We start from the raw sequence: 57,671 nt of genomic DNA on the forward strand, positions 1-57,671 counted from the left end.
TCATCACTTGACACGGCCTCGGCGTCTACTGTATCTCCTGTATCGGTGTAGTCAATCTCGTATTCTGACGTGGGTGCGAGAAGCGATCGGAGAGCGTCGAACCGCCGTTCGTACTGCTCACGTTGTTCGGCGACAACGTTTTCGATCTCCCGGGAGTCGATCAACCTAGGCGATACGCCGGCGAGCACTGCTACCACGGAATTCACCGAAGACTCCTCGTCCGAAGATCCTCCGGCAATTCGACTTGCAACGTCTTCTATACACCCCTCGTCGTCGATAGCCGTGATATGCCACAGTAGTTTCTCGTACGCCGTTGCAACGGCGTGCTCGATCGATTTCTCGCCTTGCGCTCCAAGTGCGCGTTCGATTCGCTGGTGGTGCAGTTCGACGCTGTCGGGGTACACGGTCACGAACCCGAGTGATCCCAAGAGCGGTCCAAGGACCACCTCATCTCGTTCGTCGGCGAGGAGACTGTCGAACTCCCTTCGTGGGAGGCTTCCGTCGATTTCGCCGCAGGACCGGAGCACGGTCTCGGCGTCTCGGAGACTCGTCGCCGCGACCGATCGCAGGAGAGACTCCGGGTCCTCGGACGTAAGTACGAGCGCACCGAGAAGAGTCGGTTCTCCATCATGTACTAACTCTAGTTCGGAGAGTACCCAGCGGTGCACGGTCACGACGCGATCACGATCACGTTTGTCGTTCGTCCGCAGCGTCTCGGCCCGGATGTGAGGGGCAATCTGATCTTGAAGTGAATTAGCTGCCGACACTGCAGCTAACGCCGTGTAGATACTCTCGGGGGAGAGACCCCAAAGCCGCCGCGGCGATCGCGTCCGGAGGTCTCGCGCGACCTCGATTGGGTCGTCAGTCATCGCCTCGCTGTTCCAGATGCAGGTCGTTCGACAGGAGTTCGAACAGTTCGTCCTTGTCGAACGACTCTGGGTCGTTCTGTTCGACGCATCCGTACTGGTAGACGCAGAACGGACAACCATTCTCGCAGTTGCACTCGGACTCCTCGGGCGAGAAGGCGTCGCGCATGATTCGGGTCGCGCGCTCGAACTTCTCGCCGTCGTCCTGAGTCAGGAGGACGGTGATACCGCTTCCCCCTTCGTCGGAGTCGTACACTAGCGTCCCCTCGTCCTCGATGGACTCCGGGACCTGCCGAACGCTGACGCCTCCGATGTACTGGAGTGCGACGCGGAGGCCGTGGGCGAAGCCGTGTTCCAGTTCCTCGCTGTCGAACCGGACCCGAGCAGCCTTGGTGTCGAACTTCGTCGCAGGGCGTACCGCGATGCTCTCCTCTACCGGGTGTTCGATGTTGTTGGTACAGTAAGCGGATTCACCGACGCTCGCAATAGTGCCGTTACAGCCGTCGACGCCGCAGACCTCGAAGACGTTGGGGAGCGGGTCGGCACCTCCGCCTTTGTAGGTCGCCCTGTAGCTGTCCGTGGAGGCGAGAATCGTCACGTCACCGTACTCGAACTGCCCGTGAACTGTACCCTCCCCGTCGACGATGTCGTACGACACTTCGGGGTCGAACGAGTCCCCGGCGTCTGTCTCGACCGGCGCGTACGTGCTCTGAATCTCGTCGTCGCTCTGGTAGACGCTGGCCGGCTGGAGGTGTTGGGCGTTCGGCGTCGAACCCAGAGGCAGGCCATGCCGGTACGCCGTCACGCGTTCGGGAACTTTCGTTACGAGCCGTTTCAACCGCGAGCCGCACGACTCGCAGTTCGCCGTGTCTGTATCGTACTCCGACGCGCAGGTCGGACAGATAGCGGCGGCTTCGAACCGTTCGCCGATGCGTGCCGACTTCAGCGGCTCCCAGGAAACCTGTGTGACCACGTACGTCTCGCCGTCGTGGAGGTATGACGCACACGGATGTAATTCGGAGAGGGCGATGCGACGGTCTCGTGACCCGTCGCTGACGCTCTCGAAGTCCTCACCGACCAATTGGTAGTCGACGGTGTCGCCGACCGAGCGGAGTCCGAAGGCGGACGGACTCTCGCGATTGAGGTAGCGGCCGAAGTCCATGTCTTCCAGTCGACGGAGGTACTCGTCTAGCTGGTCCGCTCGCCGGCGGACCTGCTGTTTGCGTTCGCGGAGTTGCTGCTTGCGCTCGCGGTCTCGCGTCCTGCGTTCCTCTCGCCGCAAGTCGGCGAGTTCTTCGTCGATCTCTTCGAGGTCGGCGTCGATGTCGTGCCATTGGTTGCTGTACAGGTCGATGATGGTCTCCTCGAAGCTCAACCGGTCCTCAGTGCCGGACAGTGTCGCCTCAACGATGTCTTCGTGTTCGTCGAGTATCGACTCAACCGTCCCCTCGCACTCGTTGCGGTGGCATGTCCCGTTGTACCCGGCCGCGTGTTTGCGGCCGCACGCCGAGCAGACGCCGAACGCTAAGACATCCTCGAGCCACTCCTCAACATCGTCTCGCTTATCGTCTACCAGAGTGCGAAGCGCTTCGAGTGGTGCGTCCTCGCCCTCGTGTTGCACTTGGAAATTCGACGACGACAGCAGCTCCGTGAAACGCATCACATCGTTCGGTCGGGGTTCGGTCCGCGGTGAGGGGTCGTCATTGCAGACGGCGAAGTCGTCGAGACCGCTCTGGTCGCGCCGCCACGGGACCCAGTGGGTAGTCGCAATCCAGTCGAGGATCGCCCACGTGAGCGACTGGTGGAGCACCTCGCGGTTCACTTCGTTGAGCGGGACCTGTTGAGAATCGGATGCGATGAGTTCCTCGGGGTGCTCGTGATAGTAATAGTCAATCGGGTTTCGCTGAGAGACAGAGTGAACGAGCGAATTGCCGGACGCGCGTCCCGCGCGACCCACGCGTTGGAGGTAGGAGTTCGCGTTCGGTGGCGTCCCGTACAGCAGGAGCGTGTTCAGGTCGCCGATGTCGACGCCGAGCTCCATGGCTGGCCCCGAGGAGAGGAAGTGCGGGTAACGACCCTGCCGGAACTGGTATTCGAGCTTGCGCCGCTCGTCTCGGTCGGTCTGCCCGTAGTAGGCCCGGGCGAGCAGCATCATCGGCTCGGAAGTGGACACTTGCTGTGCGGTCAGAGAGAAGTGGGGCTGCGAGAATTCGGACCTGTCTTCCGGTGTCGCGCTGAATTCGACGAGGTCGTCCGCGGAATCACCGAGCGTCGCGGCCAGCGACGTGACGAATTCCTCTCTGTCGGCGCTGTATCGGGTCGGCGTCTCTTCGTCGACTACTGCGCACTGGACCGCGTCCTCGTTGACCATCACGTACCGACTGCCGTCTTCTTCGACGCGGCGCAGGTAGCCACGGTCGATCAGCGAATCGAGGTGCTCGTGTCCGTCCTCAACCTCGTCCACCAAGTTCGGCTCGTATCGGTGGTTCTGAGAGACGCACTCTGCGAGCAGTTCGCGCTCGCCGGGGGAGAGTTCGTCGGCGGCGTCAAGTCGGACGTCTATGAGACCCTCATCGCCGAGTTGGTTGCTTCGGAAGCGTTCACTGTACATACCGGAGAAGACCCTCGACACCATCTCCTCCTTCAGATACTCGTCGACCGACTGGTCGTACCCGGTGAGGTATTCGTACATCCCCGGTGGCTTTCCGATGTTCCCCGTCAGGTCGTCTTCGTACGCCTTGGCTTCCCTCACTCCGCGGTCGACCACGGCGGACAGCGAGGCCCACCCCGTGTCGTCGGCCTCGACTCTGACGCTGTCCACGAACAGTTGGTCGAAGAAGAACGACTCCTCGGGCTCGCGGAAGTTCCGCTCCAATTCCTTCATGTCGGACTGGCTGTCCGCGAACGACAGCATCTTCGACTCCTCGAACGTCGAGGGATCGTCGCGGTCGGCGAGCGAGCGGAGCAGGTACCGGCCGGTCGTCACCGCAGCGTTGGCCGGGCCGCGGAGCATGGAGTCGTACCGACCGCTCTTCGAGTAGGTCTCGCGCTGGTCCTCGTGATAGCACGGCAGGCCGCCGGGGAAGTCGCTCGCCTCTCGAAGGCGGCCGTTGTCGTCAACCATTCGGAAGTTGCTGTAACCCCGAGCGCGGCGAGCGACATTGGCGTCGTCGCAGTCACATTCGTGTTCACCGTCCGGGAGGAACTCCCTCTCACACGACTGACATTCGTCGACCATTCGGACGTCGAACAGCGCCGACCGGACGAACCGCCGCTTCCCGCACTCGCAGGTCGACGGCGGGCGTCCGAAGTACACCTCGTCGCAGTCCGGGTCGCCGCACGTCCATCCCAGGAACCGCTTGGGCGTCAATTCGCCGTCGCAGTCGCCAGAAGTGCATTCCTGCCCTTCGGGGTCCTCGTACACGTCCCCGCATTCGGTACAATATCGGATATGTTCGTCCGCTAGTGGCTCCAAGTCGCTCGATTCGCAGGACTTGCACGTTGGCTCCTGGGACTCCTCTACCGGAACTTCCCCGTCACAGTCCGGATTGGAGCAGACTCGTGTCTCCATCGAGTCGTCGAGAACCAGCGGCGAGTCGCACGTCGGACAATCGCGCTGACGATTCCGTTTCTGGCGCTCCCCGCAGTCGGTGCACTCGTAGAACGGCCGCCAGTACACTCGCACCATCTCCGGCGTCTCCCCGTCCAGCGTCTCGCACTGGCACTCCTTGCGCCGGAAGTACTCGAACCGACCCTCCTCCGAGGTGACGGTGTGTGGGGCGAGGCGCTCGCAGTTCGGGCAGAACCACGACTCGAGCGACTCCTCGCCGCACTGGTTGCACAGCGACAGCTTCGTCACGAAGTGGTGGTCGCACTCGGTACAGGTCGCTTGGGGCGTGTCGTAGACCGTCCCGCAGTTGATGCACGTGTAATAGCCGTCGAGGGGCCAACTGAAGAGGTGCGCGCGCCGCTCTAAGATGCCCGAGACTTCCCCGATTGCCATGAAATTCCGAAACACCGTCTCCGCACGCTGTTCCGTGAGTCCCGCCTCGTCGACGAACCGGTCGAGGAGTTCTCCCGGACGGAGCGGTTTCTCCCGCAAGGTCGCGTAGACGCCGCGGACGAACTCTAACGGACCTCCTTCCTCCTCTACGAGGTGTTCGTAGAGCACGTCGCTCACCGCATCATCCTCACTACTGGCGTCAACCCCGGCGGCGTCTAGAGCCAAACGCGCGGCGTCCGTGTCACCGCTCAGCAGTTGCTCTTCGGTCAACTCCGTCGACGCGAACGCGGCAGGACTTCCTCGGGGAAGTCCGCGTCGAGTGTGCGCTCGTTCTCTTCGACGACTTCGACGTCGGCGTCCACGAACGGGTTAATCCGCTGGAAGACCGTGAGCTTGTTTTCCACGGTCGCGCTCGCTCCGACGACGGTGAGGTCGTCGTCGGACTCACTATCGTACCCGTTGAGCTCCCGCCGTTCTTGGACGTAGCGCCGCATCAGTGCCGACGTGAACGACCCGAAGAGCTCTGAGTACTCGTGGATCTCGTCGAAGACAAAGTACTTCGGCTCTGCGACGAACCGTTGCTGTTCCTCGTCTTCGTTCACGTTAAACAGCCTGTAGTTGATCGTGTCCGGGTTGGTCAGCAGGATGTCGGCCGGTTCTTCGATAACGGCGTCTCGCGTGACCTTGATGAAGTCGAAGGAGAGGTCCTCCTCGTGCTCCGCCATCGGTTCGACCACGAACGAGTCGTCCGAACGTCGACGCACAGTGAGCGACGAGTCGCATTCGCCGCAGGGACAGTCGAAGTACTGGAACGTCGTCTGGAGGTACGACAGCTCGTCGGGGTCGCGGCGCTTCGTGTCGCCGTCGTAGATGCCGACGGTTATCTGCTTCTCCGGGGACCGGCCTCGGTTGAGCGTGAACAGGTAATCGATGAGCCGCTTCAACTGGTCCTGTGCGAGCGCCTTCGTCGGATACGTCAGCACGCACTTGACGCTGTTCGGCGGATGGGCGTCGTGCTGTCCCTCCTTCGCCTCGGCGATGAACTGGAGGATGGGAATCAGCCAGCCCTCGGTCTTCCCGCGTCCGGTGCTCGCCGTCAGGAGCGTGTGGCTGTCATCCAGAATCGTCTCGACGGAGTCCTCCTGGAACTCGAAGAGCGACCGGAATCCGGCCTCGGTGAAGGTCTCGGTGACGTCGTCGTGGAGGCGGTGGTCGGCGGCGAACTCCTCCCAGGGAGTGTCGCTCATACGTGGGAGGTCGAGCACTTGGATGTAGGGACCCTTTGTTCGGATGAACTCCGGGAGGTCGTCTTCCAGCGATTCCCCATCCCCTTCGTCGTACCGCGAGACGAGGTTTTTGACGGCGCGCTGGGGTTGCGAGCCCGCGTAGTGTTCGGCGTACGATTCGCGCATCGCGTTCGCGAGTTTGAGCGGATCAAATTCCATCGGTGGCATTAGGTGTGGGATGTTGTCAGTCGGTCAGCTGTTCGCCTGCTCGCCGTTCTCCGGCCGGTCGGATCGTCAGGCCGGACTCCTCGAGGATGTCGTGAATTCCATCGCGGTCGAACGACCGGCGGTCGTTCCGGACGTCACACCCGTACTGGTACAGGCATGAGGGGCAACCACTCTCGCAGTCGCATCGGAACTGCTCGCGCATGAGGTTGACCGCACGGTCGAAGGCCCGGAAGTCACCATCGGTGCGCTCAAAGAGCAACCGAGCGACGTCAGACCCGCCTTCCTGCGATTCGAACACGTCGACTCGCTCCTCGCCGACGTACTCGGCGATCTCCCGGACGTTGACCCCGCCGAGGTACTGAAGTGCGACACGGAGCCCGTGCGCCAGCGTGTGCGACAGGTCCCGGTCGTCGAGGTCGACCCTGACTCCTTGGGTGTCGTATCGGTAGCCGAGTCTGACGAACTCCGAATCGGCGCCTCGGCCGTCGGGGAAGTGCTCGGGATCGGCGCTGCACCGCCGTTCCTCGTCGTCGTCACGGTAGACGACTCCCGGGCAATTCTCCTCGCCGCAAACCTCGAACAGCGTCTCTCGGGCGTCGACCTCTCCGGACTTGTACTTCGTCTGGTAGCTGTCCGTGTGCAGGAGGACGGAGTAGTCGCCGTACTCGAGCGTCCCGAGTCGCTCGCCGTCGTCGGTCCGGAACTCGAACGTCCTGTCCGGGTCGAACGAGAGAATCGATGTCTCGCGCTCCGCGTAGGTGTTCTGCACCTCCTGGTTCGGTTCGTCGTGCAGGTATCGCGCCTCGTTGCCGTCCGACGTCAGTCGGAGGTTGTCGTGGTACGCGTCGACGGAGTCCAGCACCGCGAGGCGGCGCCGCTTTAGCGGAACGTCGTTCCCGCAGTCGCAACTGTCGGCGTCGAGGCTGTGAGTCGCGTGGCACGCGGGACACACCAATTCGTCCGCCAGACGCTCTCCGTCCGCCGTCTCGCGAACCGCTTCGCGGAGGTCGGAGCCCGACTTCTCGTCTAACCGAACGCGGGCGACGGTGTACGTCTCGCCCCCATCGAGGTACGCCGCGCCGGGATGCAACTCGGAGAGAGCCATCCGCATCGCCCGGCCGCTGTCCGCATCGCCCACATTGCGGCGGTTGTACCCCTCGTCGACGAGGGTCAGACCCGCGGTGCTGGCGACGCTTCTCATGGAGAAGTCGTACTTGCTCTCGCGGGACTCACGGAGGATATCGAAGTAGCTCGAACGACCGAGTTCGGAGAGGTAATCGTCGAGGACGTCCATCCGTTCCTGCACTCCGCGGCGCTCGCGCATGATGCGAGCGCGCTCCTCGGTGTCTGCCCGCTGTTGGTCGCGCCGGAGTTGTCGGTTCCGCCGACGAAGTTTGGCCAGTTCGTCCTCTAGCGACCGCTCGTACTCGCGGTAGTGAGTGACGTAGCGCTCGTCGAAGCGGCGACCGCGTCGCCGACGAGGTGGCCGAACTCCTCCTGCGCGTACCGGATCTGACCGTCGCAGTCGTCCCGTTCGCACGTGGTTCGGTCATCGTCGGCAGCGTACCGGCGCTCGCACGACTCGCAGAACCGGTAGTCGAGCAGCGACTCGAGGTAGTCGGTGATTTCCGATTCGTAGTCGGAGACCACCTCCTCCAGCACGGCGAGGCTGGACTTCTCGCTACCGAGCGACAGCGTATCGGCCGACAGCGACATCACGTGAGTGAGTTTGCTCGCGTCCTCACGAGCGCTCTCAGAGCGGCCGTCGCGGCGGTGGTACGTGTCTCCTCCTTCGATGGAGCGACTGCGCCCGTGGTGGCTGACGTCCCACGGGACGGAGAAGTTGGCCGCCACGTAGTCGAAGACGGCCCACGACAGCGAGACGCGGAGGACTTCCTCGTTGTGCTCGTTTAGCGGCACCGGCGTCGGCTCCGCGTCGATGAGCTCCTCGGGGTGGTCGTAATAGTAGTAGTCGATGGGGTTGCGCTGGCTCACGGAGTGAACCATCGACGAGTGGGAACTACGCCCGGCGCGCCCTACCCGCTGGAGGTAGGCGTTCATGTTCGGCGGCGTCCCGTACAGCAGCAGGGCGTCGAGCGACCCGATGTCGACGCCGAGCTCCATGGTCGGCCCCGACGAGAGGTGGTGGGGGTAGTTCTCCTCGCGGAAGAGGAACTCCAATTCGCGCCGCTTTCGCTTGTCGGTGGTTCCGAGGTACTCCTCGGAGACGAGTATGCGCGTCTGGGAGTACTCGACACGGTGGGCGCGCTGGGTGAACCGCGGATGAGACGGCGACGCCCGTTCCGAAAGCGACGCGTCGGACGGCACCGCCGACTGACTGTCGAGGCTGAACTGGTGGTGGAGCGTCGTGTAATACCGCTCGGTCTCGGGGTCGAAGCGGACGCCATCGCCTTCCCCTGCGACCGTCACTTCCAGCGCGGACGGGTCGAAGGAGACGTAGTCCTCCGAGTGGCCGTACGAGAGGACGCTCCGTTCGACCAGTTCGCGGACCACCTCCGAAGCGCTCCGGTCGGGGCTCGAATCGGAGAGGTCCTCCACCCGACAGTCGTTCCCTTCGTCGACGAGTTCGCGAACGACAGCGCGTTCGTCTCCCGACAGCGCTCCAATGCCCGGTTCGAACCGAACGTCGAGGAGACCGACCTCGGTCAGCGGGTCGTCTCGCTCGCCCAGACGCTGGCTGTACGTGTGGGGCAGCGCTCGCCGTGTGAGTCGGTCTCGGAGCGCGTCGTCGTCGTCCCATCGCTTCCGCGGCTGGTCCTTCAGCCGGGACTTCAGGTCGAAATCGACGCTCCGCGCGACCTGTGGGGGCTCGAGCGCGTCGTTGAGTCCGTCGATGGTCTCGTCAGCGTCGATGAGGACCTCGTCGAATGAGGCCCACGACTCCTGTCCTCCAGCGGCTGAGGAGCATCTGATGAGCAGTTGGTCGAGCAGCGTCTCGACCTCGGGCTCGGAGAAGTCCCGGCTGAGCTCTTTCATGTCCCGATGGGAGTCCGCGAACGACAGGAGTTTGGCCGCCCGCTGTCCCTCGTCGTCGGCGACCACTCGCAGCAGGTACTGCGACGTCGTCGCGGCGAGGTTGTTCGGACTGCGCATCAGTTCGTCGAACCGGCGGCCCACTTCGTACCGGGCGTACGGGTGTGGACATGGGACCGCCGACGGCTGAGAGCTCATCTCGTGAATCCAGCCGCGGGTATCGATGGTCTTGTAGGCTCGGTGGGAACCGGTCCGCGGGAGAATCTCCGGGTCGTCGCAATCGCACCCGTCGTTGCCGACGAAAGCGGTGTCGCACGACTGGCAGTGGCGGTCGTGACGGATCTCGAGCAGCGCCCGCTTCACGAACTCTTCCTCGCCGCAGTCGCATCGGCGAGGTTCGTCATCGAAGTGTAATCGGTCGCAGCCGTCGTTCGTACAGACCCACGGAACGTATCGACCTCCATCGGAGACCACCTCGAACTCCGAAGCGTCACAGCGTTCGCAGACGCGTTCGTCGGTGTGAGTCCGCCCACACTGCGGGTTGATGCAAGTGAATTCGTTCGGTCCCGTCCGGACGGTCCGAGAGTCGCACTCCCCGCAGTCACGAGTCGTCGTGCGTTCGCTCAAGCGCCCGCAGTCGCGACATCGGAGGGTCGGCTGGAACGTCGTTCTAATCATCTGCACCGCGTCGCCGCGGTCGGCCTCGCATCGCTGACAGATCCGTTCCTCGTCCTGACCGACCGACCCGTGTTCTGTGGGCGTATAGGGGTCCGTTCGGTTGCAGGACGGGCAGTACCACCCGATCAGGTGTTCGTCGCTACAGTAGCGGCAGTACGTCGTGCGCGTGACGAAGTCGAACCCGCACTCGCGACAGGCGTCTTGCGGCGACCGATAGGTCGAGTCGCACGACGGGCACGCATAGAAGCCGTCGATCGGCCACGAGAACACGTGACTGCGGTTCTCCAGAATGCCCGAGAACTCGCCTAGAACGCGGACGTTTGATACTAGCGTCTCGGTCGCCGTCTCACCGAGTTTCAGTTCATCCGCTAACTGGTTGTGGAGCTCGGCGCGGGTGAGGGGTTCGTCGTAGAGCAACTGGTGGACGTATTGGACTGCCCGTGCGCCGGAGCCGCCGTCGTCTCTGGTCAGGTGGTCGAACAACGCGTCGCTCACCAACGTCTCTCGTCGCTCGCGGTCGTAGCTCGACGCGTCTTCCAGCGTGTAGTCGAACTCCTCCAGTCCCGGGACCGTATCGTCGGGGTCGGCCGCCGCTCGGAGGACGCGTTCAACAGACAGTTCGTGGGACGTCAGCTCCTCGGGAACCCGTGACGGCACTGCGTCGTCGAGTTCTCGGGGGGGACTCGCTCACACGCGTGACGTCTACTGCTCCACTCACCTTCTGGAACAGTTCGACGTCGTTCTCGACGGTCGCGCTGCTCGCGATGAGCTGTAAGTCGTCGATGTCCCGGCGCTCGCGCAGTGACTGCACGCGCTTCATCAGCGTCGACGTGTAGCTTCCGAACAGGCCGTCGTACGTGTGAACCTCGTCGAAGACGAGGAACTCGGGCTCGTAGATGAACCGCTCGTGCTCGTCCTCGGCGTTGACGTTTGTGAGCCGGTAGTTGATTGTGTCCGGGTTCGTGAGCAGGATGTCGACGCCGTTCTCGAGGATGTCGTACTTCGTCAGCTTGAGGAAGTCGAGCGGCACGTCGTGCGGTTCGTCGTCTTCGCAGGCCGCCTTCTCAGGGATGAGTTTGAACCGGGCACCGGTGTTCCGGACGCGGACGCCGCCGCCGCAGTCCTGACACTTCTCGAGGTCGGGGTTGTACCCCGGGCACTCGAAGTGCCGGAACGTGGCGTTGAGGTAGCCCTCCGACCCGGACTCGCTGACGTTCCGCGGCGTATCGCCGTCGTAGATGCCGACGGTGATGCGCTGCTTGGACTTCAGCTGACTGTTGATCTGGTACAGGTACTGGATGAGCCGCTTCAGTTGGTCCTGCGCGAGCGCCTTGGTCGGGTAGATGAGCGTGGCCTTGACGGTGGTGTCCTCGCCGGTCCCCTCGTACCGCTTCGCCTCCAGGATGCGGTTGAGAATGGGGATGAGCCACGCCTCGGTCTTCCCTCTGCCCGTCGCGGCGGTGATAACGGTGTCGTCGCCGTCGAGGATCGCCTCGATACTACGCTCCTGGAAGTCGTACAGGCGCTCGAACCCAATTTCCGAGAACGCGCGACGGATGTGCGGTTCGAGGCGAGCCGACCGAGCGAAGTCGTCCCACGAGCGGTCGCTCCAGTTCGGGATGTCGAGCGCCTGAAGATACGGCCCGCGCATCCCCGTGACGTCGTTCTCACTGTCGGCGAGGCGATTGGCGACGCTGCGGGCTGCTCGCCCGCCGCGACCGATGAAGTAATCGCGGTAGGCGTTTTGCATCTGCTCCGCGCGGGCGACGGGGTCCTTCATGGTCAGAGACTGAGTTCGACCGCTGACTCAAATTCGTCGACTCGCTTCATCTCCTCCAGCGTCTCCATCGAGACGTCTGCGAGGGTGAGCTTCTGGGACTTGCTGAGGGTCTTCACGTCCTCGATGGTGTCGTCAGACAGGTCGTGCTTCTCCTGGAAGTCGTCGAAGCTCTGGAGCGACTGGTGCTTCTCCCAGTCGCTCGTTGCGTTCTCCCACTCCGAGACAAAGTTCGACGCGCTCCCGCTGGTGTCCATCAACTCTCGGGTGAGCAGCGAGTGCATGTGGTTGAGCGTGCGGGAGAAGTCGGCGTTCTGCCCGCCGAGGATCTTCTGTAACTCCTCTGCTGCCTCCACCTTCGTTGTCCACGCTGACCGCTCACTCTCAAGTTGGTTTTCGATCGTTTGGATGACGCTCTTTACCTGCTTCTTCGCCGACCGAATCTGTTTTAAGTGCGTCTCGACTTCGTTCTCGCCCACGTCGTCGCTCTGAACGTTTTCCAGGAGATCGTCTTGGGTCACGCCGGTGGCGTTCTCGATCGCCTGAACGGCACCGGCGGTCATCGTCGGTGCCGAACCGCCGAAGGCTTCCTCCAAGACCGTTTTGTAGTATTTCAGATCGCGGAGGCGAGTGGCGAGCTCGTCGAACTCGCTGTTAATCTCGCTGATGTTCGAGCGAGCGACCGAGACGTGGTACTTCGTGTTCTGTGCCTGCTTGTGCTCCTTGGCCTTGTCGTCGAGGGCCTCGACGGCCGTGGGTAGAGATTTGGAACCGGACATCTTACAGGTCCTCCGTCAGGGAGATTATCTCCTGGCGCTTCTGCTCGTAGTCGCTGTACTCGTCGAGTTGCTTGATTCGGTGTTCGAGGTCTGCTCCGGTGGCGTGGTCCTGCTCTTGGAGGTCGTCGATGAGCGCGTCGAACGCTTCGTAGATCTCCCAGGCGGCCTGCTCGTTGCGACTTCTGGCGAAGTCGTGGAGTCGAGCGACGAGGGTCGTGCCTGTCGCCCCGTCCATGTTCCGGAACCGCTCTACGTCCTCGCGGAAGTCCGCGAGATTCAGGTCCTCTGGCGACTCCGTCAGCGTCTCGTAAGCGTCCTCGTAACTCGACTTAATCGGCACGTCCATTGCACCCGCGCACTCGTAGAGGGTCTCGAACCATTCGGCGAGGTCGTCGACCGTGTGACCGCCGTCGTACCACCGTTTGACTGGTTCTAGCGCTTCCTGAATGTGGGACGCGTCTTGGTCGACGGTCAGACGCTGGAGTTCGGCCGCGTAGTCAGAGATCCGGTCGAACAGGCTCGACACCTTGGTGTTGGCTCCGTTCCGCGTCGTCCCGACCTTGTACGCGTCGGCCAGGTCGTCGGTGTCTATCATCATCGCGGCGTCGACGTGGGACTCGAAGTCCTCCGCTACCTCCCTGCACGCCGCGGACAGTCGCTCGTAGTCCACGACGTTCGACTTGAGAAGGAAGAACCCCTCGACGAGTTTCGCGATGTCGGTAGACGACATCGCGAGGTCGCCGAACGCCTGTCCGAACGCGCTGTCCCGGTCGAAGTTCTCCACGATGGGCTTCCCGTACGACCGGTTGCTGTCGTACTCCTCGAAGACGATTTCGGCGGGAACCCGGTCCTCGTCGGCCTCTACGCCACGCGCTCCGTTGATCAGGAAGAACTGAGCGAGCACGAGCGTCTTCTCGATGGTGAGTTCCTTGGGGAGGCACGCCTCGATTTCCTCGCGCATCTCGTGTTTGAACCGGGCGACCTCGGTGTCGGCCCACGCTCGCAACTGGTCGAAGTTGGTCGTCTGCGAGTCGAACACGTCGAACAGTCCGTACTCAAGCATCGGGGTGTAGAGGTCGGCGTGCTCCGCTCCCCACTCGAGTTCGACGTCGATGCTGGACTGTCGTTGCTGGTCGCCCTGTATGGACACCGGGATGCTGTCGCCGCGGGCGTAGTAGATTCCACCGGCGGACCTCGTCGAAGCGTTCGGGTTCCCCAAGCGAGTGGGTTCGTGCCAGCGCTCAAGGACGGCGACGGCGCCGTCGTGTAGCGTGTCCGAACTAGGATACTCCTCGCCGGCGGTCACCCAGTCTTGGAACTCCTGGAACTTGCGCTGGCGCTCGCGCTCCTCTTCGGTGAGTTCGGGTTCCTCGATGACGGTGACTCCCTCGTCACCGTTGCCTCCGGTATCCTCCTCTTCGTCCTCGCCGTCGCTACCCGATTCGTCACTCTCCTCGTCCTCTCGGTCCTCTCCGTCTTCCTCGTCGGCCTCTACGGCGTGCTCCGGGACCGGCGGATTCTTGATCTTGTCGAGTACGGCGCTCCCCTTGCCTTTGTCGAACACCACGTGGTCGCCTTTGACAGGGGCGACGTCGTCGTCCGGGAGTTCGATTCCAAACGCCTCGAAGATACCGACCTTCACCCCGATTCCCTCCTCGACCGGGACGCCGTACCAGCGGCTGACGTCCTGGTAGATCTGGTCGTAGTTCATGTCGATCTCGAACGTCGGGGTGTCGACGAACGAGTTCGATTTCATCGCCTCGTACGGCAGGAGCGACGACTTGAGGCAGTGTTTCACGACCCGGAGCAGTAGCAGGCGCGGCGTCTTCCGTTTACTGCCCTCGTCGTTCAACTGCCGGTAGGCGACATGTACGAAGCGCTCGTTGAATGGGTACATGTCGTCGAAGGCCGCTTCGATGTCGTCGGGCGCCCCGTCGACGTTGGAGTTGCGCTTGATGGCGTTCAGGTACGACCGGGCCAGCGCGACGGAGGCGTCATCGTCGAGGAAGTACGCTTCCCCGTTCTCGTCCGTCATCGTGAGAAAGCCCTCCGCGCGTCCCTTCATATACGTCGCCGCGTCTTCTCGGGCGAGTGCGTCGTCGATGTTGTCCTGCTCCCACCCGACGGTCCAACCGAGGACGATATCGTAGTTGCTGCTGCTGAGCTCGAAGATATGGTCCAGAAGTTGTTCCTTGAGGACGCTGAACGTCGTCAGGTCCTCGCAGATGAGCACCGGGCGGATGCCCTGTTCCTGGTACATTTCCGAGTACTCCTGCAACTGCTCTTTGAACTCTCCGACGAGGTTCCGGGAGAGGTACTCGTGGGCTTCGTTCTTCAGCACCGAGTACAGCACGTCCTTGTTCTCGGTGAGCTTGTCGCCGAAGCTCAGTTGTAACCGCAGGTCCCGGTAGTCGGTGCGCGTCAGGAGGTTGAAGTCAGGATTCTCGTCGCGGGTCTCCAGGGCGTCTTGGTAGTCTTGGATGTTCTTCGCGAAGATTGCCCGCAGGTCGCTCTCGCCGCCCCGGTTCTCCGTCAACTCGCCCAGTTCCGCCTCGGTGAGGTGCTCGGTGGACCAGATGCCGCGCATGTACTCCACGATGGCACTCGCGGCGTCTTCCGGGTCGAGGTCGTCGATGTTCCTGACGTCGGTGTCCACGTCCAGGGGCTCGGTGAGGACATCGATTATCTGGTCCATTCGAGTCTGGCTGCGGGATACGTGAAGGGCTACGTAGTCCTCGATGCCCTGTTCGTCCTCCCCGTAGCCGTTGACTTGGTACTTCGTCCACTCGCAGAGTTGGCTCTTCCCCGACCCCGGCTCGCCGCGTAGGATGAAGATGCGGTTGGGATCGTCTAGGTTAGACGCCGTGACGGCGTCCAGGAAGTTTTCTTGAGTGACGAAGTCACCTGACACGCCGAGCGGAGTTAGGGTGTCGGCGTAGATGCGGTCGATGTCGACGTGGGTCTCCCTGAACTGTTCGGGGGTCTTCTTCTTCGTGTGTGCCTCCGACGTGATGAAGTGGTCGACCTCGTCGTCGTCCCAGTAGTGGGTCATTTGTTCGTCGGCCGGGGGCTCTTGGACTTGCTGACTCATTGTCGGGTGAGGAGCTGGTTAAGGGGGTATTCGTAGGCCGTTTCGTCCGGGCGTGGGCGGATTGAGACGTGGGTCACGCTTCGCCGGTTTCCGCGAACGTCGTCGTTCAGGTTCTGCGGCGGCAGTTCGACGCTGTTCTGCGCGTCTCCCGGAGCGGAGAGCGACAGCACGTCATTATCGTCCATGTTCCGCAACACGTCGGCGACTGCTGGGTGGACTCGCCGGTTTCCCGAGCGCTCGCTGAACACTGTGAACAGGTTGTCGTTGATCCAGTCGAGGGCCCGACGGAACTCCCCGTCTTCGACGGTGACGTCACCATACTCGGCGCCCTCTCCCGATTCCATAGGGGCTAGGGCTAACGCGTCGTGCACGAGCGCCCGACAGGGGCTAAGCACGAGTCCGTCTTCGGTCTCGGAGACGAGACCGAGTTGTTCGCACAGCGTCACCCACATGTCCAGTTTCTCGTCGGTCCAGCTGAAGTCGTAGTCCGTCTCGCGCTTCAGGATAGTGCGGAGGTTGTCACGGCCGGCATCTACCGTTCTGCTCTCCTCGCTCATCAGCGCGCGGTGAATGTCGGCGAAGTGGGACTGGCGGCCTTCCTGCTGATTACAGTGGTATAGCAACCGCGCCTCGAAGGCGAGGCCCTCGAAGTGTCGGTCGTTGATGCGCTCGACCGTATCCCTGATATCGCCGCTGGGACTCTCTACGAGGTCGACGGTGTTCAGGAATCGAAGACTCTCCTCAACGTGGTCCGTCTTCTGTCCGCCGCCCTCTGCGGGGCGTCCGAACTTGCTTGTGACTTCAGAGACGCTCGACGGCCCCTGAAGAGAGCCGTAGATGTGTTTGAGTTCCGGTGCTCGCACGAGATGAACCCGGTGAGTAGTTTGTCCGGTTTGTCTACCGCCGGCGTGTACGTCGTGCTCATGTGTCCTCCTGGTGTCGGTGGCGATAATCGTCTAACCGATTTTCTTCGAAATCAACACGTTCCAGCATGTCCAGCATGCTGTTGGCGACCTCCTGGGTAGGTCCGCGCTCCGTCCACGAGCGGAGCGCTCCCGGATGCGCTCGGAGTAGTCCTCCAGCACCCGGTCGGCGTCCTCGCGGATGAAGTAGTATAGCGGTTCCCACGCGGGACTGTCCGCTGGCACCCGCGTGTAGTCGAATAGCGCGGGGATTGACCCGGCGTCGAGACCCGCCCGCTTGTGATGCGCGGAAACCTGATGATAGAACAGGTTCTGGGTCGTCGAAAGCGGAAGGTCGGAGTCGAGGTTATACCGCAAGTACCGCTTCAGCATCCCCTTGTAGTCGGTGACCGTGCACTCGAACTCGTCGATGAACGACTTGCCCGGTTTCTTCGTATACCGGGGCATCTCCGGTGTGCTCGTGTCGGTCATTAGGACGTAGGGGACGCCCTCCGGTCGCTCTCGGAGCAACCGGCGCACGATGTCCTGATCGTCGAAGGTGCTGTCTTCGTCTCGCAGTTCGCCGGTCAGCATTTCCTGGGTGATGTAGTGAACGATCGGGAATTCGATTCCGTCTACTCCGTTCTCGCGCAGGTCCTCGCTTGCGAGGTGTTCGTATTGGGTGAGTCGTAACCCGTTGTCGTAGATGCCGGGATGGACGACTCTGTTGAGACCGAACTCCGCGATGAACGGGAGCGACCTGAGTTGTGCCCGGGCCTGCTTACCCGTCTTCTGGAGTTGCGGGTCTCGGACTACGAGTACCGAGTCCCGCGTCCGACGAAGTCGGATAGCGCGGACGGGCCCGAATCGGGCGGGTATGTCATCTTCCTAGGTGTTTGGGAGTCGATTCGGCGCCGATTGTGGGATGGACGCCGTTCGTAAGCATTCGATATCTGTAGCTATCGCTACCTGCGATTTAGCCCTTTCAGGCCTCGCCGTGCCGAATGCTTCCATCCTTCACTTATCCGGCCAAATACTTAAAATTGTTGGATATATTATAGGAATAATGATACCACTCCTCGTCCGTGGGATGGTGATCCCGGACGGAACGTGCGAACAGTTGACGGGTTAACCCCTTACCACCATATAATTACCGACTACGCAACAATTGAAGTTGAGTTGCACTACTTTCGAACAGTCGGCGAGGTGGTTCCGAAGATTTTTCGGGGCGATACGGTACTGCGGCAGTTTGCGTTCGAATATGGTGGTGACTGTTGCACTATTCCGGAACAGTAACAGTACCCCTCGCCGAACACTTCACGTATGCGTACGTACCTCGCACCGCTTGGTTTCGACAGTAGACGCGTAGTCCGACCAGTTCTGAGTGAAGGACTGGACGAGGGTGATCGGGTCGTGTTGCTACAACCGGTCGGTGGTTCAGAACGCGGCGAGGACGCGTTCGAGGAAGTCGAGAACGTACTAACTCAGGTCGTCCCCGCTCTCGATTTACAGATCGAACATCTCCCTCATAACGACTTCGTGGAGACGACTCTGTACTGCGCCGACCTGATACAGAATGCAGAGGGAGAGATTATCGTTATTCTCGGCGGCGGCGCCCGAGAAATTCTACTTCCGTTGACCGTTGCGACATTTGGAAGCGACGTTTTCATCGACACGATTCTCCAAGTAGGTGACATAGATAGTAGCGTCCGACGAGTTCCCCAACTTAACCTACGCGGTAACGTCACGGATGCCGAGTGGAAACTCCTCGCGGACATCGCCGACCTAGATACTCTATTGTCTATCAGCGAGATAGCTAACCGATTAGATAAGTCGAAGAGCACTATCGCGCGGCATGTTCCCACATTAGAATCGAAGGGATTCGTCCTCACCGAGAAAGAAGGCCGGAAGAAAACCGTCGATGTTACTGATAGTGGTAGGGTCTTCCTGAGAACGAGTACAAATCAGAGATTGTGATTTCGATTCGGAATCTCTTCCAAAAAGGATACTCCTCGGCCGAAAATCTGGATTCAGATGGAAATGACGGTCCGGTCGTTTTCTTCTGGCGTCGATTCGATACTTAAATGGAATGTTGAAAACGGTTACCACTACCTTCCGTGGCGCGATCCACGTAGGTCGGCCCTCCTTTGGTAGTGTTAGCAAATCTGGCCTATCTGGGCAATAACTATGGCCTTCTAGTCTGTTCCTCCAACTGGATGATCTGCATCGCGTATTGGGACACATAGCATACTCCGAGGGATATCATCCGCGTCTTTGTACCGAAGATACGCCCCGGTAGTAACCGGGATTAATTGTGGACGCGTTCGGATACACCATTATGACCAGAATCACACAGTCAACCCGTCTCGAACAAGTCGAACACATTCTCGGAAGCAGAACGAATATACTGGATTTTGCAGTTAAAGGCGAGAATGATTACTATACATGGGATGAAAGCGAAGACGCAGACTGGACTATTGAAGATGTAGACTACGTCGAAAACGTCGAGGAAGATCGCTTTATTCTGTACCTCCAGGGGGAGTACTTCACTTGCGACATAGAGGCCTCACGTGAAGAAGGAAACAAGGGTCCCGTGCGGTGTTGGTGTGAAGAATCGAAAGATAAATAGCTCCGTTTCGTGGCGAATCAGCGTGAGGGGTGAGTTTGTGGAGTCGGGGAAGATGTTCTCTCTAATTCTTGTGGATGGCATTTCTGGCGAGGTAGAGGAACTATTCGGACAATCTCTTTGAGTGCTTCTCGGCTTAGTTTGCGGAGGATTCGTCGTTGAGGCTGGGGATGTCACAAAGAATTTACCACCAGTATTCGAACCTAACCTATCCCAAATGGTCCCCCTCACACGCCGCCGCCTCCTCCACGTAGCGACAGCGATTGCCGGTGGACTGGCTGGTTGTAGTCAGTTCACGGCGGTGAAGCCTCATCGACGCGCTCCGTCTCCAGCGACGGAGCAACCATTCCCGAATCGGACACCGCGACCGATCCACCGATGGTTCACCGCCGGGCTGCCGTACCCCCGATTCGACTCACCGACCCGGATAATGACCATACCGAAACACCACAACGGGAATCTTCCCCCCGACTCAATCAGTACGAAGTCATCGACTCTCAGTCACGTGCTCAACGGCTCACTGTCGCCGATGGTGTAGACGGCGACGAACTCTCGTCGTTCATCTCCGCGACGAACTTCGACAGCGAGACCCTGTACTTAGAGACCCAGCAGGTCAAGGAGTGCTTCCGATTACAGCTCTGTTACGTCTCGTGGCAATCGAAGAAAATCCAGACCGATTACACCCGGACGCTTCGACCGTACGATGAATCGTGTACCGTCGACGAACACGTCTTCGAATCACGCCTCGTCCGACTCCCGGTTGCACTCGACGCAGACTCGGTCAACTCCTACGGGTCGAGCATTGGCGGAAGCGGACGTTGCAACGGTGGTGGCTCCGTCCGCTCCGAGGGAGCAAGCGGAAGTAGCGATTCGACGACAACGCCTATCACTACTGCGGAGGGCGAGCAGTGATGCGCGGTAGCTCCTCGACGCGTCGTGGTTTTCTGGCGGTCGCGGGTGCGACACTAGCCGCAGGCTGTAGTGAGTTCAACCCACTCGATAGCAGTACTAGTGAATCTGTCTACAGCCACGAGTTGCCGGATGTCACCGACGACGGTGAATCTGGACCAGTTGTCACCGAGGCGATTCCGGTCGCTATCGAGCAGTCCAAACTGGACGAAGCGACACAGCGCGTGAACGAGCTCCTGGAGACCCTCCCGATGCCATTCGGGTCGGAGAGCATCCCGAATGGCTACATCAGACACCGACTTCTCGATGCCGCCAGCGAAGCGACGGCACACGTCGAGGATGCTCGGACGACTCATACTCGTTTTGCTGCGTTTCAGTCGCTCCGCGAAGCGCGTGCCAACGCTCGGTATGCCGCGGCCGGCTGGGGATTCGTCGAGCGTGGCGTGACACAGGCCGACTTGAAGACGGAACATCAGCAAGCGCTTGACGAAGCCCGTACACTCCGGACAAACCACGAGTACCGCGGGACGGATCCGGTCCGTGCAGCGCTCGTCCACGCTCATATTGAGCGAAATCTCGACCACGTCCTTGACGCCCGGAAACCATCTGGCCGAGCTGAACACGGTTCGTTGTTGGCCGTCGCCGAGTGGGGAGAACACGCAGAGCAGGCGACTGCCCTCGCCGCCGACAGCCGCTATCTGTATGATCAATTCACGGCCTCGCTTCCATCCGACGCCGGGACTATCCGCAAGACGCTCGGGACTGCGACCGAGCACCTCGCACAGGACCTCCGGAGTCGTGACAAAGACCTGCCCTCGGAACCGACTGAGGACGACCATGACATCGCGTGGTGGCTTCAGTATCGACTCCGCGACGATGCAGCGAGGAGTGTGGATGCGGTCGCTGACGCGATTGGTCCGGCTAGTGCGGTGTTAGCCGCGACTGGGGGACTTACCGACTTTCTCGCGTATGAGCGCATTCGGGATCGAATCGAGAGCGGCGAGCAGTTCGGCGTTCAGAATGCGGCGGACGTTCGGTCGGTGCGCTCGCAGGCTATCGAAGCGATTCGGACGGCACTTGAGGAGAGTCCACGACCGGAACTTGTCCGTCCGATTCTCGCAGATGCGGCGGCTCGCGTCGCCTACGCCGACGAGCGGCTCGCCCGTCATCAGGGCGAAGTTCGGCTTGCACAACTTGAGGACCCTGTTCGTGGATATATTACCGCGACTGTCCGCGCTCGGAGTACGCCGTCCGCGTGTCGTCGTGTCCTCAATGCGCTCGAATGATGAGGGCGACGGTCTTGACGTAGGAACTGGCTACTTTCTGGAACTTGCGGGTCAGAATCTCGGTTGTTGCTGTTTCGAGAGAAGGTCTCAGTATGTCGCCCAATACTAGTGTATTGTCGAAAACTATTAAACAGATATCTTGTCATTGGTGATGTATCCTCTATGGTCGGATGCGTTTCTCTACAGCATTATCTGCGCCACTTCTAGAAATATACTGACTATTATTGGCCGAACAGAAGTTATATAGTACCCTGACCAGCACCACGAACTACCGCCGAATCGCGGTCACTCGACCGCGGAACAATACGCCATACGCTAATCTAGTAGTCACAACTCTGCCGATCTAGGTATTGGTCCGCAGTTGGACGACCAACACGACCGCGTTCAGGTGAGAAGCCAACCCTATGAACGAACAACCGACAGACCCGACAATTGAGGTATCGGCCGAATTTCTAAGTGACGACTCCCACTCTACGTCCCAACGGAGACACCGCTTCAAAGCGATTATCACCCGCACCTCTCCGCGAGTGACGACCCTTGCAATGGGGCTTGCATTCTTTATCACTGCTGTCGGCCCCGCCGCTGCACAGAGCCAAGTCGGTGACGTGTACTGTAATACTGGCGTCGCAACCGGTATCGATCTCGTGTTCAGCGCGGTCGCCGGACTCGGACTTCCGGCAACAGGCTACTACACCGGGAAGGCTGGCCTCTCGTACATGCGTGCAGGAGGCAATCCTGAGCAACAGAACGAGGCGAAAGAGAAACTCGTCATGTCTGGCATCGGTTTCGGCATCGTCGTGCTTGCTCTCGTCTCACCTGAACTCATCGACAAGATTGGTAGTCAGATGGGCTTTGGCTTCTCGGACTGCGTCAAGCCATTCTAACCCACCTGAATCGATACAGAACTCCCCTGCAGTCCTCGAACGCATGTCTGTCCGTCACGCGATACCCGCCGTGCTTGCCCTGCTTCTCGTGAGCAGTAGCACCATCGGTATCGCAGGAAGCGTGCAGACCGCGACACCAGCTAACTATGACTCGGCAATCCCTGACGACGGACCCGATTACGGCGTGAACAACAGTACGTTCCAGCGTCTCTGGTCGGAAGACACCGACAACGGGAATCTCTCCGCCGACGATTTCGGGGATGCGAACGTCGGTTCTCGGAGCGAGTTCACTCGACGGCTTGCCCAGTCGACAGACATCCCGTTCCCTCGTCCACCACAAGCGGCCGGTGACTGGAACCGCGGTGACTTCGACGATTACACACCCGGCAATCAGCGTTCGTCAGTCCACCCAATAGGAGCATCCCTCACGGATGGCGTGTACATCAAAGATGCCTACGTCAGCGTTTTCGCTATCCAGCCGTCGACAATCCTTCACCGAGGGAATGAGACGACACGGTATGTTTCGCCGGACGGCACGGTTCGCACAGTTAGCGATTACCGGGTTGCCGTGCCGCAAAGTGATCGAACCGGGTCGGAGCGTGACCGCTGGTCAGTTGACCAAACCAAGATCGAGTCCATCAAGCTCACAGCAGACGGACAACCGCTCGATACTGGTCGCGGCCACCAAGCGACGCTCCAATACACCGACCTCTCAGGGTCGCCGGGACTGACTGTCACGGCCACTATCTCGGTGCAACTCCGCCACGTTACACTCGACTGCCCGAGTTGGAACCAAACAGGTGACGGTTGTGGTGGCGGGTGGACGCACGACGTTGAAACCCTCGAAGCGTCGAAAACAGTGTCGACCTCTCAGAACGTCTCTGTCGCCCAACTCACTCAAGCTACGGGCAATCGTGTTCAGTTTGAAACCGACGAGAACCGAACCGGCGCGGTCGTCCATCCGAATACTGAGTGGGCGACGATTACGGTCAGCGACGATGTTCGCGCCCGGAGCAACTGGCGGTTCTACACGGCCGGACGCGCCGGATGGCAGACGATGGCCACGCGGACTGCAACCAACACGTCGCGTGCTGAATCCTCGGTGCGCCCCGTCCAGGTTCACGCATTCCCGAGCCAGCAGACACCGTCCGTTCCGACTGACCCAACCGACGATGGGAAACGCCCACTCGTCATCGAAGAAGCGTGGGGTACAGAACGGACAGGACCATCGCTCTCGCCGAATATCGACCTCGAATCGGCCGACTCATACGTGAACGCAGACTCGGTCGCGCTGAGTTCCACGACCTTGGACGAGCGCGACTTCCGCGAGGTCACAGTCCACGGTATCATTCGAGGCCAATCACGAACAGTCTCACTCGCCGAGCAACAGACCGTCCGCGAGACGAATCTCACCGTAACCGTCACCAAAGCCACTGCGACCCATGCAGTCGTTCAGGCGCGAGTGACGGAGAACTCGACCGGAGATGCCGTCACGACTGGCCGTGTCCAAATCAGGAATCAGACGACAGCCCTGAATAGTAGTGGAATCGGGGTTGTGACCCTCTCGAACCCGGATTCCGTCGTTCGCGGGGAGTATACCCCAACAGCGTGGTGGCAGGCCGAGAAACCGTATACGAAATCGACGGACATTACGACGCTTCCTGCCGACTTTCCGGACGCTCAGTCGCTCATCCAACTCGTCGTCGTGACGATACTCTGGTTCCTCCCTGTTGCAGTCCTGCTCTTCGGCTTCGACTACATGTCCGGCGGCGAATTGCTCGGACTCTCAAACAGAACATGAACGAGAACACAACTTCATCTAATCACGGTAGGTGTATCGACCGTCGAACAGCTCTTACTGGACTTAGCGGAGCAATCATTACGCTTGCTGGCTGTTCATCATCGCCATCAGAGACTAACAGCACAAGTTCTAGTACATCTCCTGCCTCTGGAAGTGACACCAACGTCTTTGAGCGCGTCGGAATGGTCGAGACGGATCTCGTTGTCAAACTCGCCAGCGATACAGAGGTAGATTCGGTGAACCTCCTCAACCCTGCCGGTGACATGAACGCGCTCCAGCAAGTTCAGGAAGGAGTGACACAGGTATCGTTTCAGCTACTCGGTGAGACCGAAGATGGGTACACGCCAGGTGACTACCGCGTGGTCGCTGTCGCTAGTGATGAGACTATTGGTGAGACGACGATTTCCCTCCAACCCGAACTCATGATTACAGACCTCAAGTGGGCGCGGAATCACCCGGATATGGCCTGGGAGAGGGATAGATCGACATGGGAACAACACGCTGCGTTCACTATCGAGAATACAGGGAATGCACCATCATTCCTTACGAAGACCCGGTGGTCGAACGCCCCGCTCTGTCGAGTCAAGTCTCAGGAGACGATGGAGTTCGGTCACGGTGTTCTTCTTCCCGCTGGTGAGGCAACGGTCGTCTACTCGTCAGCGCCAATCTACCAAACAGAAGGGCGTCTCGGCATGGGAGCGCACGTGAACTGTGACGACCTTGGGACGTCCCCTCTCACCGTCACTGGAGTCGTCCAAGCTGGGGCGAACCCGTCGTACTCACAGATGATCGAATATGGCGGCACAAACAGCTCATGCGAGTTGGCCATTGTTGACGGCGGCCCGACTGACCCGACCCAAACGACCTCGAACAGGAGTGATACTTGATGGGGTGGTTTGAAGAGCAGGTTGAGGACGCTATTAAGAACGTCCTCGCGGGCGTAAAAGATGCGCTTCTTGGGTTTGCGAACAACATCTTTGAGGCACTCCTCAATCCCATTGTTGGCGTTCCAGCACCGAAATCTAACTCTAGGTACATCGTCGTCGGTACACCCGATAATGCACCATGGCAGAGCCTATATGCCGAGTTCTATATCCAATACATCCTACCGTTAACGATTACATTGCTGGTTATCGGACTCGCGTACATCGGTCTTCGGTCAGGATCCGTCAGTAACTATCGTCGCAAGCGTCTCGTCCGACGTATTGGTCTCGTGTTTCTCGGGTCGTTCGTCTGGTTCCCACTTGTCTCGCTCCCGCTCCAGTTTATCAATGCGATGGGACTCACCCTTGCCCCGGTCGACAGTATGTCGGTCGGATTGGGAAGCCTCGTTGAGTCAGCAGTCGGTGGACTCTTCGTCGTACTCACGATGGCAATCGTCACGAACTTCCTGCTTATTGTCGCAGCTCTCGTCTACGGCCTCCGGTGGCTTGGAATTCTTGTACTGACACTACTAATTCCATTACTTGGTGTCTTCTGGGCACTTGATATCTGGCCACTCAGTCCCGCCTCAGAAATTGCTCGTCGTGCTGCGGGCATTTATCCCGGTCTCATTCTTTCGGGACTTCCTGCTGCGGTTCTCTTTCGGATTGGCTGGCAGATGGATCTCACAGCAGGTGCAAGTGGTATCTTCTCGCTGTTCCTCGGACTCATTCTCATCCCCGCAGCTTGTCTTGCCTCGATCATGACTGTCTACTGGTCCTCCCCTGCAATCAGAACAATTGCTCGTAAGAGCGCGACAAAGACGAATCCGGCGACCGCTGCCTCAGCGGCGAAGAAGGGAACTGGGAAATCGGTTCGTGGTGCCCGCAACGTCCATCGCGGGTACGCTCAGAACGCACACGGTCCGGTCACGAAGAGTGGGCAGACGCAGCTTGGCAGCGGCGACTCGAACGCTTACAAACTGGGGTCGTCTGCTCAGTCCGCGAAGGAACACGCAGGCCGCTACAACGACCGCCGGAAGTCGGAGTCCGGCCGGATGCGTGACCAAGCAAAAGCAGACGTAACAGACGCGACGCAGGCGGCGAAGGCGCGATCCAAGCAGGCATTCAGAAACACGAAAGAGAAGGTTTCACGGTGGTAATTTCCTATGAGTACCAACACTGACGATCACGAGTATAGTGCACGACGAATCCATCAGTCGCTCGGCGGGACGACCGCGTTCTTCCAGGGATACACTATCGGCGAACTCATGCTGTTTGTGGGCGTGGCGTTCGTCACGCTCATCGGTGCAGCACTCGTCCCGGCGACGTTCACGATTCCACTCCTCGGGCTCGGCATCATGGTCAGTCTCCTCCTCGGCTTGCTCCACAAAGTGAAGCCGTCCTACCTCTGGCTGACCGAGTGGCTGGCCGCACGCCTTGGCTGGGCAGTCAAGAACAAAGAGTACACTCACGGCGAAGACAATAGTGAAGTCCGCTACCTAACCCGCGTTGGCCGAGTCTTCCCGCACGCCATTGAGCGGTCGGACGGCGCGCTCGTCGGTGCAATGCGAGTCGAGCCAGCGAACATGGCACTCGAAGACGACGAGGCGTGGGCAAAAGCCGTCGAGTCGCTCTCCGAGTTCGTCAATTCGACCGTCGACTTCCCCGTCAAGTTCTACATCACTAGTCGGGAGGTCGACCAAGACGATGCCGTCCGTGAACACCAGCAACGCCTTGGGGATGTTGACGTTCGTTCCCGGCCCGTGCTCAAACGACTGCTCGAAGAGTACATCACCACTAACACTAACCAGAACGGCGATATCGACTCCGAAAGCACGACCATCCGCGAATACTACATCATCACCGCAGTTCGTGATGCTGACGTTGAGCATCTCAACGAAACCGGGGATAGTGTCCTCGCCTATCTCGCTGATGTCCCTGTCCTGGGACGTGTGTTCGGCCGGTTCCAGTCCGACGGCCTCTCGGAGGCCGAACGCGACCGCCTCAAAGAAGACAAACTGGAATCTCGTCTTGGCCAGATTCGTCGGGGTGGGTCGTCGCTCTACCGCTGTTCGGTGAGTCCGGTCGACGCCTACGACCTCGCTCGCGTGACGAAGGAATTCTGGACGGGACGCACGGAGGAGTACGGCGACATTTCCGACGCAATCGGGACGTTCCCGGTCGTCGCACACGGTCTTAGCGACGACGTGCCATCGACTCCTAACCCGGACACCGTCGTTGACGCGATGGACACCGACGCCGCAGAATCGAATACTGAGACAAACGTCGCCTACGAGGACCGCCTCGATGATACGTCGACAATTCACCAGTCGATTATCGCCCCATCGTCGGTCGACTGGGAGACGACCTACGCTGTCCTCAACGACGAGACGTACGTCCGAACGTTCTGGATCGAGCAGTTCCCGGAGGAACCTGCCAACGGGATGCTGGAGCGTCTCTTGCTAGAAACGGACCTGCAGACGGACATCAGCATCCACCTTGACCCATTCGATACCCAATCGGCCGAGGACATGATGGCCGATTGGATCTCGGATCTGAAGGTCAACCAGCACGACGCGAATAGCCTCAAAGCCGAGGATCTCCAGAAGGACATCGACCGTGGGAAGTTCATGCGGTCGCTGGTCCGCGCGAACAAGGCCTCGTTCTACCGTGGCGGTGTCTTCATCCGACTCTCCGCCGAGAGCAAGCAGGAACTCGACAATCAGACGACGCGCCTCCGCTCGATTGTCAAGGACGCCCCTGCGAACTGTACGCTCAAGGTGGCGAATCGCTGGCAGGAGAAGGGGCTTGCGACGGTGTCGCCGCTCGGCGCGAACGAACTCGGCCGTGACCGAATGTCGACGCTGACCAATCAGCAGTCGGCGCGATGTTCCCATTCTCCTCGAACTACATGATGATGGACGACGGCGTCGAATACGGCTACCACGGCCATAACGGTTCACCGGTCCGCATCAATCCGTGGGACCTCGAAACCGGCCATAGCGAACTCGTCGTCGGAATGCCCGGCGCTGGGAAGACGTTCGGCGACATTATGCGTCACTTGCGGATGATGAAACGCCAGCAGGATACGATGCTGGTCATGATTGACCCGGTCGGCGGGTTCAAAGGAATCGCCGACGCGCTCAACGCGAAGACCATCTCTGTCGGGGGAGACACACAGCTGAATCCACTGGAGATTCGTGAGACATCCCGAGAAGTCCTCGAATCCGACGACAGCATCTCACCGTTGTCTGCGAAGAAAGACGAAGTGTACGCCGTACTTGAAAACTTCCTGACCGCACGCGATATCAACCTCGGAACCGAGACAGGTGTCCTCTCGTACGTCATCGACGAAGCCTACCGGCAGGCTGGTGTCGTCGAGGATGACGTCAGCACTCACACGCCTGAGAACTCGCCGACAATGACGGATGTGCATCGAATTCTTGCGGACATCGCTGAGAACCCGGACGAACACAATATCGCTACGTCCGAGTCTGCCCGCGAGCGCGCCGCCCAGTACGCCGACGAACTCGCTATCGCGTTCCAACCATTCCGTGAAGGAGGTGCGTACGCGAATCTCTCGGAGCGATCAGAGATCGATATCCTCGAAGGTGACAACAAGGTCGTCTACATTGACCTCGGCCAAATCGAAGGAAGCGCGTCGGGAATAGACCGCCAAACGTTCCTGATGCAGTTGCTCCTCTCGACAGTCTACCAGCAAGCGAAGAAGACCGACCGAAACGTCGAACTCGCTATTGATGAGGCGCACTACCTCTTTGAGGATCAGGCGAATCTCGATTTCCTCGAAACCGCGTTCCGTCACCAGCGCCACGCTGGTCTTCGGATGGTGCTGCTCTCACAGACCGCCCAAGAGTTCTACGAGACCGACCAAGCTGAGAAAATCATCGGCATGTGTCCGATCAAGGTCTTCCACAAATTGCCGGACTTAGACGAGGAGACGGCAGACAAGATTGGGCTGACCCGTGAGCAACGGAAGTACGTGCGGAGTGCCGACGCTGGTAAGGAAGACCTCGGATATAGTCAGGCACTCGTCCGCGTCGAGGAACACGGGACGTACCCGTTACACGTCGTGGCCGACGAGTTCGAGAAGCGCGTCATCGACTACGAACCCGACGACCGAGAGTTCATCCAGCAGGCGATTAACGCCGAGCCTGAGGAGTTCGTTACCTTCGAGGGGTTCGTCGAGAACAAGGCCCGCCACAACGCACTCACGAACCGATTCGACCTCCGTGAGGAAGAAGCGACACGCCTCCTCGAAGACGATTTCTCACAGCAAGAAGTCGTGGACGCAGTCGTAACACAGACACTCGGAACAACATCCGAAGCAACTGCTCGGACGGATGGTGGGAGCGCACCGGCAGAGAGCGACCAAACTGAAACAATGACTGAGGAGGATGACCGTGTCTAAGCTCAGCCAGATTCTCTTCGGGTCGCCACAATACGATGCGACACAGCTGCAGATTGACGACCCGTTCGTCCAGCGACCGGAAAGTGCGCCTGGTACTCTACTCCGGATTCGGCCGTTCAAAGAGAATCAAGGTGTCGTCGACGGTGCTGGCCTCCTTCAGTCGGTCCACGACGTGACGACCAACCTTCGGGGAAAGAACACGAGTGACCACCACTCGTTCGAGGTCTGGTTCGACGAGGGCAAAATCAAGTTCTACATGCACGCCGCGACCGAGGCGGCCGCCGACAAGTTCCGCCGCCGCGTCGGCAACAACTACGCCAATAGCGATGTCTTCCCCGTCGAGGACAGTCCCGCGTTCCCCGTAATCAACCCCGAGGAGTATGTCGCTGGGGCGTGGCTGAAGATGGAGAAGATACCCTACTACCCGATTCGCCATTACAACAGCCAAGAGTTCGAGGCCGACCCGTACGGCGAGATTACCAGTGAAATGCTCTCGCTCGACGACAGCAAGGTCGTCACACAAATCATCTTCCGACCAGCGAAGCAGTCGTGGACGAGTGGTGACCGCTTCAAGCACAATAGCGTTGACGACCTCGCCCATGCACTCCGCCAGGGAACCTCGGTCGGATGGCTCAATCCGCGCACCCGGCCAGCGAGTCAGAAGGACAAGCAGGCCGCGAAAACCATCGAACAACAGCGTGGCCAGCAGGCATTCCACGTCAACATCCGTATCCTTGCAGTCTCTTCGGACAAGGAGGAAGCCGAGGCCCGTGCCCACGGAGTCGCTGGGATGTTCAGAAAGTTCTACAATGGCATCACCGAGCAGGGCCTCGATGATACGCCGGTTTGGCATCGGACCGAGGACAAACGAGCGCGGAAACTCCAGGATCACGTCACCCGGATGGCCGATCGGGAGTGGATCGACTGCCGGATGATTATGACCGTCGACGAACTCGCTGGTGTCGCACACATCCCGAACGAGGACATCGAGACGCCGAACATCGACTGGCGACACACCCAGCGCGGCGACCGCATTCCGGCCGATACAGGCAACTACGACCGTCCCACCGACGACGGTCCGTCTACCGATTACAACCCAGAAGACAGAGGAAACAATGGTCTTTGACCGATTCTTCAATAGCAGCGACTCCACAGAACAGACGACCGACGACCAAGCACAGCCTGAGTCATCGACTCCCGATGACGATAATCCAGAGTCCGATTCCTCAGAAGCCCCGCAGTCTCGACTCGGCGAGACGTACAATATTACTGAGCAAAACACGACGTACGTCGGTGACAAACCCGCAATTACCGACACAGCTACCGAGGGCCTTGTTGCAGGCTCGTACATCCGTGAGATGCTCGAGTCGGGTGCCCACACATCGTCTGCCCCGCTCTGGATTGGCTACAACGAAGATCCCCAACGCGGCTTTCGAGAAGCACCGCTTCAGTTCGAGTCGCTCTTCCGGCACATCTGGATCACGGGCACGACGGGCTACGGGAAAACCACCGAGATGGAGAACATGATGGTCCAATGGGCGAACAGCGGCTACGGTTTCGTCTACTTCGACCCGAAAGGCCGTGATTCCCGAGAACTCCTCCGGAAACTTCCCGCAGACCGACTCGACGACGTCGTCTGGATCGAACCCGGTTCGTCCGAGTTCAACAAGACGGTCGGACTCAATTTCCTCGAAGTCCCGGACTGTGACACCGAGGAGGAGCGTGAAAACGAGATCGAGAATCGCATCGAGAATCTGAAGGCGATTTTCGATACCGACGAGTACTGGGGAATCAACATGGAGTCGATTACCGAGTCGATGGGTCGGGCGATGATGCAGTCCGAGAAACCGTTCTCGGTGATCGATATGTACTTCACGCTGTTGAACGCCTCGCGCCGCGAGGAGTTTGCGGCCAACGTCGAGGACCCCTACGTCCGCGAGTTCTGTATCGAAATCGCCCAGATGAACGACGAAACGGTGCGGCCAATCCTAAAACGCATCAAGTCGTGGGTGGAGAACTCGGTCATCCGTCGGATTATCTCCCACCGCGAGAGCACTATCGACTTCCGGGATATCATCGACAACGACCGTATCGTCATCGTCCGTACGCCCGTCGAGAACACGGACATTAAGAAGATGATCACGCTCGGCGTGATGCGGAGTCTCTGGAGCGCGATTCAACAGCGGTCGTACGAGCACGATAGTGACCCCGACCCGTATTTTGTCCTCTGCGACGAGTTTGACGATATTGCGAGCGACAACCTCGATATCGAATCGATGCTCGCTCGCGCCCGCTCGATGCGGTTGTCTGTAACCCTTGCCTCACAGTATCCGTCGCAGTTTGACGAGGAGACGCTCAAGGCGATGCAGAACAACTGCGACAACCTCATCGCCTTCTCGGTGAACGACGTGGACGACGCGCGTCTGTTAATGAAGCGGTTCCGTGACTATACGGCCGAGGACCTCATCTCGACCGACCAGTACAAAGCGTGGACGAAACTCCCACTCGATGGCGGTCGCTACTCCGAGCCAGTCCTGCTCAATTCGTTCCCACCGTATCCACCGCTTCGGTCAACCGAGGCGGTTGATGACATCATCGAGCAGAGTTTAGAGCGGTATGGGACGGAGCCGCTGACTGACGAGGAGATCATGCAGAATCTCATCTACAGCGACGCAAACGAAGCGGCGAGTCCGACACAGATACTGGACAAGACGATGGCGGAAGCGGTTCGTGCAGTCCAGATCCGAGCGGGTGTCCGTGCCGAAAACGGCTGGGTGGACGTCACTACTGTGGACGATGAACTCGCGGTTCGCCTCGAAAATCAGGACGCCGATATCGAGTACGCACCCGAGGACTTGCCCGACGTACGAGACGCCTCTGGACTAATGGAGGTTGAGTTGCAGGACGACGATATCGTGGTCCGTCTCACCGAGGACGGAGAAACGATGGTTGAACCGGAGACGGGGTCCGTTCGATCTGCAGGTGGTGAAACCCACGATGCAGTCCTCGTAGAGACCGAGGCAGCACTCACCGAGCGTGGGTTTAGCGTCGAGATCGTCGAACAAGACGGGAGTGATCAACCCGACGCCGTCGCAACCCACCCGGACCATGACGCCGTATTCAACATCGAGGCCGAGACAACGACACCGGACCGACCGGTGAAGGTTTTGCAGAATCTCAAGCGTGCCCACGAAGCAGACCGAATCCCCATTTTCGTTGTTCGGCCCGGCGATTCTGAGACGAAGTGGGCAAATCGAGTCGAGAATATCCTTTCACCGCCACTTCGTGAGCGCGCAGACGGGACCGAGCAGTTCTACAACTGCGACGAGGTCGTGACGTTCGGCGGTGGCGCGACAGCGCACGGTGGCGTAACTGCTGTTCGGCCACGTACCTCCGACACGAATCGGACTGTTTGGACCCGCAATGGAGATGAGCGTGTCCTCTCCGATGGCGAGACAGAGTTCGTCCGTGTGCCAGATGAAGGGGGACTCTCGAAAGACGCGGTTCCAGCCTACTACAGTCATGACCGAGAAACCGGCCAGTATACCGTCCATAGACCCGGCGAGACGCAAACATATGACTCGAAAGACGAGTTCGAAGCGGAGTGGACGCCAATCAAGCGACCGTTCATCCCGAATGACGAACTGCCGGAGTCAGAGGTACCCCGAGACAGCTACGTCGTCCTGATTCTGCCAGCAGACGACAGTCCGACGGTCTTCCATCAGGGCGAAACCTATGCGCTCCCAGAGAATCCAAGTGCCGAGGAGTTGTGGCCGGACACACCAACTGAAGATTCGAATCAGTCTACCGCTCCTACACAACGTGAGAAGACCTCCTCATCTCCCAAGGAGGTTGATTCTCGGACTTCAGCTGAGTCGATGGACGTTGATCCGAGTGGTGACGGTGTTGAGGCGTTCACGGCAATGTATGTCCGGCGGGTGGACGAGGCCAGAGTTCCACAGGATGAACTGTTTCAAGCGTATTCCGAGTGGACTGACCAGCACGATATCGACGGAACGACCAAAGGGTGGTTCACTCGGAAGCTGCAGAACGTCATTGAATTCGATACTGACCGGTCGAGAGTAGACGGTGAACGTGTCCAGTTCTACGTTGGAATCACTCTGACACAAGAGGGCCAGACACTACTCGAACAATGAAATCAAACAAATACGTGATACAATCAGAGGGTGGCTTAGACAGCACCTTCATTCGACAGAAGTTAGTCGGCGAATTACTGCAGTACAAGCCACAAGACAAGCAGAACCTGGCTTCTTTACCGCCTGTCCACGCAAACTGGACGGCCAAGGACGTTGCATGGACACGACTGTCCACGCAAAATCGCATGACGAGAGCACTGTCCATGCAACCTGCCGTCCAAATACCAACTAATATAGAACGGGTTGCACCCGTTGGGTGGAAGAGCGGACAGTCCACGAGTCAGGAGCCGTTTTATCACTATCATGAGAGAGGGTGTGCGATGTTCCAAGAAATATCTGCAAGGAGAAAGGAAGATGGATTCTGAGTCAGCAGTTGCAGTATCGGCGCTTCCGGATGAGTTGTGTGAGCGTGAGCAGTGGGTGTGCTGGCGGGAGGAAGAACGGGATGGGAAAGCGACGAAGATTCCGGTGACACCGGGGTCGGGCGAGTTCGCGTCCTCGACAGACTCGGAGACGTGGACGGAGTTCGAGACAGCACTCGACTACGTCGAAACGGGGAGCGCTGATGGTATTGGGTTCGTCTTTACCGACGATGATCCGATCGTCGGCGTGGATCTCGACGACTGCCGGGACCCTGAAACCGGAGATGCTGACGACGCGGCGCTGGACATCATCGAGCGCCTCGACTCGTACACGGAGGTGTCGCCGTCCGGCACCGGTTATCACGTGCTTATCAAAGGAGAACTTCCCGATGGTCGGAATCGGCGTGGGAGTTTCGAGCTGTACGATACGGCGCGGTTCTTCCCAGTCACCGGCGACCATGTCGAGGAGACACCGACGCGTGTTGCACGCCGCCAGGACGCGCTCGCAGCGATCCATCGTGAGTACGTCCAAGATACCGGCGACGACTCGGAGACCGAGCCTGACCGCCGTGGAAGCACTGACGAAGGGTCCGCGACGGACGGATCAGACAACGTCGACGTTGACCTTGAGGACGAGGAGTTACTCGAGAAGGCGATGAACGCGTCGAATGGCGCGAAGTTCGAGCGACTCTGGAAGGGGAACACGGGTGGATATGAGAGCCAGTCGGAGGCTGATATGGCGATCTGTAATCTGCTTGCGTTCTGGACTGGTGGCGACCAAACGCGGATGGACGATTTGTTCCGCCAGTCAGGGTTGTTTCGTGAAAAGTGGGACGAGGTCCACTATGCCGACGGCTCAACGTACGGCGAGAAGACGATTGAGCGAGCGGTTGGGAACACCTCCGAGTTCTACGACCCCGAACCGAGGGACGAATCGACTTCGGATTCTACCTCAGCCGGGAACCCATCCGCTGACGCCAGCCATGACGAATCAGAGCGTAGTCAGGCGTATCTCGCCGAGAAGAATCGGCTGTTGGCCGAGCGTGTCGAAGAGCTTGAGACGATCCTCGAATGGAAGAATGACCGCATTGACGAACTTGAAACAGAAATTGCGCGGTTAGAAGCAGCAGTTGAGGATTGTGAACAGGAAGTAGACGAGCTTCGTGAACGGCAGGGTGACGGTGTGGGTGGCGAAGACGCGGAATCGGAATCAGCAACCGTTTTGGAACGGACGAAGCAATGGTTCGGAAGTAATCCAGATTGAGGGAGTTTTTGCTCTTGCAATTCGGACTACATCAATATTCACGTAGAGATAGACTACTCCTTCGACTCAAGAGGGACTACGAGAAGGGTATGCCAGTTAGGGTCGTTTTCAATTAGTCTCTGGCAGTAGATTGGATAGAGATGAAGCAATTTTCTCTCTATTTATACCGTTAAAAATATTTAGAAAATTAAATGTTTGTCTGGCAAAAAGACGGAAATGGACATGATAGAGAAATCCGACATCGCCGACTGGCTCGCAGACAACCCGAAGATGATGGGCGTCCTCTGGACGCTAATGATTGTGGTGACCGAAACAGGAAGTCTCATCGACTCAACCTCGGTGGGAACGGCGGGCCCATAACCGTTTGATCAGGCACTTCACTCCTTCAGCGACCATTCATCGTGAACCAATTCACCGTCGATGACAACCGGATTAGGCGCACAAATCCCCTCTCGGAACTCCTCCACTGTCAGTTCCTTCTGCGAACAACTGCCGCCCGCAATCCGGGACTGGTCGAACCCATCGAATAGCGGCCGCACTGTCGAACCGATGCCGAAGGCCCGCGTCGGATACGCCACTGGCTCAACCAGGACCGTTTCGGAACTTCCTGTTGCGGTATTCACACGGTACAGGACCGGCGGCCCGCTCCCTGCTTCGACTACCGTCACACCTGGGTCGCCAAGTACGACGTACTGCCGTCCCAGCGACGTATACTGACGGATTAACTCAAGGACTGTCCCGACGGTGAATCCGCTATGCAACAGTTGGGCTAGAACCTCTCCGACCTCCACTGCCCCGTCGTTCCACAGATCACTCAGACTCACAACAGCGGCCGAGGCACCTGCTTCCACCAGCATCCGCCCTTGGTCGTGGGACCGACAGCCGTTTAGGAGAATAGTCGACGCATTCATGTGTTCAACGTCCGCCGCATCAACAACTCCATCAGGACAGGCGAACCCCTCGCCGTCGATGTGGCCTATGAAGTGGAGAACGTCCATATCCTTCGAGAGGAGTTCTCGCAGTTCCTCTGTCGTGGTGCCGAACCGGCAATCAACCTGGACCTGAAGATACTCCCGGCTCCCGTAGATGTCGGTTACAGTCTCCCACTCGTCTCGCATCCGGTCGTCATTACAGACGACGGCGACTTCTACCACGCCGTCGGAGGTGGCGGCATCCTCAGTTTCGAACGCCTCCGGGAGCAGTTTCGTTCCGCGGAGCGCGTCCGCTCTCCGACCCACGCCCGTTCCACCGTCTCGCCGTCCGGTAGCGGTACGTACCCGTCCCTTCCGGGAACGCCTTCCGTCGACAGTAGTTCGTCACCGCTCCGAGTCAGATTCTTCGACCGGGTGAAGTCATTCGGCCCGGCACTCGCCTCCATGTCCGGACTTCGGGCGAAGGCGTCAAGGGCTTCCATCCCGCTCTTCTCGATAGCCGAGGGCGTCCACTCGCCACCTCGGTCTGCAATCTTGACTAGCGATAGATCGTTGACGACGTACGGCAGCAGCTCGACCATGTCGGCGTCCGGCCGGGCGTGTGTCACCCGGTGCCACGTCGGCCGTATCTGTTCGACCATGCGGTCTGGCACCGCCAGATACGTTTCCAAGCGGTCCGCTCGGTCGGCATCGTACAACGTCTTCAAATTGAGGTCCGTCGCCTCCTTGACCACCGTCCGTTCGTACAGTTTGAACGGGTAGTCGCCTTCCGTCCGGACGACACAGTCTAGTGTGAGGATGCGCTGGAGTAACTCCGCCACTTCGTCCGCGAACGTATCGACACCAGTTCCAAATCGCATAAGCACCGTCTCACCGACCGACAACGTGGGACAGTCGTCAGTAGGCTGGAGATCTGCGGCAAGGTAGTACGCCAGCGGTGCGGCCGCGAAGATGTACGGGTACTCTGCTGGGATAGCAAGTTCAACATCGGTATCTGGTCGGTTGATTGCGTCGGGGATGTCCAACTCCGAACCGAGTTCGATGCGTGGTGGATGTCCGCGAAGTGTTGGCCACGACCGCTCCGGCGAGGTCGTCTTTAGTCCGGACGATAGGTGAGAAACCGTTTCCATCACCGCGCTAGGGTCGTCGGGAACCGTGATTGTTGCAGCGGGCTGGCTGTGGTACGACCGGGCTCCCACTGTCACCTGTATAGCGTCATCGAACTGTATATCGAGCCCCGAATCAGTCTTCTGAGTGATTTCAAATGCTGCAGTAACTCGCAGGTACAACTTGACTGGTGCTTGCAAGTCAAGAACGTACTCATCGTGTGGAAACTGTCGAGCGATGTCCGTGTTGACCGTGGCAACATGGCCTCCGTTAGCTGACCGAATATGGACAGCAACCGGATACGGGATATGTAGCCGGTCGGTCGTGATGCGGCAGGCCGAATCTATCGGGTACGCGAGGCGGTCGGCGTCGAGGTCAGTTGGGGACACCGGCGTGTCTGTCAAGAGTGAAACGCGGCGATTCTCGACGGGATCAATGACTGCCAGCCCGGCCGTCTGGGTCAATGGCTGAAAGTTGGGTTCCATGTTGAGGTAGGTGGACGACGGCAAGTCACAGCGGGAGCCAATCCATCGTCAAGCCGGTACTCGGGACGTGCCACCGCTGTTCGGCTTCGTAGCCGTTCGGTTCCGGATCGACTGACCGAAGCTCAATAACGGCATCGAACTCGCTGGAGAGTTCCTGTACGAGATTGTGGTCGTATGGCTTCATCAGGATATAGTGAGCCATCGCGTCGTGTTGGGTAACGGTAGTGCTGGTGGTTTGGAGAAACTGTTTGACGACCGAGATAGGGTAGTGGTCGATAAGCGGGGTGAGTGAGTCAAGGCCGACTCGGATTTCCGACGGGCGAATCGGGTTGTTTTCCCATGCAGTCGTTTCGATGGTTTCGATCAGGTTGGACTGGAGGCCCTGTAACTGCGGGTCGGCAATCTGGACTTCTGTGACGCCAGTCAGTGCAGGCTCGGTGTTCAGGTTGGTGGCGGCCGTTACCGACCGTGGTGGTCCAGCATGGTTAAGCACGGTCGTGGTGTCGCTGATCGGCCGTGGTGCAGCAGTCGGGTCCGGTAGGCGGTCAACGATGCTTTCGGGTGGGGCGTCCGTTACCGCGAAAATCCGTTGACGGAGGGCGTCGTCGTCTCCGAATAAGTATTCGCTACAACGGGTGAACACGCTCCGGGCAGGGTCGCCGACGACGAGGAGATTGCAGCCGCCGACCTTTAGCTGTTGGAGCAGGGTCAGGAATTGCTGGAAGTCCTCGTCCGCCGGGTAATCGGACTGCGTGTCATCCCCGCCCCGGAGGGCTTCTGGGAAGTTGTCTCCAATCATTACTCGGTTTTCAACCCAAAATGATATGCTCAAAGACATAAGTTTGTCTAACTCTATATTTGATTGTATTATACATCCAAGTACGAAAACCGGACCAAGCAGGCTATCAAACCCTCCCGACCAAACTTCGCCAGACACGTACTACTTACCTTACAAAGTGGGAAGGTGCTCAAGCTACGTATTTATACCAAGAAACTCTACAGACACCCTTCATCTTCGACAGCCTTGAGGCTGAAAGATTCGTGTTACGAACGTAGGAGGTCGAAGAGAAAACAGTTGGAGCGAACCCAGTAGCCGGTTATTCAATAGTGAGCGATACTGCCCACGCTAGCACTGCGATACTAAGCGACCCAGCCGTCACCAGCAGTAGGTCAACAAACATGGAAGGGGACTTCGGAACGCCGGGGATGATTCCGGCGAAGTGACGGCGTCTGCATGTGAGATACCCTCCTCATCTGCCGTGGTCTCGACATACATGCCGAAGTGGTCGAGCACAGACTGCTCGCTCGTACTCAGGGGCCTCCATGAACTCGATATTACCCGATATATTGAATGCCACTAAATAGACCATCGAGATCGGAGCGAACCTTCGGTTTGGACTTGCGGCCTCGACAGTCAGTAGAAAAATTGCGTCGCTGGCTGTCAACCAACGAATACTGTATGGTGAGTGTCTACGAGGTCAGGCTCAGGTGTGGGATACCCAATGGGGAATTTGGGGAGAAATAGGGTATCCCACGCCCCAATTGGTTCTGGTCGCACGATATAAACGTGCGGTATTGGGACTGCAATGTTCCCCGAGTTAGGCCCCGCAACGGCAGACGAGTCCGGCAAGCCCGATTCTTAACCAACACTCGGTATCACTCGGGAGCGTCTGTTGGTTAATATAGAGACTCCTCAAAGCAGTAGCGACACTATCCTCGAACGCCCCCGGATGCTCGCGGTCGGCTCTGCAAGATATCTGTGCCTCTCAGCACCACTCAGCCCAGATAGTCGCTCGCAGAGCGACCACGCCCTTCGGACGCGAGCACCCGGTCCCGTTCACTCCCACCCAGCCACCAATCCCGGCCGTTTCTGCTCTCTGTCCGATATGTGCGCAACGGCCGTCTACTCACCCGTCTTCGAACACCCATTCAAAACGAAGGATTTGCCGTATTTTTGTGCGCCCGACAGGGGTGCGGGCGCACACAATTGGCCCGCTGATTCCACATGGGATGTCGCGCACTCATCGCCTACGAACGTTCAGACGCATCGTACACCCTCCACTACTCGCACAACGGAGCCTTCAACTACCGGCTGAAACACCAACTCACATCGGAGACGCCCTTCGGTGGCGACCAACCATCGCAGTGGGCCCAGGACCACTTCGATGTCCTACGGTCTCAATCGGACATGACCGCAGACTCGTATCGTGTGGATAGACAGTCGCGGACGCCAGTCAACCCGGGCCCGATTACCGTGGGTGTCTCGCTGGAGGAGATTTGCTCGGAGTACCTCGACTTCCTCCATCACGAAGCGTTCTACGCGATCTCAGAGGCATTCGAGGTGACGGCGTACCGAACGCGCTGGCTTGGCCTCGAGTACGACTGCGAGACTGTCGAGTCCTCAGAGACGACGGGCAACGGCGTCATCCAATCCGTGACCTGGAGCGACGGTGAGCCCCTTCACGAGGAGTACAGTCACGGCCAATTTCAAGCCCTCAAAGACGTGGTTGGTGATCGAATCGACGACGGTGAACTCACGTCTAGGGAAGCACGGACATACATAATCAAGAAACTTCGAGACTGGAGTTGTGACGAAACGGAGGTCCTCGTTCTCTGCGAATGAGGTGGCCGTAACGGGGCGTGCGGTGGGTTTTCTTGCGCCTGCAGGGGTGCAGGCGCGGCCCACAAGGTCGCGTCACACCAATGACTGGGAATACTCGACGTTCGTTTGGCGGAAGTCGTATCGACGCAGCTGAACGTGACCTGGAACGCTGGTTACTCCTACAAGTACAAGCAGGCGTCCCCGAGCTGGTGTTGGTCGGCATCCTTCGAGACTACGCCGACGTGATCGAGCACCGCGGCGTCATCCCTCGTTCATGGGGTGAGGTATCGCTTGAGCGCTTACAACCGACGGGGAGGTCGCCATGCCGATAACCGTCTCTCGACTCCTACACCGCCTACTCCCGAAGCAGAACGAACAAACGACCATCTACGAATGTCGCTACTGTGGGACGACCGTGAACTCCATAACTGACTCATGTCCCTACTGTGGCCCAACTGACGTTGTCGAATACGAACTCCCCTGAACGAGACGGGCGTTTCGCTATAGCTGCTCTCTTTTTATTGGCGGCCACCACCCCGCCCACCTCCACGTTCCGGGACTGAATTGTGGCCTCACAACACAAGTAAGTTGCAGACGGACGTTCCCACGCTATAGACTAAACCGCTCGCCGTCCTCAGGAACGTGTACATCCTCTGTCTCTGCCCGCAATTCGTCGCGCGACAGCAAGCAATGGTTGATCGTCTCCATATGGACGACCACTATCTCAGCATCAGTGGCCTCGCGGACAGCGTTGATATCCTCGACGCCCATCGTGATGGGTTCGCCCTGATCGAACTGTGCTTCGCCGCCGTTGAGAACGACCAGATCGGGTTCGTACTGGTCGAGTGTCTCTTCGACCGGCTCGTACCAGATCGTGTCCCCGGCGACATACACTATCTCGTTTTCCTCGAAGACGAAGCCCGAAACCGGGCCCATTCCCTCGGCGAGTTCGCCGTGCCCGTGCTGGCCCGGCGTCCGGTGGATAGTGACACCCTCGAAGGAGGTTTCATCGTCGACGGGGTGAACGTCAGTGAAGCCCTCGTCAGTGAAGGCGTCGGACTCCTCGGGTTGACAGAACAGCGGCACGTCGGCAGTGAGTTCCTCCCTGGCCGCTTCGTCCCAGTGGTCGGGGTGACGATGCGTGACAACCACAGCGTCGTAGGTGAGGTCAACGTCAGGCAGCGGAATAAGCGGATTCCGGTCCTGATTCGCCGTGGTGAGGAACTCCGGAACTGCCGGGTTGTCTGTCACCGTCGGCATCTCGCCCTGCGGCGTGAACATCGGATCCACAAGAAACGTCGTGTCACCGATATCCAGGAGGATAGTCGCGTTGCGAATCAACTGAACACTAGCACCAGTCGTTGCCATATCCGGGCCTACGAGATCCTCCGGGGTGGGATTTACTTCGACATATTCCAACCGTCGAGGAGTTCGACGTACTGTCTACTGGATGAACTCGATGTCCTCGGGATCGAGATCCACGTCTAGGTCAACATCGAGCGAATCGGCAGCGAACTGTTGCGCCAGCCACGCTTCGGCCCGATTAAGACGGTACTGGAACGTCGACCGTGACACTCCGACGTCTTCAGCGATTTCCGTAACCGATTGCTGCCGTGGCTCTTCGTAGTATCCACGTTTGATTGCAACCTCAAGTGCTGACTTCTGTTCGGGCGTGAGAGTTTGCTGGACGCGACCGTCTTCGAGCAAGCACGGCGGCGTGCCGAGTCGTTCAACAGTAAGCGACAGTCCCTTTCGCAGGTTCGCTTGGACTTCCTCGTGAATCTCTGATACTGTCCCGTCGATAAGCATCCGCCACCGGTATTGGTCGCCACGCCGTTCCGTGCGCATTATCAATCCCTCTCCGATGTGCTTCGCCGCGACCAAGGGAATCGACCGTGGACCATCACCCTCTCGGCGAAGCCAGTGAATCTTCCGTGATTCCGCATTAGACGAGAGGATCGTGTATTCGTATTCAGTCACGGGTGCCCCGCACATTCCGGTTGTGCCCGGAGTATCAGCGACGCGTTCCAGCGCGTCGTCGAACTCGTCGAGGACAGCAGCGGGGCCGACGACCTTCTCAATACCCCACACTGCCTCGCTAGTCGTATTGATCTCCATTGACCGGGCATACAGATCCGGATTGTCGATGAAGAGATCCATCACCCCATCAGCCCCCTTCTCGTATTCGACTGTGAAGACGAACTCCCGCATGATACCGTCCGTTCGGGCTTGCTGGATAAAACCTGCTTGACGCAACCCGCGAATCATCTAGTGACGACAGCCGTCATCAGTTGCCGTTTTAGCTGACGATGTTGAGAGTTATCTACTCCACGGGACGGACTGTGTCGCCATCTCGATGGATCCGGTCGAACGTTAAGAGATACGCGAGTCGGTCGTGAACCTCGTCGGTATCCAACTCCAGTTCCGCGGCCAGTTCGTCGACAGTCATCGAATCGTTGAGTGCCTGGAGGACTTCAATCCCCCGGTAGTACCTATTCGTGAGCTCTCGGACACGGGCTTCGATCGGCGTGGTCACCCCGTACCGCTCCTCGAGTTCGACCAGAGTCTCGTTCGCGAACGTTGCGAACTGATCGTCACTTAGGCGTTCGATCTGGGCTTCGAGTTCATCCCGGACGATGCCGTAATCGAGGCTGGCCTGCACGAGCATATTCATATCCTCGATGTCGTCGTCGCGGCCCGCGATTAGTTTGAACAGGAAGATATCCTCAGTGCTGACCAGTCGGACCGTCAGTCGATCCGTGTCGAGGAACGGCTCGCTGCGCTCTTGCATACCATCGGTGAGCACGAGCTTGTTCGCGACTTGCTGGTTGAAGATGTCGAGGCGACACCCATCGTTGTTCTCGACGCAGCTCGTCGCTTGCGGAACCTCCTACCATGCAGCACTGTACGGAGCGTCACTACTTCGCGAGCGAAACATCCCCACTCACGCCTTCCTCGCAAGCGAGTACGCGACCTCGCCACCGCCATTTGCAGACGACAGTCTTGTCGTTGGCGTGACCCAGAGCGGGGAGACTGCAGATACATTGAGTGCGCTCCGTACGGCTCAAAATCGAGGTGACGTTCAGACGCTGGCCGTGACCAACGTCGTAGGGTCAACCGCAGCTCGGGAATGTAACGATGTTCTCTACATTCGTGCAGGACCTGAGATCGGGGTCGCGGCCACAAAGACGTTCTCCTCGCAAGTGCTGGCGCTCAACTTGCTCGCGTTAACGCTCTCGCCGAATCCGTCGGCAAACCATTCCCCGCAGGGACTTCTCACAGAACTCCGTGACCTCCCCCGGAAGGTCCAGATGATTCTTGATTCTTCTCAGGCGGAGTATGTCGCCAATCAGATGTTTAACGCAGACGCGTACTTCTTCATTGGCCGGGATTATCACTACCCCGTTGCCCTTGAAGGTGCTCTCAAGTTCAAGGAAATCACCTACGAGCATGCGGAAGGCTTTGCAAGTGGGAGCTTAAGCACGGACCGCTCGCACTTGTCACCGAACAGACCCCAGTATTTACGACGGTCACTGGCACCGGTGACAGGACCCAAAAGACCATTGGGAACGTGAAGGAAGTTGAGGCTCGTGGGGCACCTGTGGTCGCCGTCACGGATGGGCAATCCGATGTGAGAAGATATGCCGACCATGTCCTTGAAATCCCCAAAACGCATCCTCGACTCTCCCCAATTTTAGCGAATATCCAACTTCAGTTGGTTGCCTATCATTCGGCAAATAAGCTCGGACGATCTATCGATAAGCCAAGACACCTCGCTAAAAGTGTCACCGTTGAATAGCGGTTCTGAGACCCACTATTCTGGGCTGTACATCGATAAAAGTCCATTCACTGAGTCAAACGCCAGCGACTTCTATACGACGCTTCCGTAGGGTGCCATCCAACTGTCATTCACTGTCCGATGGACGACGCGCTACCCGCCAGCCTTCAGCATCTCCTTCGTATCAAGTAAGAATTATGAATGCTGAATGGGGAGATTCATACAATGGCCCGGTATCCGCGAACGGTTCGCGACGCTGCAATGAAGTGCATCTCTTGTAACGCCCCGGTTACGCAGACGATCGATAATCGCTATGTCTGTGTTGGTTGTGGTCAAACTCCGCTAACAGAGAAATCATCGACCGATAAAACAGACAATCAGGCGGACTAACCTTCAAGGAACTCCGCCCGGCAAATGGTACGTTTCCGACGGTCGCTCGAACGAGCGTCGAGAAGTGGCGACCGGGCTTCCGCCACGACGCCGAGCAGGTGCTTCGCGTCGATGTGACGACCGTCGAGGAGGTGTCGCAACTCGCACAGTAGGTCCACGAGTGGGGCGACCCCGGCGAGTATCGGTGCTTCAACGTAGACTTCTCGCGAGAGTTCCGGTACTGTCTCGAACAGGGGTGTTCGCCCACGCCCGAACATGAGGTCTCGACGGTCGCTATCGAAGGGCGAGCGCACGAGTTCGGCGATGGCGAGGTACCCGCGTTGACGGTCGGCGGCGAGCAGGTCGGTCGCCGGACCGTGCGCTTCCGCGCGTCGAGGAGATTGTCGGCCGCGAGGACCCGGACGTGTTGGTCGTGGATTCGGCGGCGTTGCTGGCCGAGTTACATTCGCTGGCCGACCGGTTGGGTTACGACCTCCAACTCGGACGGCGGCCGGGCTTCCAGCAACTCGCTCGGGAATCGACGTACACCAGCTACGGACAGGTTGGCCACTCTCCCGCCCGATACAACGTGCCCGGCCGCGTCGTAATCAACCGGTCGAACACGCTCTTCTACGACGAGACGAACATCGCCGGGTGCATCGACCTCGTTCGACGGTCGGGCAAACCGCTTCAGGAACTCTCGTGGGCGTCCATCGGGAACGTCCTGACCGCGGTTCAGATACGCAAGGCGCTGTCCCGCGACGTGCTGGTCCCGTGGCAGGCGTGGCGACCCAAGCAGTTCAAGACGATGCGTCAGTTGAACGACGCCGACCGCGGCGGCTTTACGTTCGCCCCTGACGTGGGCGTTCACGAGGAGGTCCACGAACTCGATTTCTCGTCGCTCTACCCGAACATCATCTGCGAGTACAACGTCTCGCCCGAGAAGACACGGTCTTGCGAGCAACAGTAGAAGTTCTCATTCTTGAGTCCTCCAGGATGTCCGCTGTGTAAACGGGCGACAAGGCCGGTTGAGTAGACCCTTCGTTACGGCCCGTCCGCTCGCCGCGTGCCAGCCGCCGCGTCGCTCGCGACCGACCATTCCGGGCGGTCTGCCTGCAGTAGCGGGCGGACTGCCGGGCTAAAGTGAATCTGGTCTCGACGCCAGCGGGTATCCGCCGGGGGTTGCGCGCCGTCGGTGCTCACCCCGCGACGCATACTCCGCTGGACGCTCGCGGCGGCCGGGTCGGCGCGCGGCGCTGGCTGATTCACTGTCATGGGTGCGCTCTCGCTCGCGCCCAAGGGGGCGCGCGAAGGCGCGAGCGAGAGCGCAGATGAGTCTGTTGGTTGTGGTTGTCGAGGAAATCCGCGATGTAAGGGCATCGCGGTGTCGGGCGCGTGAGCGCCTTCAGGTCCGTGAAGACCAATGTCTAGTAACAACGCAAGCGGCAAGGTCGTTTCGGTCGATGAACAGGCACTCAAACAGGCGGACGAAGCAGAAGTCGATGCGGATGGCTTCGAGGTCGTCGAGGAGACACCCAAACTCAGGGCGACGGTTGAGCAGGAAACCCAAGCGAAGGTGGATGCGAACCATCCGGACGGAATCAAGGAGACGAACAAAGAACGAATTCAGGGTGCGACCCTCGAACAGGAAGAGCGCATTCGGGCGCAGGAAGCAGAACTGGAGCGCATCAGCGTCAGAGCTAAAGTCAGTAAGCAGGATGGCCGGGCGAAGCGAGCACGAGACATCGCGGCAGAGCGGAGCAAAGAGCGACGTCGAGAGTTCCAGAGGCGGGCGGCGAGCGTAGACCCAATGGCAGACCCGGAGCGTCCAGACGCACGCGAAGAGTTATCCCAAGACGAGCTAGCGAGCGTGAACAAGCAGACGAAGCGATTGAGCGAGAAGCTGGATGGGTGGACGAAAGCGGCGATCAGTCGGCGACTGGCCGAGCGCGTGGTCGAAGGGGCAAGCCTGATGAGTGCGGTCGTCGGCGTTCACGAAGAGTTGCAGACAGCGCCGGGACAGGTGATTCCGATTGGGGAACTTGAGGACGTGAATCGCAAGGAGGTGAGCATCTCCGGGCGTGTCGACACATTGTGGGAGCCCTCACATCCAAGTATCGCGCAAGTTGGCCTCATTGAAGACGAAAGCGGGCGAACTCGGGTCACAGTCTGGGAGAACTCGAATGCGCCGTGGATGGAGGAAGGCGAGCAGGTGTGCATCCGCGGAGCGGCCCGGAACTGGTACGAGGGACGTGTCTCACTCGCCGTGACCGGGTGGAGCACCATCCTGTTCCCTGAGCGCGGTCGCTGGTGGGAATAGCCCGAGCACGCCCCCTTTTTGCTGTGTGCCGGACCAGACCCAGACCCCGCCGCCCCACCCTCCGCTCCGTGCTCGCTTCGCTGCGCGCGCAGCCACAACCTTGCTGAGTGACTCCGTTGAGGTCCTTTGTATCTTACAGATAGAAGGATACAATTGTTTCCATCCTTCTGTCTTTTGTCCACTATAGATGGTAGAATCGTACCTGTCTGAGTGAGATTAGGTATTCTCAGACACCCTCTAATTCCCGACGAAAACCCTTGGGACGTATCCTAGTCGTCTAGGTCGCCGACGCGCTCGTAGAGGTTACGCTTGATGAGCAGTTCGACGCTGTCGTCCTCTACGAAAAACTCGACAGTGGTTCGTTTCCCACTTCGTTTTGCGACCCGGAAGGTGTAGTCATGTGGATCAATTGAAGCCGGCATCAGTCGCATCGACTCTGCTCCCATCGGGCTGCTGTACTCGATTTCGAGGAATTCGTCGGTCCGGGAGACGGTTGCTTCTTGGAGCCCGCCGTAGGCTGCGTACTCGCCTGTGACACGACGCTCCTTTTGCTCGATTGCCCGTTTCGGCAACATCGCCTCTGGTTCTGTTTCGGTTATCTCTGCCAGCAGCTCAATTGCCAGCAATTCCGGCCTGATGTCCGGCTCTGCGTTACAGCCCAGCGCGATGCCGAGCCTCCGGTCTTTGAGGAACCCCAGATACCCCCCAGAGACCCCGGTCCCGCCGCCGTGACCGATTAGCACGTCGTCTCCGAATGAACGGGTCATCCAGCCGTAGCCGTAGCCGATTTCCGTTCCGTCGAGAAACGTCCTGAACGCTTCGTCTGGTTCGACCATCTCAGTAGCGAGATTGTTGTCGACCGGGATGTCCCGTTCGTTCCACGCGGCGATGAACTTCGCCAAGTCCGTCATCGGAGCCTGCAACCCGCCGGGCCCTTCGAACAGCGGGTCGTCCGGGAGACCGACGCTGTGCATCTTGTCGTCTTTTTCGTAGTATGGCGTCATGGTATCATGCATGTCGTCGTTGAGGACGCCCACGTCGAACGTTGACCGATCCATCCCCAAAGGCTCCAGAAGGGTTGTTTCGACGTACTCGGCAAACGGGGTGTCGGTGACTGCCTCGACAAGCCGTGACAACACAATGTATCCACTGTTGTAGTACAGACACCGGTCCCCGTCGAGTCGGCGGCGTTCGACCGAGCCGTCGACGTACTCCCGGAACTCCTCCCAGCCGTCCAGCGAGTCGTCGAACTCGTCACCGAGAATCGTGTCCATCAGCGTGATTGTGGCGACGTCGTCGGACGGCATCCCGGAAGTGTGCAAGAGGAGTTCGCGCACCCGGATCGGCTCCCCGGGAGCGTCCTCGAAGTACGGAACATACGAGGACACGGCGTCATCCAGTGAGATTTTGCCGTCGTCAACTAGCGTCATCACGGCCGTCGCCGTGATTGGTTTCGTCGACGAGCCGATCCCGTACAGCGTGTCCTGGCTCGCTGATTTTTCCGGGTCGAGCTGCCGTTTGCCGAACCCGTCCGCAAACACGGTTTCTGTCCCATCGACGACTGCAACGCTGATTCCTGGGCAATTCTGCTCTGTGAGAAGTTCTTCTGCTTTTTGTTCGAGCCGTTCGATATCAGTTGTCGCCGCCTCCTTAGCGACCATACATGATTCAAACCACCTGACGTAATAATTGCATGTAGCAGCTAGTTACTATATAGAATATTATATTTGTGTGGGGTATAGTCATCGAGACAGAATGTCAGCGGACCAGCCACTCAATGAGGGAGTTGAACTCCTGAGTCACGAGGTTCGCGCGGAAATTTTGCTGGCTCTCGCCAAGCGGATGCGGGAACAACCGCGTAATGAGACGCTCCAGTTCGCAGAGTTACGCGACCAGGTCGGGCACAACGACCCAGGAAACTTCAACTACCACCTCAAACGACTGTTGGGTACTCTCGTGGAGAAAACAGACGAGGGGTACCGGCTTTCGGATGTGGGCCACCACTTCGTCGCGGTGCTTCGCTCCGGTCGTTTCGATGCTGGCAGGCGACGGGAGTTCCCCGAAATCGAGACCTCGTGTCCGGTATGTGGCGCACCGTCGACGGTCACCTATGAGGATGGATTGCTCCGGACGGCCTGTGGGAACGACCACACCTGGATGTTGAACGTTGGCCCTGAGCTTCTCGATTCGCATTCGGTAATCGACGCACTCAACGTCGCAACTCGCCGGACGCTATGGGAAGCCAAATCGACAATGGACGGAGTCTGCCCGTACTGTGAAGGGCAGACCTCCGAGACGGAGACCCGGTTTCCGGGGGACCCTGTCTCCGTTTTGTATGAATGGATATGTAAAAAATGCGGTGTCTTCCTCCAGAATATCGCTGGTGGCTGTGTCATTTTTCATCCAGCAGTCGTTGGATTTTGTTACCAGCATGGCGTCGACGTGTTCCAGCATACCTGGGAGATACTCGTCGAGAACGTCGGAACTGCAACGGTATGCTCCGAGGACCCGCTCCGTGTTCAGGTCGGCGTCTCCCTGGAAGGAGAGCGACTGGAACTCACGCTGGACGACTCGGCAGCGGTCGTCAATATCGCAAATGACGGTACATAGCCCCTGGCAACAGAGTGACGGAGGCAGCAAGGTTCTTGCGATGGCGGGGGCCACGCGTAGCAATATCAGGAAGGATAGAGATCGACGAGGAGACCGCGATGCGCGTCGCACATCATGCGCTCGCTGTCGAAACACCGATCTGGATGATCGGTGATTCGGTGTTCGATATGCTGAACTGGCACGACGTTCTGCTGGAGGAGAACGTAGTGCCGGTCGCTTCATACAATCCGAGAAACACCGACGAGCCACTCGATATCGAGTACAGGGCCGAAGACCAAATCAAGGACCACTTCGAGAAGATCCGGGTTCACAGACGCAGCCTGAGGAAACTTACGCTGACAGAGCTCAGATTGAGAACACGATTAACGTCTGCAAGGGCGGTGGTCTCGGACGATTCTTCGCCCGAGGCCGCGCTATGATAAAAGCGCTTGTGCTCTTATCGCGGTGTCTTCGAGTCGTCGTTGCGATCACGAACTATGAACAAGGAGCTGATCCCAGTAGCCCCAACCTGGGTTATAAAACCAATTATATCCTACACCCTTCAGCGAAGCAAGTCTACACCGTTAGTACGTCACAGACTTAACCAACAAATTCGGTGAGGTAAGTGGTTTTGTTGGTTAACAGCGAAGAGGATACTCCATGAGAATCCCGCTAAAACCCCTGGAGCGTGAAGTACGTCATGGAGTCACCCTCTAACAGCGAAGTCATTCTGAGGCGTCTTTATTGTACGAAAGGAGTAGTGAACATCGCAAGTCCGTAGCGTTCTCTATTAGACGAGTAACTGCGTACTCAGATTCGATGAAACCGAACGAATCGACCGCAGGGTAGTTTATCTGCCCCACAAGGGGTGAGGGCGTCGTCGAGTTGGCGAGGTTCTTGATAACCGTGATATCTATGTCGAATAGAGCCATCTACGAGCGAGCGTTCGACGAAGATGTACAGACCGAGACGAACAACTGCCCCGAGTGCAACGGTCGAGTCACTACCAATGCGGTCGAAACCACCTGCGAAGACTGTGGGCTCGTCATCGACGAGCAGCGCATCGACCATGGGCCGGAATGGCGGTCGTTCGAAGCTGACGAGCGTGAACGAACAGGTGCGCCACTAACGGCCACTCGTCACGACCGCGGCCTCTCGACCGAAATCGGGCGTGGGACCGACGCGAACGGAAATCAGCTCTCCGGGCGAAAGCGCCGACAACTCGGTCGACTCCGCCGGGAACAGTCCCGTGGACGATTCCAGTCGAAAGCCGAGCGCAATCTCGCGCATGGCCTCAGTGAAGTCCGTCGCATCAGTAGCGCGCTCGACCTCGGCGAGACGATTCGTGACCAAGCATGTCGGCTCTTCCGGAGCGCCCAGAATGAAGACCTGCTTCGGGGCCGGTCAATCGAAGCGATGGCGGCGGCAAGCGTCCACGGAACGTGTCGGTGCAACGGCCTCTCGCGGACACTCGAGGAGATCACCGAGCCAGCGCGCGTTGAGCAGGCCCGAGTGAGGACTGCGTATCAGACACTGAATACAGAACTCGGCCTTCCAGCCCAACCCGTGAGGCCGAGTGGATTCATTCCCCAGCTAGCCTCCGAACTCGACATCCCCGACCGAATTAGGAATCGTGCCCGGAAGTTAGCAGAACAGGCAGAATCAGCAGGTGCCGTTTCAGGCGTCGATCCGACAGGATTCGCCGCCGCGTGCTTGTACAAAGCAGGCTGTGACGCAGGCCGATTGATGGTCCAATCAGACGTCGCACGGGCCGCGAATGTCTCGACAGTGACCATCCGCACTCACCGAGACACATTGAACGAACTCGCTATGTAAATGCGCGTGTTCCCCTAATTTGCGGGCCTCAATAGGTTGACCAGGGGTTATCGTTTAAATACGAAGACGAGGCAGTACTACATTACTTGATGACTCAGGGGGACTCGGACCACCAAGAACTTCGGCCACTCGGCGAAGCAACGCATATTCCCGACGACAAACTCTCCAATAGTAGCGTCGAGGATTCTAGCCAACAGCGACTAGATGCAGTCGCTACAAGTTATCCAAACGAGACGACAGCAACGAAGAGCGAGTGTTCCTCCTGTGGAGCATCTATTCCTGCGGGGCGGACAAAGTGCAGGTTCTGTCTGGTGAACCACCTCGATAGCTCCGAGGAGGAACAGTCGAGGTCCGATACTGACTGGACACTGCTTCACGTTGTTCATTTCGTCGTGGGAGCATCGACGTTCGACAGCGCCATCGCGAAGGGTACTGCGGCGGCGGGCCTCCTCGTGAAGGCCGACAGAGACTCCGCGGTCGACGACTGTCGGCTGATCTACGAGTTCGACGAGGAGCCTGCACCACAGCTTACCGACAAGTGGCCTTCGCTCCCTGAGGCAGTACGGATTACGTCCGACTCGGGCAGACAGCTAGTCGAAACTGGCCGTGAACTGACGGAGTGGCAGGACACGACGCAGTCGCATCACGACGGCGAACACGCGACGTTCCTCTACGACGAAGGTGGACGTGGCGTTCACGACGAAAATCATCTTATGACACTTCTTGAGGACACAGACGACGTGTGGCTAGTGCCCGCAATTGCACTCCAGCAATCTATCGAGGAGACCAGGACTGACAGCCAGCAACGCGGGCGACCGAACAGGAGACAATTGGAGTGTCGTGAGTGCGACCGTGATACGAGGCACCGATTCCTCGACTTCGAGACTGTCCCCGACGATGAGTGGAGTGGCCAGCCAATGTGGGAGTGCAACGTCTGCAGTACGCCCCGATACGGGCCAGAACCCAAAGCAGACCAGTAGACGGATATCACTTTTAACCAACAGACGAGCGCGTATTTTGGCGTTTGTTGGTTAACAAAGGACTGGTTCTCTCGGTTAGTCGATTAACTGCCAAGCGTGGCTCTGTTGAAAAACCCAGTATATGATAATATACCACATACGGAGGGTAATGCACCAAATGGTCGTCCTTTGGTTCTACGTCTCAGCAGTTACAAGTGCTAATAGACCGAGAGTGTGAATGTGACGGCTATGTACTGAGCGCAAGTCGAAAGCCCCACGAGTGGCGTTGTTCGCTTTCCATATCTCTGGATCGCGAAGTCCCACTCACTCTCAAACCGATACATTCCGGTTGGAAGATACTCCTCTTTGTTTGGGCCGTTCAATATCGAATACGTGTTTGAGACTTCGCCTCCAAGAGGAATGGTGACCACGCGTTGAGAAAGTAGAGGAACATACCGCTCCTTCAACCGCCAACAATCGACATATAGAGTTACTGGAATCAGACCAACGTACTGACGAGGAACGGACTCATCACTCGTATTATCTAGAATAACGTAAAGAGTGTTTCCTCGGAGAATTCATTCCGCATTGTGCGGAATGGCGCGACATATCCGAAGTATAATCGCCGCTGTACCTCAACGTCGTCGTGACTGGGGTGTGAGTTGTGACGGTGAGTGTACGCTATACTCTTAATGACCTCCACTTGAATCCGAACGTCGGAATATTCCGGCACGGTATCACTTTCGACTATGTACGTAGTCAATAGTGTCTTACCTTTATTTAATTAATAATCATCTGACGTGGGATATGAATCTCGATATGAGGTGATGACATTATGCGGCGATAACGACGTGAACCGGTTAGAGACGTGCGTGTACAGCAAGATATCCATGATTGGCATCATCTGCCTATACTCTCCCCACGTCGTTCTATTGCTTCAAATATTAGTTTTAGACTTATAAATTATCTATAAAAGAAACACTTAAGTATAATTTCAAACTACCTAATTCTATGTCGCAAGAAAGCGACGGTCGCAAGAATAGCGTGAACCGACGAACGTTCATTTCTAGTGCCGTTGGTGTAAGTGCAACAGCTCTCGGGACCGGTGTAGTAAGTGCTAATCCAGGGGGTAAGAAGGACCTCGCGGCTGCCTTCAATACTATGATCAACCGACATGGAACCCCGAACGAGAAAGGGGTGGCAGTCGTCAAAGACGGTCAAGTTGTGTATACTGATGGCAAACCACCGAGTAGCCTACCTCAGTCTGTTGGAAGCCCCAGCATCGGCACGGCATATGTGTTTGACGATGGTTTCGAAACGGAGTACTGGTGTGCTCTGGAACCCACTGGAAACAAGTGGAAAGCGTCACTCAACGGTGACAAATACCGGCTCTTGTTCACCAAGGATGACCAGGCGGCGTTGTCGAAAAAGATGGAGGCCAACGAGGTCTCAACGAAATCGCGAGATGTGACTACGAGTTCGACAGCTGATATCAACCTCACCCAAGGTAACAACACGACTGTTTCCCCAAGCACGTTATCCAATGGGGACACGGACAGCAACGTGGTCGTAGCTGGAGGTACGAGTGAGGACTATGACCCCAGCGCACGTGAAGGATACGCAGACGCCAAGGTGTTCGCTGGTGGCTCATCCATGTCTGAGGCAGAGATTTGGATGACCGTGTCGAGCGACGACTCTGGTGGCGTTGAGTGCACGGTCGGTGGCACTTGGTCTGGCTCAATGGTCGCTACGCCTGGGACCTCTTCCAGTGGTGAGGTTTCGGTGTTCATCCGCGAGGCTGGTAGTGGACAGGACATCGATACTGCTAACATTCTGTCCCATAATGCCCCAGTGTATGGGGACTACTGGCAGAAAATGAGCTCCTACGAAAGTTGGAGTGGTAGTGGAGATAATGACAACACGGTGTTTGCAAACCTCGACAGTTATACGACGTACGAGGTTGGGATTCGACTCCGCTGTGAGTCCGCAGCACTTAACGTTTCGTCGTTCCCTGGATCGGTCAGATCGGACTTCTACCGTAAGGACGAGCCGCTGGACCCGACTCAGAAACGGAAATTCGCCTCTCTTGATAGCATCGAATTCGCATGGCCCAATGCCTAAATCCACATGTCGATCCGAAATGATCATCCGTACCTGATCGCTGGGATTATCGTTTACGCCTTGGTGATCGCGATATCCATGCTGAGTGTTGTTGCCCTTCCAGATCCTACAAGTGTAGTTTGGGTTCTGGTCGGACTATCGGTCCTCGGCGTGCCTACCACCTACGTAGTCGGACAGCGGTTCTCGTAGGTCAGCGGTGGGCCCACCGAAGTCAATAAAAGCACAGCATAAGCATGTCATCGTAGTGGTTCCGCGAGTAGGGTACTTAGATTATAAAATAAAAGTTTTGTAGTATATTTAATTAATATTTCATATGAATATTATAGAAGGGCAAAATAATACCTCACAGTAGCCTGTCGACGACATTTGAAGAGATGGCACTAGCTACGGCGTAATCACCCATCGTCTATGAAAAACGGTAATCCCGGAACAGTGACACCGAGAAGTTTGGTCTCTCCAACTCGCCTCTGCCAGCAGTTTGACATGTAGAGTCGAACCCTTTCTAAGGGACACTACACCGCGGTACACTTTTTGACGACGGATGCGAACACTAGAACGGACATCACGGTGCTAACTAAAAAGTGCTTTCAGCCCTATCCGGATGAGAGTTCCCGATACAGTTCATAACTTCCTCAATCACTCAGCGTTCCACCATCCTTACTGAGTCGATGGCTGGCTCCAGTCAAGCCAGAAGGCTACTGGGTACGCGATCAGGAACGCTCCCAACCAAATCAGTATGGTCTGCACCGTCGGATACAGCGCGCCGATGTACCCGTCACCAACTCCGACGACCGCGGAAGCCGCAATCACGACTACCAACGAAACGAACGTAAACACTGTCAACTGTCGATATGAAGGTGAGTACGAACTGTTGACCAGCACCCCGGCCACTACAGCGACAACAAGCGTTGAAAGTACCCCCAGCGTCGGCGGCGTCGGACTGACCGCTCGTTTCACCACCATTCTGACGGCAATGCCAATCGAATATTGGAGGATCAACAGATAGACGAGAGCACGTCCCATCTGCCGGATATACCCTGACAACGCCGTCAGACCTCCTGTCTCCGGGTCGCTCACGACTTTGTCTCCTCGAAGCCATACGCACGAAACGACCGTCCAACCTGGGCGTAAATCAAGACTGCCCGTGAACGGTCCGAGTGGCAGGATACGACGCAGTCGCGTCACGACGGCGAACATGCGACGTTCCTCTACGACGAAGGTGGACGTGGCGTTCATGACGAAAATCGTCTTATGACGCTTCTTGAGGACCCAGACGACATGTGGCTAGTGCCCGCGATTGCACTCCAGCAATACAGCGAGGAGACCACAACTGACAGCCACCAACGCGAGCGACCGAACAGGAGGCACCTCGAGTGTCGTGAGTGCGACCGTGGTACGAGGCACCGATTCCTCAACTTCGAGACCGTTCCAGACGACGAGTGGAGTGGTCAACCAATGTGGGAGTGTCACGTCTGCGGAATGCCTCGATATGGGCCAGAACCCAAAGTGGGCAAGTAGGCGAGATGGTAATCTTAGTAGTAGTTAGTAGTACGGTTTCTTTGTTCAATTTGTAGTCCGTAACTGTCTCAGTAGTTTTGCTCAATACATGGTGAATAGTTAGTGTTGCGCCAATTATATTTTTGAGGGGCATATATTGCGGATATGTCCCTCACTATCAGTCAAGTAGACGAGATTGAACACTGGACAGGGAGACTCTTGGCGATTGCTGGCGTCCTGATACTTATTGAAGCTGCCAGCGGTGCCATTAATGAGAGTTTACGGGAGGTTCCGTTTGCATGGCTTCTCACGTCAATTCCGTTCGGAATCGGCTTTGTCTTACTCCCGCTTGTGCTGCTTAGGTCGTATCAGTTCCTCTCGGACCGTACACCGACATCGGCTGTCATCGGGGTTGCCCTCGTGGCGGCACTTCCGGTTGGGACCGTCGTCATAGTAGCGTGGGCTGTCGCGGCTGACGCCAGTGGTATCGTCCCCGACGTAACCGTCCTGCCGGTCAGAATCGATACTGTCTTCTTCACGCTCTTGGCCGTCTTCGCGGGTGGCATTGCGACGTTCGGACTCTCTTTGCTTCGGTACGACCGAACCCGACTGCTCGGTGGGGCGTTACTGATGTTTGGATCGGCCTGGAACCTCCCGCTGGTCGTCGTGGGACTATCGGGAGTGTATCCAGGGTTGCTTTCGCCTCTTTTCGTCGCCTCAGTGGCGACAACAATGATAGCAATCGGCTACTGCTTCCCACTAGTCGAACCTGAGAGTCAATGAGAACAGACGTTGTGCTGTACTTATCCGGTAAATTTTGCACGCCATTTGTGACAAATTCTATAGACAGCCAGTCGTGTCATACGTCGCTTCCCTAAATCGAGCGTCGATTGCATAGGCGATTCTGAGTAAAGAAATTATGCTACCCTCTACTGTTAACCAACGGACGAGCACGAATTTCAGCGTTTGTTGGTTAACTTCAGTCCAATCCACAACTCCTTCCTGATTGGACGATGGCCGCCTGTGTTTTTTCTGCGCCGGCGATGAGTGCCGGCGCACTAAGCAGTAGCGTAGAATAGAGTCGTGTGCGTCGGCAGACCGAAGTGAGAACCAATGCATATGGTCATTTACTCGCTGGTAGAGGCATCGACACGAGACGAAGCACTCGCAACTGGAAAGACGGTATTCGACCGACTCGTCGGGGCTAACCCACATGCAGATGCTGTGTTCGACTATTACGTGACGTTCGACGAGTCGGGCACGTCAGTCGCTGGGAAAGCCCGGTGGGGCGACTTGCCAGTAGCAGCGCCCGTCAACTCCGAGGAGGGCGAGGAACTGCTAGAACGTGGGTGGGACGCAACCGAGGACGAGTTCCAGCGGAATCTTGACCGTGTCCGGGACGCACTTGAAGAACTCAGCGACGAGGAGATCATGCGCGACGACGGGCTCGCTCGGCATGCGTTCCACCAAGTCGGCGCATACGACGGCCCCACCATCTTCCTGTACGACGAACACGGGAGCGGTATTCGGCATCGAGACCAGCTTGACCGCATCCTCGACGAGGGCGAGAATCTCTGGATTGTCCCAGCAGACGTTCACTACTGAGCGCCCGAGTTAGCCAGGGAACGTGACGGAGTGATCGCGGTGAGTTTTTCGTTCTCCCTGAGGGGTGCATGAAGTCCGAGTTACTGTGGAGCAACCTACGAATCGATATTCGAGTAGTGGCGGCTAAAACGAACTCCGAAATCGGCATTTGTAAACTAAAGCCGAAGACTCTTATATACTGCTTTAGTATTTCTTACCAAATGATGGGGGAAGCGTATCTTCGAGTCCTCGACGCAGTGACCGAGGACCAATCGATTACAGCCCTTCACGAGCAAACGGGTTATAG

At 58.2% G+C, this 57,671-nt stretch carries 38 protein-coding genes and 5 pseudogenes (1 of these 43 running past the window's edge); 25 read left to right on the top strand and 18 right to left on the bottom strand.

The features are described from left to right. From FXF75_RS21080 to FXF75_RS22945, 10 genes and pseudogenes are all read right to left on the bottom strand, one after another. Nucleotides 1–869: pseudogene (locus FXF75_RS21080) on the bottom strand (hypothetical protein); the annotation flags it as partial. Then, nucleotides 862–5,094 carry a helicase-related protein gene (locus FXF75_RS21085; protein WP_240334851.1) on the bottom strand — a complete coding sequence of 1,411 codons (4,233 nt, stop codon included), beginning with the start codon at nucleotides 5,092–5,094 and terminating at the stop codon, nucleotides 862–864. The gene FXF75_RS21085 and the pseudogene FXF75_RS21080, both read right to left, overlap by 8 nt. A gap of 41 nt (nucleotides 5,095–5,135) precedes the next feature. After that, complete coding sequence (locus FXF75_RS22925; RefSeq protein WP_240334853.1) at nucleotides 5,136–6,314, bottom strand: DEAD/DEAH box helicase; 1,179 nt, start codon at nucleotides 6,312–6,314, stop codon at nucleotides 5,136–5,138. Nucleotides 6,315–6,339: 25 nt separating this feature from the next. Then, nucleotides 6,340–7,647 (bottom strand): DUF1998 domain-containing protein, encoded by a 1,308-nt coding sequence (locus FXF75_RS22930; protein ID WP_309221882.1) that lies wholly within the window; start codon nucleotides 7,645–7,647, stop codon nucleotides 6,340–6,342. An 86-nt stretch (nucleotides 7,648–7,733) separates the two neighbouring features. Then, on the bottom strand, nucleotides 7,734–10,652 hold the full coding sequence (locus FXF75_RS23415; protein WP_309221883.1) for a helicase-related protein: 2,919 nt from the start codon (nucleotides 10,650–10,652) through the stop codon (nucleotides 7,734–7,736). Further along, complete coding sequence (locus tag FXF75_RS22940) at nucleotides 10,603–11,775, bottom strand: DEAD/DEAH box helicase (RefSeq protein WP_240334855.1); 1,173 nt, start codon at nucleotides 11,773–11,775, stop codon at nucleotides 10,603–10,605. Before FXF75_RS22940 ends, FXF75_RS23415 begins: the two co-directional genes overlap by 50 nt. Before the next feature lie 2 nt (nucleotides 11,776–11,777). After that, nucleotides 11,778–12,551 carry a hypothetical protein gene (locus FXF75_RS21095; protein WP_163524044.1) on the bottom strand — a complete coding sequence of 258 codons (774 nt, stop codon included), beginning with the start codon at nucleotides 12,549–12,551 and terminating at the stop codon, nucleotides 11,778–11,780. Between the two features lies 1 nt (nucleotide 12,552). Continuing rightward, nucleotides 12,553–15,642, bottom strand: coding sequence for a hypothetical protein (locus FXF75_RS21100; RefSeq protein WP_163524045.1), 3,090 nt, complete (start codon nucleotides 15,640–15,642; stop codon nucleotides 12,553–12,555). Then, nucleotides 15,639–16,505 carry a hypothetical protein gene (locus tag FXF75_RS21105; RefSeq protein ID WP_240334856.1) on the bottom strand — a complete coding sequence of 289 codons (867 nt, stop codon included), beginning with the start codon at nucleotides 16,503–16,505 and terminating at the stop codon, nucleotides 15,639–15,641. Before FXF75_RS21105 ends, FXF75_RS21100 begins: the two co-directional genes overlap by 4 nt. A gap of 93 nt (nucleotides 16,506–16,598) precedes the next feature. Beyond that, nucleotides 16,599–17,138 carry a hypothetical protein gene (locus tag FXF75_RS22945; RefSeq protein WP_240334859.1) on the bottom strand — a complete coding sequence of 180 codons (540 nt, stop codon included), beginning with the start codon at nucleotides 17,136–17,138 and terminating at the stop codon, nucleotides 16,599–16,601. Between the two features lie 729 nt (nucleotides 17,139–17,867). On the opposite strand from FXF75_RS22945, the gene csa3 reads away from it, so the two are divergent. From csa3 to FXF75_RS22270, 12 genes and pseudogenes are all read left to right on the top strand, one after another. Beyond that, complete coding sequence (gene csa3 / locus FXF75_RS21115; protein WP_163524046.1) at nucleotides 17,868–18,521, top strand: CRISPR-associated CARF protein Csa3; 654 nt, start codon at nucleotides 17,868–17,870, stop codon at nucleotides 18,519–18,521. A 361-nt stretch (nucleotides 18,522–18,882) separates the two neighbouring features. After that, nucleotides 18,883–19,173 carry a hypothetical protein gene (locus FXF75_RS21120; protein WP_163524047.1) on the top strand — a complete coding sequence of 97 codons (291 nt, stop codon included), beginning with the start codon at nucleotides 18,883–18,885 and terminating at the stop codon, nucleotides 19,171–19,173. Between the two features lie 908 nt (nucleotides 19,174–20,081). Further along, nucleotides 20,082–21,365 carry a hypothetical protein gene (locus FXF75_RS21125; RefSeq protein WP_163524048.1) on the top strand — a complete coding sequence of 428 codons (1,284 nt, stop codon included), beginning with the start codon at nucleotides 20,082–20,084 and terminating at the stop codon, nucleotides 21,363–21,365. A 542-nt stretch (nucleotides 21,366–21,907) separates the two neighbouring features. Beyond that, nucleotides 21,908–22,249, top strand: a complete 342-nt coding sequence (locus FXF75_RS21130; protein ID WP_240334860.1) for a pilin — start codon at nucleotides 21,908–21,910, stop codon at nucleotides 22,247–22,249. A 43-nt stretch (nucleotides 22,250–22,292) separates the two neighbouring features. Beyond that, the gene (locus FXF75_RS21135; RefSeq protein WP_163524050.1) at nucleotides 22,293–24,050 is read left to right on the top strand and encodes a hypothetical protein; all 1,758 of its coding nucleotides are present in this window, start codon (nucleotides 22,293–22,295) and stop codon (nucleotides 24,048–24,050) included. 182 nt (nucleotides 24,051–24,232) lie between these two features. Then, complete coding sequence (locus FXF75_RS21140) at nucleotides 24,233–24,937, top strand: hypothetical protein (RefSeq protein ID WP_205427976.1); 705 nt, start codon at nucleotides 24,233–24,235, stop codon at nucleotides 24,935–24,937. Further along, complete coding sequence (locus tag FXF75_RS21145) at nucleotides 24,937–26,133, top strand: hypothetical protein (protein ID WP_163524052.1); 1,197 nt, start codon at nucleotides 24,937–24,939, stop codon at nucleotides 26,131–26,133. The genes FXF75_RS21140 and FXF75_RS21145 overlap by 1 nt, the downstream gene beginning before the upstream one ends. A gap of 6 nt (nucleotides 26,134–26,139) precedes the next feature. After that, a pseudogene (locus tag FXF75_RS23585) lies at nucleotides 26,140–29,402 on the top strand (TraM recognition domain-containing protein). Continuing rightward, nucleotides 29,395–30,528, top strand: coding sequence for a hypothetical protein (locus FXF75_RS21155; RefSeq protein WP_205427988.1), 1,134 nt, complete (start codon nucleotides 29,395–29,397; stop codon nucleotides 30,526–30,528). The pseudogene FXF75_RS23585 and the gene FXF75_RS21155 overlap by 8 nt, the downstream one beginning before the upstream one ends. Then, a complete protein-coding gene (locus FXF75_RS21160) occupies nucleotides 30,518–33,559 on the top strand; it encodes a type IV secretion system DNA-binding domain-containing protein (RefSeq protein WP_163524054.1) in 3,042 nt (1,013 codons plus the stop codon). Before FXF75_RS21155 ends, FXF75_RS21160 begins: the two co-directional genes overlap by 11 nt. Before the next feature lie 354 nt (nucleotides 33,560–33,913). After that, on the top strand, nucleotides 33,914–35,185 hold the full coding sequence (locus FXF75_RS21165) for a hypothetical protein (protein WP_163524055.1): 1,272 nt from the start codon (nucleotides 33,914–33,916) through the stop codon (nucleotides 35,183–35,185). Nucleotides 35,186–35,407: 222 nt separating this feature from the next. Next, nucleotides 35,408–35,545, top strand: coding sequence for a hypothetical protein (locus tag FXF75_RS22270; protein ID WP_205428002.1), 138 nt, complete (start codon nucleotides 35,408–35,410; stop codon nucleotides 35,543–35,545). Between the two features lie 17 nt (nucleotides 35,546–35,562). Here the strand turns inward: FXF75_RS22270 and FXF75_RS21170 are convergent, their stop codons facing one another. The 3 genes from FXF75_RS21170 to FXF75_RS21180 are packed head-to-tail and all read right to left on the bottom strand — an operon-like array spanning nucleotide 35,563 to nucleotide 38,508. Beyond that, nucleotides 35,563–36,339 carry a hypothetical protein gene (locus FXF75_RS21170; protein ID WP_163524056.1) on the bottom strand — a complete coding sequence of 259 codons (777 nt, stop codon included), beginning with the start codon at nucleotides 36,337–36,339 and terminating at the stop codon, nucleotides 35,563–35,565. Beyond that, the gene (locus FXF75_RS21175) at nucleotides 36,333–37,688 is read right to left on the bottom strand and encodes a hypothetical protein (protein ID WP_163524057.1); all 1,356 of its coding nucleotides are present in this window, start codon (nucleotides 37,686–37,688) and stop codon (nucleotides 36,333–36,335) included. The genes FXF75_RS21170 and FXF75_RS21175 overlap by 7 nt, the downstream gene beginning before the upstream one ends. Nucleotides 37,689–37,734: 46 nt before the next feature. Then, nucleotides 37,735–38,508, bottom strand: a complete 774-nt coding sequence (locus FXF75_RS21180) for a hypothetical protein (RefSeq protein ID WP_163524058.1) — start codon at nucleotides 38,506–38,508, stop codon at nucleotides 37,735–37,737. 1,206 nt (nucleotides 38,509–39,714) lie between these two features. Between FXF75_RS21180 and FXF75_RS21185 the strand changes: the two genes are divergently transcribed. Beyond that, nucleotides 39,715–40,332, top strand: coding sequence for a DUF6735 family protein (locus FXF75_RS21185; protein WP_163524059.1), 618 nt, complete (start codon nucleotides 39,715–39,717; stop codon nucleotides 40,330–40,332). Between the two features lie 80 nt (nucleotides 40,333–40,412). Beyond that, nucleotides 40,413–40,643, top strand: a complete 231-nt coding sequence (locus tag FXF75_RS23590) for a hypothetical protein (protein WP_375335561.1) — start codon at nucleotides 40,413–40,415, stop codon at nucleotides 40,641–40,643. A gap of 277 nt (nucleotides 40,644–40,920) precedes the next feature. Here FXF75_RS23590 and FXF75_RS21190 read toward each other — a convergent pair whose 3' ends face one another. The 3 genes and pseudogenes from FXF75_RS21190 to FXF75_RS21200 all read right to left on the bottom strand — a co-directional run. Next, a complete protein-coding gene (locus FXF75_RS21190; RefSeq protein ID WP_163524060.1) occupies nucleotides 40,921–41,679 on the bottom strand; it encodes an MBL fold metallo-hydrolase in 759 nt (252 codons plus the stop codon). Nucleotides 41,680–41,754: 75 nt separating this feature from the next. Beyond that, nucleotides 41,755–42,522, bottom strand: coding sequence for a helix-turn-helix domain-containing protein (locus tag FXF75_RS21195; protein ID WP_163524061.1), 768 nt, complete (start codon nucleotides 42,520–42,522; stop codon nucleotides 41,755–41,757). A gap of 112 nt (nucleotides 42,523–42,634) precedes the next feature. After that, a pseudogene (locus FXF75_RS21200) lies at nucleotides 42,635–43,189 on the bottom strand (DUF6036 family nucleotidyltransferase); the annotation flags it as partial. On the opposite strand from FXF75_RS21200, the pseudogene FXF75_RS21205 reads away from it, so the two are divergent. The 3 genes and pseudogenes from FXF75_RS21205 to FXF75_RS21215 form a co-directional block, all read left to right on the top strand. After that, nucleotides 43,179–44,110, top strand: a pseudogene (locus FXF75_RS21205) (SIS domain-containing protein); the annotation flags it as partial. The pseudogenes FXF75_RS21200 and FXF75_RS21205 overlap by 11 nt on opposite strands. A gap of 772 nt (nucleotides 44,111–44,882) precedes the next feature. Then, on the top strand, nucleotides 44,883–45,428 hold the full coding sequence (locus FXF75_RS22950; protein WP_309221884.1) for a DNA polymerase domain-containing protein: 546 nt from the start codon (nucleotides 44,883–44,885) through the stop codon (nucleotides 45,426–45,428). Nucleotides 45,429–45,881: 453 nt separating this feature from the next. Further along, nucleotides 45,882–46,778: a DNA-binding protein gene (locus tag FXF75_RS21215; protein WP_163524062.1), complete on the top strand. Its 897-nt coding sequence runs from the start codon at nucleotides 45,882–45,884 to the stop codon at nucleotides 46,776–46,778. 269 nt (nucleotides 46,779–47,047) lie between these two features. Here FXF75_RS21215 and FXF75_RS21220 read toward each other — a convergent pair whose 3' ends face one another. Next, nucleotides 47,048–48,439 carry a serine hydrolase gene (locus tag FXF75_RS21220; protein WP_163524063.1) on the bottom strand — a complete coding sequence of 464 codons (1,392 nt, stop codon included), beginning with the start codon at nucleotides 48,437–48,439 and terminating at the stop codon, nucleotides 47,048–47,050. A gap of 94 nt (nucleotides 48,440–48,533) precedes the next feature. Between FXF75_RS21220 and FXF75_RS21225 the strand changes: the two genes are divergently transcribed. The 5 genes and pseudogenes from FXF75_RS21225 to FXF75_RS21245 all read left to right on the top strand — a co-directional run bounded on the left by FXF75_RS21225 (nucleotide 48,534) and on the right by FXF75_RS21245 (nucleotide 54,283). Then, the gene (locus FXF75_RS21225; RefSeq protein ID WP_163524064.1) at nucleotides 48,534–49,388 is read left to right on the top strand and encodes a winged helix-turn-helix domain-containing protein; all 855 of its coding nucleotides are present in this window, start codon (nucleotides 48,534–48,536) and stop codon (nucleotides 49,386–49,388) included. Nucleotides 49,389–49,465: 77 nt separating this feature from the next. Then, nucleotides 49,466–49,884: pseudogene (locus tag FXF75_RS21230) on the top strand (transposase); the annotation flags it as partial. 398 nt (nucleotides 49,885–50,282) lie between these two features. Next, entirely contained in the window at nucleotides 50,283–51,203 is a 921-nt protein-coding gene (locus FXF75_RS21235; protein ID WP_163524066.1) for a transcription initiation factor IIB family protein, read from the top strand. 311 nt (nucleotides 51,204–51,514) lie between these two features. Then, nucleotides 51,515–52,183, top strand: coding sequence for a hypothetical protein (locus FXF75_RS21240; protein WP_205428004.1), 669 nt, complete (start codon nucleotides 51,515–51,517; stop codon nucleotides 52,181–52,183). Between the two features lie 990 nt (nucleotides 52,184–53,173). Then, nucleotides 53,174–54,283 (top strand): hypothetical protein, encoded by a 1,110-nt coding sequence (locus FXF75_RS21245; RefSeq protein ID WP_163524068.1) that lies wholly within the window; start codon nucleotides 53,174–53,176, stop codon nucleotides 54,281–54,283. A gap of 657 nt (nucleotides 54,284–54,940) precedes the next feature. Here FXF75_RS21245 and FXF75_RS21250 read toward each other — a convergent pair. Beyond that, nucleotides 54,941–55,360: a hypothetical protein gene (locus FXF75_RS21250; RefSeq protein ID WP_163524069.1), complete on the bottom strand. Its 420-nt coding sequence runs from the start codon at nucleotides 55,358–55,360 to the stop codon at nucleotides 54,941–54,943. 585 nt (nucleotides 55,361–55,945) lie between these two features. On the opposite strand from FXF75_RS21250, the gene FXF75_RS21255 reads away from it, so the two are divergent. The 3 genes from FXF75_RS21255 to FXF75_RS21265 form a co-directional block, all read left to right on the top strand. Further along, nucleotides 55,946–56,563 carry a hypothetical protein gene (locus FXF75_RS21255; RefSeq protein ID WP_163524070.1) on the top strand — a complete coding sequence of 206 codons (618 nt, stop codon included), beginning with the start codon at nucleotides 55,946–55,948 and terminating at the stop codon, nucleotides 56,561–56,563. 330 nt (nucleotides 56,564–56,893) lie between these two features. Then, nucleotides 56,894–57,385, top strand: a complete 492-nt coding sequence (locus tag FXF75_RS21260) for a hypothetical protein (RefSeq protein ID WP_163524071.1) — start codon at nucleotides 56,894–56,896, stop codon at nucleotides 57,383–57,385. Nucleotides 57,386–57,585: 200 nt separating this feature from the next. Continuing rightward, nucleotides 57,586–57,671 carry the 5' portion of a MarR family transcriptional regulator gene (locus tag FXF75_RS21265; RefSeq protein ID WP_163524072.1) on the top strand. It continues 853 nt past the right edge of the window, so only the first 86 of its 939 coding nucleotides appear in the window; its start codon is at nucleotides 57,586–57,588; its stop codon lies off the right edge, out of view.

This window comes from Halorussus sp. MSC15.2 (genome assembly GCF_010747475.1).
In the GTDB taxonomy this organism is placed as follows: Archaea; Halobacteriota; Halobacteria; order Halobacteriales; family Haladaptataceae; genus Halorussus.

Excerpts from the sequence above, each read along its gene's own strand:
- FXF75_RS22925 (WP_240334853.1), bottom strand. The coding sequence starts at position 6,314 with ATGGAATTTGATCCGCTCAAACTCGCGAACGCGATGCGCGAATCGTAC.
- FXF75_RS22930 (WP_309221882.1), bottom strand. The coding sequence starts at position 7,647 with ATGCGCGAGCGCCGCGGAGTGCAGGAACGGATGGACGTCCTCGACGAT.
- FXF75_RS22940 (WP_240334855.1), bottom strand. The coding sequence starts at position 11,775 with ATGAAGGACCCCGTCGCCCGCGCGGAGCAGATGCAAAACGCCTACCGC.
- FXF75_RS21095 (WP_163524044.1), bottom strand. The coding sequence starts at position 12,551 with ATGTCCGGTTCCAAATCTCTACCCACGGCCGTCGAGGCCCTCGACGAC.
- FXF75_RS21100 (WP_163524045.1), bottom strand. The coding sequence starts at position 15,642 with ATGAGTCAGCAAGTCCAAGAGCCCCCGGCCGACGAACAAATGACCCAC.
- FXF75_RS22945 (WP_240334859.1), bottom strand. The coding sequence starts at position 17,138 with ATGCTGACCGGCGAACTGCGAGACGAAGACAGCACCTTCGACGATCAG.
- csa3 (WP_163524046.1), top strand. The coding sequence starts at position 17,868 with ATGCGTACGTACCTCGCACCGCTTGGTTTCGACAGTAGACGCGTAGTC.
- FXF75_RS21120 (WP_163524047.1), top strand. The coding sequence starts at position 18,883 with ATGACCAGAATCACACAGTCAACCCGTCTCGAACAAGTCGAACACATT.
- FXF75_RS21125 (WP_163524048.1), top strand. The coding sequence starts at position 20,082 with ATGCGCGGTAGCTCCTCGACGCGTCGTGGTTTTCTGGCGGTCGCGGGT.
- FXF75_RS21130 (WP_240334860.1), top strand. The coding sequence starts at position 21,908 with ATGGGGCTTGCATTCTTTATCACTGCTGTCGGCCCCGCCGCTGCACAG.
- FXF75_RS21135 (WP_163524050.1), top strand. The coding sequence starts at position 22,293 with ATGTCTGTCCGTCACGCGATACCCGCCGTGCTTGCCCTGCTTCTCGTG.
- FXF75_RS21140 (WP_205427976.1), top strand. The coding sequence starts at position 24,233 with ATGGTCGAGACGGATCTCGTTGTCAAACTCGCCAGCGATACAGAGGTA.
- FXF75_RS21145 (WP_163524052.1), top strand. The coding sequence starts at position 24,937 with ATGGGGTGGTTTGAAGAGCAGGTTGAGGACGCTATTAAGAACGTCCTC.
- FXF75_RS21160 (WP_163524054.1), top strand. The coding sequence starts at position 30,518 with ATGGTCTTTGACCGATTCTTCAATAGCAGCGACTCCACAGAACAGACG.
- FXF75_RS21165 (WP_163524055.1), top strand. The coding sequence starts at position 33,914 with ATGGATTCTGAGTCAGCAGTTGCAGTATCGGCGCTTCCGGATGAGTTG.
- FXF75_RS22270 (WP_205428002.1), top strand. The coding sequence starts at position 35,408 with ATGATAGAGAAATCCGACATCGCCGACTGGCTCGCAGACAACCCGAAG.
- FXF75_RS21180 (WP_163524058.1), bottom strand. The coding sequence starts at position 38,508 with ATGATTGGAGACAACTTCCCAGAAGCCCTCCGGGGCGGGGATGACACG.
- FXF75_RS21185 (WP_163524059.1), top strand. The coding sequence starts at position 39,715 with ATGGGATGTCGCGCACTCATCGCCTACGAACGTTCAGACGCATCGTAC.
- FXF75_RS23590 (WP_375335561.1), top strand. The coding sequence starts at position 40,413 with ATGACTGGGAATACTCGACGTTCGTTTGGCGGAAGTCGTATCGACGCA.
- FXF75_RS21190 (WP_163524060.1), bottom strand. The coding sequence starts at position 41,679 with ATGGCAACGACTGGTGCTAGTGTTCAGTTGATTCGCAACGCGACTATC.
- FXF75_RS21195 (WP_163524061.1), bottom strand. The coding sequence starts at position 42,522 with ATGCGGGAGTTCGTCTTCACAGTCGAATACGAGAAGGGGGCTGATGGG.
- FXF75_RS21215 (WP_163524062.1), top strand. The coding sequence starts at position 45,882 with ATGTCTAGTAACAACGCAAGCGGCAAGGTCGTTTCGGTCGATGAACAG.
- FXF75_RS21220 (WP_163524063.1), bottom strand. The coding sequence starts at position 48,439 with ATGGTCGCTAAGGAGGCGGCGACAACTGATATCGAACGGCTCGAACAA.
- FXF75_RS21225 (WP_163524064.1), top strand. The coding sequence starts at position 48,534 with ATGTCAGCGGACCAGCCACTCAATGAGGGAGTTGAACTCCTGAGTCAC.
- FXF75_RS21235 (WP_163524066.1), top strand. The coding sequence starts at position 50,283 with ATGTCGAATAGAGCCATCTACGAGCGAGCGTTCGACGAAGATGTACAG.
- FXF75_RS21245 (WP_163524068.1), top strand. The coding sequence starts at position 53,174 with ATGTCGCAAGAAAGCGACGGTCGCAAGAATAGCGTGAACCGACGAACG.
- FXF75_RS21255 (WP_163524070.1), top strand. The coding sequence starts at position 55,946 with ATGTCCCTCACTATCAGTCAAGTAGACGAGATTGAACACTGGACAGGG.
- FXF75_RS21260 (WP_163524071.1), top strand. The coding sequence starts at position 56,894 with ATGCATATGGTCATTTACTCGCTGGTAGAGGCATCGACACGAGACGAA.